At 74.9% G+C, this 57,671-nt stretch carries 56 protein-coding genes and 1 pseudogene (2 of these 57 only partly in view); 44 read left to right on the forward strand and 13 right to left on the reverse strand.

The window, feature by feature from the left end:
• Positions 1-1,607 carry the 3' portion of an acyl-CoA dehydrogenase family protein gene (locus QSK03_RS23990; protein WP_285657453.1) on the forward strand. 400 nt of this gene lie to the left of the window's left edge, so the window shows 1,607 of its 2,007 coding nt (coding positions 401-2,007); its start codon lies off the left edge, out of view; the stop codon is at positions 1,605-1,607.
• Positions 1,608-1,897: 290 nt separating this feature from the next.
• Positions 1,898-2,482, forward strand: coding sequence for a DUF4190 domain-containing protein (locus tag QSK03_RS23995; RefSeq protein WP_285657455.1), 585 nt, complete (start codon positions 1,898-1,900; stop codon positions 2,480-2,482).
• A 246-nt stretch (positions 2,483-2,728) separates the two neighbouring features.
• On the opposite strand, the gene QSK03_RS24000 is transcribed toward QSK03_RS23995, so the two are convergent.
• Positions 2,729-3,943: a phosphodiester glycosidase family protein gene (locus QSK03_RS24000; RefSeq protein ID WP_285657457.1), complete on the reverse strand. Its 1,215-nt coding sequence runs from the start codon at positions 3,941-3,943 to the stop codon at positions 2,729-2,731.
• A gap of 261 nt (positions 3,944-4,204) precedes the next feature.
• Between QSK03_RS24000 and QSK03_RS24005 the strand changes: the two genes are divergently transcribed.
• The 5 genes from QSK03_RS24005 (at position 4,205) to QSK03_RS24025 (ending at position 8,334) form a co-directional block, all read left to right on the forward strand.
• Entirely contained in the window at positions 4,205-5,272 is a 1,068-nt protein-coding gene (locus QSK03_RS24005; protein WP_285657458.1) for a TerC family protein, read from the forward strand.
• 9 nt (positions 5,273-5,281) lie between these two features.
• A complete protein-coding gene (locus QSK03_RS24010; RefSeq protein ID WP_285657459.1) occupies positions 5,282-5,737 on the forward strand; it encodes a DUF309 domain-containing protein in 456 nt (151 codons plus the stop codon).
• Positions 5,738-5,747: 10 nt separating this feature from the next.
• Complete coding sequence (locus QSK03_RS24015; RefSeq protein WP_285657460.1) at positions 5,748-7,145, forward strand: lyase family protein; 1,398 nt, start codon at positions 5,748-5,750, stop codon at positions 7,143-7,145.
• A complete protein-coding gene (gene pcaC, locus QSK03_RS24020) occupies positions 7,142-7,564 on the forward strand; it encodes a 4-carboxymuconolactone decarboxylase (RefSeq protein ID WP_285657462.1) in 423 nt (140 codons plus the stop codon). Before QSK03_RS24015 ends, pcaC begins: the two co-directional genes overlap by 4 nt.
• Before the next feature lie 86 nt (positions 7,565-7,650).
• The gene (locus QSK03_RS24025) at positions 7,651-8,334 is read left to right on the forward strand and encodes a hypothetical protein (RefSeq protein WP_285657464.1); all 684 of its coding nucleotides are present in this window, start codon (positions 7,651-7,653) and stop codon (positions 8,332-8,334) included.
• On the opposite strand, the gene QSK03_RS24030 is transcribed toward QSK03_RS24025, so the two are convergent.
• A complete protein-coding gene (locus QSK03_RS24030) occupies positions 8,279-9,163 on the reverse strand; it encodes an alpha/beta fold hydrolase (protein WP_285657466.1) in 885 nt (294 codons plus the stop codon). The genes QSK03_RS24025 and QSK03_RS24030 overlap by 56 nt on opposite strands.
• 161 nt (positions 9,164-9,324) lie before the next feature.
• On the opposite strand from QSK03_RS24030, the gene QSK03_RS24035 reads away from it, so the two are divergent.
• Positions 9,325-11,379 (forward strand): MFS transporter, encoded by a 2,055-nt coding sequence (locus QSK03_RS24035; protein ID WP_285657584.1) that lies wholly within the window; start codon positions 9,325-9,327, stop codon positions 11,377-11,379.
• An 80-nt stretch (positions 11,380-11,459) separates the two neighbouring features.
• Entirely contained in the window at positions 11,460-12,548 is a 1,089-nt protein-coding gene (locus QSK03_RS24040; protein WP_285657468.1) for a DUF1275 family protein, read from the forward strand.
• A 54-nt stretch (positions 12,549-12,602) separates the two neighbouring features.
• Here QSK03_RS24040 and QSK03_RS24045 read toward each other — a convergent pair whose 3' ends face one another.
• Both QSK03_RS24045 and QSK03_RS24050 read right to left on the reverse strand, forming a co-directional pair.
• Positions 12,603-13,442: a YceI family protein gene (locus tag QSK03_RS24045; protein WP_285657470.1), complete on the reverse strand. Its 840-nt coding sequence runs from the start codon at positions 13,440-13,442 to the stop codon at positions 12,603-12,605.
• Positions 13,439-14,413: an MSCRAMM family protein gene (locus tag QSK03_RS24050; RefSeq protein WP_285657472.1), complete on the reverse strand. Its 975-nt coding sequence runs from the start codon at positions 14,411-14,413 to the stop codon at positions 13,439-13,441. The genes QSK03_RS24045 and QSK03_RS24050 overlap by 4 nt, the downstream gene beginning before the upstream one ends.
• Before the next feature lie 227 nt (positions 14,414-14,640).
• On the opposite strand from QSK03_RS24050, the gene QSK03_RS24055 reads away from it, so the two are divergent.
• Positions 14,641-15,885 (forward strand): acyl-CoA dehydrogenase family protein, encoded by a 1,245-nt coding sequence (locus QSK03_RS24055; protein WP_285657473.1) that lies wholly within the window; start codon positions 14,641-14,643, stop codon positions 15,883-15,885.
• Between the two features lie 28 nt (positions 15,886-15,913).
• Positions 15,914-16,825: a DMT family transporter gene (locus QSK03_RS24060; protein ID WP_285657475.1), complete on the forward strand. Its 912-nt coding sequence runs from the start codon at positions 15,914-15,916 to the stop codon at positions 16,823-16,825.
• On the opposite strand, the gene QSK03_RS24065 is transcribed toward QSK03_RS24060, so the two are convergent.
• The 4 genes from QSK03_RS24065 to QSK03_RS24080 all read right to left on the reverse strand — a co-directional run bounded on the left by QSK03_RS24065 (position 16,797) and on the right by QSK03_RS24080 (position 18,693).
• The gene (locus tag QSK03_RS24065) at positions 16,797-17,120 is read right to left on the reverse strand and encodes a DUF202 domain-containing protein (RefSeq protein WP_285657477.1); all 324 of its coding nucleotides are present in this window, start codon (positions 17,118-17,120) and stop codon (positions 16,797-16,799) included. The two genes, QSK03_RS24060 and QSK03_RS24065, sit on opposite strands and share 29 nt — an antisense overlap.
• Positions 17,117-17,488 carry a YidH family protein gene (locus tag QSK03_RS24070; RefSeq protein WP_285657479.1) on the reverse strand — a complete coding sequence of 124 codons (372 nt, stop codon included), beginning with the start codon at positions 17,486-17,488 and terminating at the stop codon, positions 17,117-17,119. The genes QSK03_RS24065 and QSK03_RS24070 overlap by 4 nt, the downstream gene beginning before the upstream one ends.
• 105 nt (positions 17,489-17,593) lie before the next feature.
• Positions 17,594-18,163 (reverse strand): molybdopterin-dependent oxidoreductase, encoded by a 570-nt coding sequence (locus tag QSK03_RS24075; RefSeq protein WP_285657480.1) that lies wholly within the window; start codon positions 18,161-18,163, stop codon positions 17,594-17,596.
• Entirely contained in the window at positions 18,160-18,693 is a 534-nt protein-coding gene (locus QSK03_RS24080) for a molybdopterin-dependent oxidoreductase (protein WP_285657481.1), read from the reverse strand. The genes QSK03_RS24075 and QSK03_RS24080 overlap by 4 nt, the downstream gene beginning before the upstream one ends.
• A 231-nt stretch (positions 18,694-18,924) precedes the next feature.
• Between QSK03_RS24080 and QSK03_RS24085 the strand changes: the two genes are divergently transcribed.
• The 3 genes from QSK03_RS24085 (at position 18,925) to QSK03_RS24095 (ending at position 21,447) form a co-directional block, all read left to right on the forward strand.
• Entirely contained in the window at positions 18,925-19,092 is a 168-nt protein-coding gene (locus QSK03_RS24085) for a hypothetical protein (RefSeq protein ID WP_285657483.1), read from the forward strand.
• Between the two features lie 726 nt (positions 19,093-19,818).
• Positions 19,819-20,811 (forward strand): hypothetical protein, encoded by a 993-nt coding sequence (locus QSK03_RS24090; protein ID WP_285657486.1) that lies wholly within the window; start codon positions 19,819-19,821, stop codon positions 20,809-20,811.
• Between the two features lie 6 nt (positions 20,812-20,817).
• On the forward strand, positions 20,818-21,447 hold the full coding sequence (locus QSK03_RS24095) for a flavin reductase family protein (protein WP_285657488.1): 630 nt from the start codon (positions 20,818-20,820) through the stop codon (positions 21,445-21,447).
• Here the strand turns inward: QSK03_RS24095 and QSK03_RS24100 are convergent.
• A complete protein-coding gene (locus tag QSK03_RS24100) occupies positions 21,417-21,881 on the reverse strand; it encodes an acyl-CoA thioesterase (RefSeq protein WP_285657490.1) in 465 nt (154 codons plus the stop codon). The genes QSK03_RS24095 and QSK03_RS24100 overlap by 31 nt on opposite strands.
• Positions 21,882-21,904: 23 nt before the next feature.
• Here QSK03_RS24100 and QSK03_RS24105 point away from each other — a divergent pair, with 23 nt between their 5' ends.
• Genes QSK03_RS24105 through QSK03_RS24115 form a run of 3 tightly spaced genes read left to right on the forward strand, consistent with a single transcriptional unit; the run spans position 21,905 to position 24,653 of the window.
• Positions 21,905-22,960, forward strand: coding sequence for an LLM class F420-dependent oxidoreductase (locus tag QSK03_RS24105; protein WP_285657492.1), 1,056 nt, complete (start codon positions 21,905-21,907; stop codon positions 22,958-22,960).
• 10 nt (positions 22,961-22,970) lie between these two features.
• Complete coding sequence (locus QSK03_RS24110; protein WP_285657494.1) at positions 22,971-23,423, forward strand: MaoC family dehydratase; 453 nt, start codon at positions 22,971-22,973, stop codon at positions 23,421-23,423.
• 18 nt (positions 23,424-23,441) lie between these two features.
• Entirely contained in the window at positions 23,442-24,653 is a 1,212-nt protein-coding gene (locus QSK03_RS24115) for an acetyl-CoA C-acetyltransferase (protein ID WP_285657496.1), read from the forward strand.
• Between the two features lie 154 nt (positions 24,654-24,807).
• Here the strand turns inward: QSK03_RS24115 and QSK03_RS24120 are convergent, their stop codons facing one another.
• A complete protein-coding gene (locus QSK03_RS24120) occupies positions 24,808-25,587 on the reverse strand; it encodes an enoyl-CoA hydratase/isomerase family protein (protein WP_285657498.1) in 780 nt (259 codons plus the stop codon).
• 258 nt (positions 25,588-25,845) lie between these two features.
• On the opposite strand from QSK03_RS24120, the gene QSK03_RS24125 reads away from it, so the two are divergent.
• Together QSK03_RS24125 and QSK03_RS24130 are read left to right on the forward strand one after the other, a co-directional pair.
• A complete protein-coding gene (locus QSK03_RS24125; protein ID WP_285657500.1) occupies positions 25,846-26,379 on the forward strand; it encodes a MarR family winged helix-turn-helix transcriptional regulator in 534 nt (177 codons plus the stop codon).
• On the forward strand, positions 26,376-29,174 hold the full coding sequence (locus QSK03_RS24130; RefSeq protein WP_285657502.1) for a DHA2 family efflux MFS transporter permease subunit: 2,799 nt from the start codon (positions 26,376-26,378) through the stop codon (positions 29,172-29,174). The genes QSK03_RS24125 and QSK03_RS24130 overlap by 4 nt, the downstream gene beginning before the upstream one ends.
• Before the next feature lie 62 nt (positions 29,175-29,236).
• Here QSK03_RS24130 and QSK03_RS24135 read toward each other — a convergent pair whose 3' ends face one another.
• Positions 29,237-29,725 (reverse strand): inorganic diphosphatase, encoded by a 489-nt coding sequence (locus tag QSK03_RS24135; RefSeq protein WP_285657585.1) that lies wholly within the window; start codon positions 29,723-29,725, stop codon positions 29,237-29,239.
• A 207-nt stretch (positions 29,726-29,932) separates the two neighbouring features.
• Between QSK03_RS24135 and dacB the strand changes: the two genes are divergently transcribed.
• The 21 genes and pseudogenes from dacB (at position 29,933) to QSK03_RS24240 (ending at position 52,303) form a co-directional block, all read left to right on the forward strand.
• On the forward strand, positions 29,933-31,399 hold the full coding sequence (gene dacB / locus QSK03_RS24140) for a D-alanyl-D-alanine carboxypeptidase/D-alanyl-D-alanine endopeptidase (RefSeq protein ID WP_285657503.1): 1,467 nt from the start codon (positions 29,933-29,935) through the stop codon (positions 31,397-31,399).
• A gap of 72 nt (positions 31,400-31,471) precedes the next feature.
• A complete protein-coding gene (locus QSK03_RS24145) occupies positions 31,472-32,509 on the forward strand; it encodes an Rv3626c family coenzyme F420 biosynthesis-associated protein (RefSeq protein WP_285657587.1) in 1,038 nt (345 codons plus the stop codon).
• Positions 32,510-32,522: 13 nt separating this feature from the next.
• The gene (gene tilS, locus QSK03_RS24150) at positions 32,523-33,539 is read left to right on the forward strand and encodes a tRNA lysidine(34) synthetase TilS (protein WP_285657505.1); all 1,017 of its coding nucleotides are present in this window, start codon (positions 32,523-32,525) and stop codon (positions 33,537-33,539) included.
• Between the two features lie 14 nt (positions 33,540-33,553).
• Positions 33,554-34,099 carry a hypoxanthine phosphoribosyltransferase gene (gene hpt / locus QSK03_RS24155; protein ID WP_285657507.1) on the forward strand — a complete coding sequence of 182 codons (546 nt, stop codon included), beginning with the start codon at positions 33,554-33,556 and terminating at the stop codon, positions 34,097-34,099.
• A gap of 72 nt (positions 34,100-34,171) precedes the next feature.
• Positions 34,172-35,851 carry an efflux RND transporter periplasmic adaptor subunit gene (locus QSK03_RS24160; RefSeq protein ID WP_285657509.1) on the forward strand — a complete coding sequence of 560 codons (1,680 nt, stop codon included), beginning with the start codon at positions 34,172-34,174 and terminating at the stop codon, positions 35,849-35,851.
• A 44-nt stretch (positions 35,852-35,895) separates the two neighbouring features.
• Entirely contained in the window at positions 35,896-36,582 is a 687-nt protein-coding gene (locus QSK03_RS24165) for an ABC transporter ATP-binding protein (protein WP_285657589.1), read from the forward strand.
• The gene (locus QSK03_RS24170) at positions 36,579-37,787 is read left to right on the forward strand and encodes an ABC transporter permease (protein ID WP_285657510.1); all 1,209 of its coding nucleotides are present in this window, start codon (positions 36,579-36,581) and stop codon (positions 37,785-37,787) included. The genes QSK03_RS24165 and QSK03_RS24170 overlap by 4 nt, the downstream gene beginning before the upstream one ends.
• 23 nt (positions 37,788-37,810) lie before the next feature.
• Positions 37,811-38,554 (forward strand): hypothetical protein, encoded by a 744-nt coding sequence (locus tag QSK03_RS24175; RefSeq protein WP_285657511.1) that lies wholly within the window; start codon positions 37,811-37,813, stop codon positions 38,552-38,554.
• 337 nt (positions 38,555-38,891) lie between these two features.
• Complete coding sequence (locus tag QSK03_RS24180) at positions 38,892-40,457, forward strand: helicase HerA-like domain-containing protein (protein ID WP_285657513.1); 1,566 nt, start codon at positions 38,892-38,894, stop codon at positions 40,455-40,457.
• Between the two features lie 188 nt (positions 40,458-40,645).
• Positions 40,646-43,204, forward strand: a complete 2,559-nt coding sequence (ftsH, locus tag QSK03_RS24185; RefSeq protein ID WP_285657514.1) for an ATP-dependent zinc metalloprotease FtsH — start codon at positions 40,646-40,648, stop codon at positions 43,202-43,204.
• Positions 43,205-43,367: 163 nt separating this feature from the next.
• Complete coding sequence (folE, locus tag QSK03_RS24190; RefSeq protein ID WP_285657591.1) at positions 43,368-43,958, forward strand: GTP cyclohydrolase I FolE; 591 nt, start codon at positions 43,368-43,370, stop codon at positions 43,956-43,958.
• Between the two features lie 70 nt (positions 43,959-44,028).
• Positions 44,029-44,847: a dihydropteroate synthase gene (folP, locus tag QSK03_RS24195; RefSeq protein ID WP_285657593.1), complete on the forward strand. Its 819-nt coding sequence runs from the start codon at positions 44,029-44,031 to the stop codon at positions 44,845-44,847.
• Positions 44,844-45,221, forward strand: a complete 378-nt coding sequence (folB, locus tag QSK03_RS24200; protein ID WP_285657516.1) for a dihydroneopterin aldolase — start codon at positions 44,844-44,846, stop codon at positions 45,219-45,221. The genes folP and folB overlap by 4 nt, the downstream gene beginning before the upstream one ends.
• 10 nt (positions 45,222-45,231) lie before the next feature.
• The gene (folK, locus tag QSK03_RS24205; protein ID WP_285657518.1) at positions 45,232-45,735 is read left to right on the forward strand and encodes a 2-amino-4-hydroxy-6-hydroxymethyldihydropteridine diphosphokinase; all 504 of its coding nucleotides are present in this window, start codon (positions 45,232-45,234) and stop codon (positions 45,733-45,735) included.
• Positions 45,732-46,208, forward strand: coding sequence for a DUF3180 domain-containing protein (locus tag QSK03_RS24210; protein WP_285657519.1), 477 nt, complete (start codon positions 45,732-45,734; stop codon positions 46,206-46,208). The genes folK and QSK03_RS24210 overlap by 4 nt, the downstream gene beginning before the upstream one ends.
• Positions 46,209-46,251: 43 nt before the next feature.
• The gene (locus QSK03_RS24215; protein ID WP_285657520.1) at positions 46,252-47,211 is read left to right on the forward strand and encodes a hypothetical protein; all 960 of its coding nucleotides are present in this window, start codon (positions 46,252-46,254) and stop codon (positions 47,209-47,211) included.
• A gap of 94 nt (positions 47,212-47,305) precedes the next feature.
• Positions 47,306-48,523 (forward strand): PrsW family intramembrane metalloprotease, encoded by a 1,218-nt coding sequence (locus QSK03_RS24220; protein WP_285657522.1) that lies wholly within the window; start codon positions 47,306-47,308, stop codon positions 48,521-48,523.
• A 410-nt stretch (positions 48,524-48,933) separates the two neighbouring features.
• Positions 48,934-49,905, forward strand: coding sequence for a Rossmann-like and DUF2520 domain-containing protein (locus QSK03_RS24225; RefSeq protein ID WP_285657523.1), 972 nt, complete (start codon positions 48,934-48,936; stop codon positions 49,903-49,905).
• Positions 49,902-50,816: a pantoate--beta-alanine ligase gene (gene panC, locus QSK03_RS24230; protein ID WP_502872214.1), complete on the forward strand. Its 915-nt coding sequence runs from the start codon at positions 49,902-49,904 to the stop codon at positions 50,814-50,816. Before QSK03_RS24225 ends, panC begins: the two co-directional genes overlap by 4 nt.
• 1 nt (position 50,817) lies before the next feature.
• Positions 50,818-51,192: pseudogene (gene panD, locus QSK03_RS24235) on the forward strand (aspartate 1-decarboxylase); the annotation flags it as partial.
• Between the two features lie 277 nt (positions 51,193-51,469).
• Entirely contained in the window at positions 51,470-52,303 is an 834-nt protein-coding gene (locus QSK03_RS24240; protein WP_285657524.1) for a type III pantothenate kinase, read from the forward strand.
• 99 nt (positions 52,304-52,402) lie between these two features.
• Here QSK03_RS24240 and QSK03_RS24245 read toward each other — a convergent pair whose 3' ends face one another.
• Positions 52,403-53,914 carry a GAF domain-containing protein gene (locus QSK03_RS24245; RefSeq protein ID WP_285657525.1) on the reverse strand — a complete coding sequence of 504 codons (1,512 nt, stop codon included), beginning with the start codon at positions 53,912-53,914 and terminating at the stop codon, positions 52,403-52,405.
• A gap of 264 nt (positions 53,915-54,178) precedes the next feature.
• On the opposite strand from QSK03_RS24245, the gene exaC reads away from it, so the two are divergent.
• The 4 genes from exaC to QSK03_RS24265 all read left to right on the forward strand — a co-directional run bounded on the left by exaC (position 54,179) and on the right by QSK03_RS24265 (position 57,358).
• Positions 54,179-55,702: an acetaldehyde dehydrogenase ExaC gene (gene exaC / locus QSK03_RS24250; RefSeq protein ID WP_285657526.1), complete on the forward strand. Its 1,524-nt coding sequence runs from the start codon at positions 54,179-54,181 to the stop codon at positions 55,700-55,702.
• 38 nt (positions 55,703-55,740) lie between these two features.
• Positions 55,741-56,178, forward strand: a complete 438-nt coding sequence (locus QSK03_RS24255) for a DUF779 domain-containing protein (RefSeq protein ID WP_285657528.1) — start codon at positions 55,741-55,743, stop codon at positions 56,176-56,178.
• A 98-nt stretch (positions 56,179-56,276) separates the two neighbouring features.
• A complete protein-coding gene (locus QSK03_RS24260; RefSeq protein WP_285657530.1) occupies positions 56,277-56,876 on the forward strand; it encodes a cysteine hydrolase family protein in 600 nt (199 codons plus the stop codon).
• Between the two features lie 125 nt (positions 56,877-57,001).
• Positions 57,002-57,358, forward strand: coding sequence for a histone-like nucleoid-structuring protein Lsr2 (locus QSK03_RS24265; protein ID WP_285657532.1), 357 nt, complete (start codon positions 57,002-57,004; stop codon positions 57,356-57,358).
• Positions 57,359-57,397: 39 nt separating this feature from the next.
• On the opposite strand, the gene QSK03_RS24270 is transcribed toward QSK03_RS24265, so the two are convergent.
• Positions 57,398-57,671, reverse strand: the 3' portion of a protein-coding gene (locus QSK03_RS24270) for a Crp/Fnr family transcriptional regulator (RefSeq protein WP_285657534.1). It continues 440 nt past the right edge of the window; the window shows 274 of its 714 coding nt (coding positions 441-714); its start codon lies off the right edge, out of view — the gene reads right to left on this strand; its stop codon occupies positions 57,398-57,400.

Here is a 57,671-nt window from a genome sequence, read left to right on the forward strand (position 1 = left end):
TGGACCTCTCGCTCCCCGGCTGCTTCGCGATGACCGAGACCGGCCACGGCTCGGACGTCCAGTCGGTGCACACCACCGCGACCTACGACGCGGCCACCGGCGAGTTCGTCGTCGACACCCCGACCGAGTCGGCCCGCAAGGACTACATCGGCAACGCCGCCCGCGACGGGCGGATAGCGGCGGTGTTCGTGCAGCTCTACAGCCGGGACGAACGCCACGGCGTGCACGCCGTGCTCGTGCCGCTGCGGGACCCCGACGGCACCGTGCTGCCCGGCGTCGAGATCACTGACGACGGGCACAAGGAGGGCCTCAACGGCGTCGACAACGGGCGCCTGGCCTTCCACGGCGTCCGGGTCCCGCGCGAGAACCTGCTCGACCGCTACGGCACCGTCGCCGAGGACGGCACGTACTCGAGCTCGATCGAGAGCGAGAACCGGCGGTTCTTCACGATGCTCGGCGCCCTCGTGCGCGGACGCGTGAGCGTCTCGGGCAGCGCGGTCGGCGCGGCGTCGCTGGCCCAGACGATCGCCGTGCGCTACGGCGAGGCCCGCCGGCAGTTCGCGGCGCCGGGCAGCGACGACGAGATCGCGGTGCTCGACTACCTCGCCCACCAGCGCAAGCTGCTGCCCGGGCTGGCGCGGACCTACGCGCTGCGGTTCGCGCAGAACGAGCTCGTCGAGATGCTCCACGACATCCAGACCACCCGCGAGGCCGGCGGCGACGTCGACGAGAAGCGCCAGCGGGAGCTCGAGTCGCGGGCGGCGGGCACCAAGGCGCTGACCACCTGGCACGCCACCGCCACCATCCAGGCCTGCCGCGAGGCGTGCGGCGGGCAGGGCTACCTGTCGGAGAACCGGCTGGGCCAGCTGCGCGCCGACACCGACGTCTTCACGACCTTCGAGGGCGACAACACCGTCCTGCTCCAGCTCGTCGCCAAGGGCCTGATCTCGGGCTACGCCGACGACTTCGGCCACCTCGACACGCTGGGCACCGTGCGGTTCGTCGCCGACCAGGTGCTCGACACCGTCGCCGAGCGCACCTCGCTGCGCCAGCTCACCGAGCGGCTGCGGGCCGTGGCGCCCGGGCGCGACGAGGACGACGTGCTCGACCGCTCGTGGCAGGTCAAGCTCCTCGACGACCGCGAGGAGCACACCCTCGACTCGCTCGTGCGCCGCCTGCGTCGCGCCCGCGAGAAGGGGATCAGCGCCGAGCGCCAGTTCGCGATCTTCAACAACGCCCAGGACCACCTCCTGCGCGCCGCCCGCAGCCACCTCGACGGCCTCGTGCTGGACGCCTTCGTGCGGGCGATCGACGCGTGCGTCGACCCGTCGGCGCAGCGGCTCCTGGGCCAGGTGTGCGACCTCTACGCCCTGTCCCTGATCGAGGAGGACAAGGGCTGGTTCCTCGAGCACGGGCGCATGTCCGCCGCGCGCGCCAAGGCCGTCACCGCCGAGGTCAACCGCCTCTGCCAGGCCCTGCGCCCCCACGCCCGGGCGCTCGTCGACGCCTTCGGCATCCCGGAGAGCTGGATCGGCGCCCCCATCGCCACCGGCGCCGAGACCCGCCGCCAGGACGAGGCCCGCGCCCACGCCGCCTCCCTGCGCTGACCCGGATCGAGCACGGGTGTTCGAGCAATGCGGCTTTCCTGGCGTCTGACGCCAGGATCGCCACATGCTCGCTCGCGGGACACGCCGGCGGAGTTGCCAGCCTGGCGTCCACGGGCGGCACGGAGCGGAGCGGAGCTGCCGCGCCGGAGGCGGACGACCGCGTCCAGCGTCAGGAAATCCGCCCGCTCGATGGACGTCCTGTTCGGTGGACTCCGACCGGAACGGGTACCGGTGGCACGATGGCCGCCCCCGGCGGCGGGCCGGACGTTCGAAGGCGAGAGGACTGTCACGTGAGCACTCCGGGCGAGGGCTACGGCCAGCAGGGACAGGGCTACGGCCAGCAGCCGGGCTACGGGCAGCAGCAGTACGGCGAGCCCGCGTACGCCGGGCCCGACGGCGCGGCACCGGGCTGGGGTCAGCCGGCCGGCGGGCCGCCGCCCGCCCCGAAGAACGGCATGGGCGTCGCGGCCGTCATCTTCGGGATCCTCGCGGTCCTGTCGTTCTTGATCGTGTGGGTGCCGTTCCTCGGCATCCTCACGATCGTCCTGGGACTCCTCGCGATCATCTTCGGGATCGTCGGCCGTCGGCGAGCGCGAGCCCTCCGTGCCACGAACGGCGGCGCCGCCATGGCGGGCCTCGTTCTCGGCTGGATCACGCTGATCATCGGCATCATCGTCCAGGTGCTCGTGGTCATCTTCGCCGTCGCGTTCCTGAACTTCGGCGGCGGGAACTCGATCCAGCAGTTCCAGGACTGCATCTCGAACGCGTCGAACCAGCCGAACCCGGCGGCGGTGCAGCAGGCGGCCGAGCAGTGCGGCCAGCAGTTCGGGCAGCAGCTCCCGGGCAGCACGCAGCCCGAGGGCGACGGCGGCTGACCCACGTCACGCACGACGACGGCCCCCGCACCGGAGCTGGTGCGGGGGCCGTCGTGTGTCGAAGGTGTCCGGACCGGGCGATGAGCCGCCTCGCGGCGCGTGGCACACCAGGGCTTCAGCCGAACGATCGTCCCTGGCGGCTCTTTGTTATTGAGACCCGGGGGCACATGGCGCCCGGCCCGGACACCCCATTGAACCGCATGGGGGCCCGCCGTGTTCCCGGGTGGGGGTCGTGAGAGATCGCACTCAGCGGGAGACGACGGCGAGGGCGTCGGTGACGGGGCGCAGCGCGCCCGCGGGGCTGCTGACGACCGCGAGGTCCTCGCCGCGGCCGCGTCGCACCATGGTCGTCGAGCCCCCGCCGTCGAGCGATGCGGCGACCGGGGCGCCGAGGTCGGTGACCAGGCGCCCGAGCTCGGCGAGGGTGGTGCCGATGCTCGCGTCCTGGCGCCCGTCGACCGTGACGAGCCAGAGCCGCCGCCCGTCGGCGGCGAGGCCGACCGCGGTGCGCGGCGCGCGCTCGGAGTCCTGCAGGCCGGGCAGGACGCGCCCGTCGCGGGCCAGGGGCAGGGCGCCGAGGGCCTCGCGCAGCGGCGGTGCCCCGACGGTGTCGAGCCCGTAGTCGACCGACACCGCCGACCCCACGGGCAGGCCCCGCAGCGCCGCCGCGCCCCGGTCGCGCCCGACCAGCGCCACCGTCCCGGCGGGCAGGCGTCCCGTCCCCGGCGGCCCGACCGCGACGACGCGGCCCCGCGCCACCCGGACCTCGACGGCGTCGGGACTGCACGGGGCGTCGGCGTCCGTGTCGCTGCCGCACACCGCGCGGTGACGGGCCACGTCGCCCCACGCCGGATCGAAGACCCCGACGCCGTCCACCGGCACCGCGTACCCGTCGAGGCCGGCGAGCGGGATCGACCGGCCCCGCCCGGCGACCCGCCCGCGGAACGTCGAGCGCGCGAGGTGCGCGCGGCCCGCGGCGTCGACGCCCACCACCGTGTCCGAGGGCTCGCCCGGTGGGTGCGGCGGGGCGGGTCGGCGGCCCACGGGCACCCCGGAGGCGCGCGGGCGGCCGTCCACGACCTCGACGCCGACCGGCGCGCCGGTGCCGCCCTCGTCGAAGAAGCCGCCGTTGACCGCCGCGATCGCGTCGCCCCGCCCCGCCAGCTCGGGAACCGGCGCGACGGCGGCCACGGCCGGCGGCGTCAGGAGGGCCACGCGCACGGCCGGCGAGGCGAGGTCGACCTCGACGACGTCACCGCGCACCGGGCCGCCGCGCGGGTCGGGGATCGTCGTCGTGAACTCCCGGTACGTCGTCCCGGGCAGGTCCGGCGCCCCGCGGGGGTCGAGCAGGGCGTCGAGCACCCGCCCGTCCCCGGGTGGCACCGGTGGCGGCGGGGCGGCGGCCCCCAGCGTCAACACCCCGACCAGGGCGAGCACGAGCGCGGCCCGGCCAGAGCCCACACCTGCCTCCCCGCGCCCGACGTCCCCGGCACGCCGACGGGTGACCGGACGAGCCTCAGGGGTGCCGGATCACCGCCGGAGGTCGACACTCCGGAGGCGGGGCCACCGTGACCGGTCGGGTGAGGAGCCGGTCAAAACGGACAAGAACGGCGGAATCGCCCGAGGTCGGTATCGTCACAGCGGGGAACCCTCGCGGAGGGGCATCCGTTGGCGGACCGCGAGTGCTTGGTAAAGCGACGGCAAAGCGGTGGAGGAGCAGGCGTGACGGTCCCCTTCTGGGTCTGGGCGGCCACGGTCGGTGGGATCGCCGTCCTCGTGGCCATCGACATCTGGCACGCCCGCTCGCCGCACGAGGTCAGCTTCCGCGAGGCCACCCTCTGGTCGGTCATCTACATCGTCGTCGCCGTGCTGTTCGGGCTCGGGGTCTTGATCGTCGGCGGAACCCAGTCGGGCACCGAGTACTTCGCCGGGTACCTGGTCGAGAAGAGCCTCTCGGTCGACAACCTCTTCATCTTCGCGGTGATCCTCGGCCAGTTCGCCGTGCCGAAGCGCCACCAGCAGAAGGTGCTGCTCTGGGGTGTCATCGGCGCCCTGGTGATGCGCGCGATCTTCATCGCGATCGGCGCCGCGGTGATCTCGGCGTTCGCGTTCGTCTTCGTCATCTTCGGGGCGTTCCTGCTGTACACGGCGTGGACGCTGATCCGCCAGCACGGTGCGGAGCCGAAGGACATGCACGACAACCGGGCGGTCAGGCTCGTCCGCCGGTTCGTCACCGTGCACGAGGACGCGGGCGACCACGAGGGTCACTCCGACGACGGCAAGCTGCAGGCGCGTGTCAACGGCAAGTGGGGCGTGACGCCGCTCTTCATCGTCGTCGCGGTGATCCTCTCGGTGGACCTCGTGTTCGCCCTCGACTCGATCCCGGCGATCTTCGGCATCACGCAGAACGCGTACATCGTCTTCACCGCCAACGCGTTCGCGCTGCTCGGCCTGCGGGCGCTGTACTTCCTGCTCGTCGGCCTGCTCGACCGCCTCGTGCACCTGTCCTACGGCCTGGCGTTCATCCTCGCCTTCATCGGCGTCAAGCTGATCCTTCTCTATCTGCACGAGGACGTCTCGACCTCGATCCCCGAGGTGCCGACCTGGCTCTCGCTGGTCGTCATCGTCGTGACGCTGGCGGTGGTGACGGTGACGAGCCTGCGGGCGACCCGCAAGGCCCCGGACGACGCCCCCGAGGCGACGCCCGAGCTCGAGACCGGCGCGCAGGACGCGTCGCCGGAGCCGCCCGCCTCCGGCAGCACCGAGCAGGAGTCGCGCTCCTCGTCCTAGGGTCGGGTCATGGCCGACCGGGACCGGGACGAGGCAGGGCGGGCGCGCAACGCGCGTCCCCGCGACGCGTCCGGCCGCCCGCTCCCGCGGAGGGCCACGGGGGTCACGCGCCCCGACGAGGAGGAGGACCTCACGCCCGACGAGGCGTTCGCCCGGGCACAGGCCCTGCTCGACGACGACCGCCCGTTCGACGCGCACGACGTCCTCGAGGGGCGGTGGAAAGCCGCGCCGGAGGAGGAGAAGCTCCTCTGGAAGGGCCTCGCCCAGCTCGCGGTCGGCCTCACCCACGAGCAGCGCGGCAACGCGCGCGGCGCGTCGGCCCTGCTGCGGCGCGGCGCGGCGACCGTGAGCGAGGCGCCCGACGCCGCCGCCCGCTACGGCGTCGACCCGACGGCGCTCTCCGGCTGGGCGACCGCCCGCGAGGCGTCGGGCCCCAGCGCTCCGGGTCTGGTGCTGCGCACGTGAGCACGTCGAGGTGCCGGAGCACTCCGAGGTGCTCACGAGCCCGAAGGGCACACTGCTCGACGTGACCACGCCGGGCCTGTTCGACGCCGTGCTCGCCCGCGGCGGTGCGCGGGACGCGACGAGCGACCGGGCGTGGGTGCGGGCGCTGCTCGACGTCGAGGCCGCCCTCGCCGCGGCCGCCGCGGACGTCGGCACGCTCGACCGCGACGACGCCGACGCCATCGCGGCGGCCTGCGAGCAGGCACCCGATCCCGGCGAGCTCGGCGAGGCCGCCGCGGCGTCGGGGAACCCCGTGGTGCCGCTGGTCGCCCAGCTCCGTCAGCGACTCGAGGGGTCCGCCGCCTCCGGGGTCCACCGCGGCGCCACCAGCCAGGACGTGCAGGACACCGCGGCGATGCTGGTGGCCCGCGACGCGGTCGGCGTCGTCGTCACCGATCTCCGCGCCGCCGCCGACGCCACGGCCGCTCTCGCCGCGGCCCACCGCGACCGCCCCGCGGCCGGCCGGACCCTGCTGCAGCAGGCCGCCCCGATCACCGCCGGGCTGCGGGCCGCGGGCTGGACGGCCGGTCTGGACGCGGCGGCCGAGGCGCTCGACGCCTGGCGCCCGGCCGTGCAGCTCGGCGGCGCGGTCGGGAACCTCGCCGCGTTCGACGGTCACGGACGGGCGGTCCGCGCCGCGCTCGCCCGGCGGCTCGGTCTCGTCGAGCCGGTGCTCGCCTGGCACACCGAGCGCGGGCGCGTCGCCGAGCTCGCCGGCCTCCTCGGCCGTGCCGGCGCCGCGACCGGGTCCGTCGCCACCGACCTCGTGCTGCTCGCGCAGACCGAGGTCGGGGAGGTGCGCGAGGACGTCCCGGGCCGCGGCGGGTCGTCGACCCTGCCCCACAAGCGCAACCCGGTCGCGGCGGTCTCCGCGCGGGCGGCCGCGATCGCCGCGCCGGGCCTCGTCGCCTCGGTGCTCACGGCGGCGTCGCTGCACGAGCACGAGCGCGCGGCCGGCCCGTGGCACGCCGAGTGGCGCCCGCTCACCGAGCTGCTGCGCACCGTCGGCTCCGGCGCGTCCTGGCTGGCCGACGCCCTGACACACCTCGCCGTCGACCCGGAGCGCATCGCCGCGTCCCTCGACGTCACCGGCGGCCTGCTGCTCGCCGAGCAGGCCACCACCGGGCTGCGCGGGCGGCTGGGTCACGCGTCGGCGAAGGACCTGGTCACGACGGCTGCGGCGACGGCACAGGACGAGCGCCGCCCGTTCGCCGACGTGCTCACCGAGGCCCTCGCGGGCCTCGACGACCCGCCCGACGACCCCGCCGCCGAGGTCGCGGCGCTGCTCGACCCGGCGGGCGCGATCGGCGAGGCGCCCGCCCTCGTCGACGATCTCCTCTCGTCCCGCGCTCGGAAAGGACCGTCGTGAGCCCGCACCCCTCGACCCGGCACTGGGACCCGGACGGCGAGGACGTCCGCCGCGCGGTCCTGGGCGACGAGCACGTCGACCGCGCCGTCGCCGCCACCGACGACGTCACCGCCGACTTCCAGGACTTCATCACCCGGTACGCCTGGGGCGGCATCTGGACCCGGCCGGGCCTGCCCCGCCGGGACCGCAGCATCGTGACGCTCTCGGTGCTCGCCGCCCTGCACCACGACGGCGAGCTCGGGCTGCACGTGCGCGCCGCCCGCCGCAACGGCCTGACCCGCCAGGAGATCCAGGAGGTCCTGCTCCAGGTCGGCGTCTACGCCGGCGTGCCGGCGGCCAACCGGGCGTTCGCGGTGGCGCAGCGGGTCCTCGCCGAGCTGGGGGAGGAGGACGACCCCGAGGACGGCCACCCGACCTGACCGCGCCACGCTGGTCGGCGGTGCGCGCCGTTACCGTGGGCAGTTCAGTACGGTCGCCGCGGCGACGACCACGACGGGCGGGGGCGATGGAGCGCGCGGGAACGGCGGCACGGCCGCGACGGCACGGGTTCCGGCGCGCGGCGCTGGCGGGCGCGGTCGCGGGGCTGGCGCTGCTGGCCGGCGCCTGCTCGTCCGGGCCGACGCTCGAGACCCCGCCGATCCCGACCTTCCCGGGCCCGGGCGCCGCGCCGGCGACCAGCGCGCCGCCGCCCCGCAACAGCATCCTGCCCACCGAGTGCGACCAGGTGCTGGCGTCCGACCAGCTGCCGAACTACCTCGGGCTGCCGTTGGGCACCGTGCGCGTCACCGCCCTGCGCGACGTCCCGGCTCCCTCGGTCGGCCGCGTCGAGCGCGTCACCTGCAACTACACCTCGCTCGGTGGCCCGGGCGCCCCGCCGCCCAACACCCTCGTGCTCAAGGTGCTGACCAGTGGCTACACCTCCCCGGAGGCCGCCGCGGCGCAGTCCCGGGTGAACCGCGACGCCCAGGCGAGCTCCGGCGTGCCCGCCCAGCCGGTGCCGTTCGGTGCCGCCGAGGCCGTGTACTACCCCGACCCCGAGGGCCCCGTCCTCGTCGTCGTGTACGGCCGGGTGACGGCCAGCTTCACGCTCACCCCCGACCGTCCGGTGCCGGTGGACCAGGCGCAGCCGGTGCTCACCGACCTGGCGCTCCGCGCTTTGCCGGTGCTCGTCCCGCAGGCCGGGCAGTAGCCCGCGCCGGTCGGGTGATCACGGCCCGGCGCCCCGGACGGCGTCGGCGAACGCCGCCGGGTGGGTGGCCGCGGCCAGGTGCCCGCCGGGGAAGGTGACGAGCGGGCAGCCCGTCCGATCGGCGAGCGCGACCGCGCAGCGGTGGGGCAGCTCGCCCGCCGAGTCCGCGCCGGCCGCGGCGACGAGGCCCGGGACCGCCGGCGAGGGCGCCCGGGTCGGCGTCGCTGGTGAGGGCGGGCACGAGCAGGTCGCCGAGGAACGACGCGACGTCGCGGTCGGTCTCCCCGGTGTCCGGGGCCACCGGTGGGGGATCGGTGCCCCGCACCAGCGCATCGAGCCGCACCATCCCGGCTGCTGCGCCGCCGGCGCGGAAGGCGGCGCGCACGTCCTCGACGTCGTCGCGGAGGTCCTCGGGGAGCAGCCGGACGAGCGGCGGCTCGTGGGCGATCACGTCCGTCACCAGGTCCGGGCGGGCGCGGGCGAGCGTCAGCGCCACGATGGCGCCGCCGCTGCACCCGACGAGACGGGCGGGGCCGGCCCCGAGCGCGTCGAGCAGGGCGGCGACGTCGCCGGCCAGCGCCGCGGGCGTGAGGTCGCCGTGGTCGAGGCGCTCGCTGTCGCCGAAGCCGCGCGGGTCGGAGGTGAGGACCGTGTGGTCGGTCGCCAGCGCGCCGGCCAGCGCGGCGTACCCGGCGCGCGTCACCGGCGCGCCCACCAGGACCAGGAGCGGCCCGGAGCCCCGCAGCTCGTAGGGGACCGTCCCGCCGGGCACGTTGAGCCGGTGCACGGCGACGCCCGGATCTCCCGCACCGATGTCCCCGCCTGGCACGGCTCCGCCCTCCTCGTCCGGTTCCGGCGGACCCTAGGTCTCCGGGCCCGATGACGTCACAGCGATTTCGGCAGGACCGGCGCTTACGATAGTTGCCCGAACCTAAAGATCGCGGAGGCGACGTGACGAGCACGCTGGGGGACGGGCGCCCGTCCCCGTCGGTGGCGCCGGCGGTGGCGCACCTCGGTCCGCGGTACAAGTGGATCGCGCTGACCAACACGACGCTCGGCGTGCTGATCGTGACGATCAACATGTCGATCCTGCTGATCGCGCTGCCGGACATCTTCCGCGGCATCGCGCTCGACCCGCTGCAGCCGCAGAACATCAGCTACCTGCTGTGGCTGATCATGGGCTACCTCGTGGTGACCGCGGTCCTCGTCGTCACCTTCGGCCGCGTCGGCGACATGTTCGGGCGCACCCGGATGTACACGCTCGGGTTCGCGGTGTTCACCGTGTTCTCGATCCTGCTGGCCGTCACCTGGCTGCAGGGCGACGCGGGCGCGATCTGGCTGATCACGATGCGCGTGCTGCAGGGCATCGGCGGCGCGCTGCTGCTCGCGAACTCGACGGCGATCCTCACCGACGCGTTCCCGTCCCACCAGCGCGGCCTCGCTCTGGGCATCAACTCGATCGCCGCCATCGCGGGCTCGTTCCTCGGCCTGATCATCGGCGGCGTGCTCGCCCCGGTCGCGTGGCACCTGGTGTTCATCGTGTCCGTGCCGATCGGCATCGGCGGCACGATCTGGGCCTGGTTCAAGCTCGAGGAGACCAGCGAGCGCCACGAGGGCCGCATCGACTGGTGGGGCAACATCACCTTCGCCGTCGGCCTCGTCGCGGTGCTCATGGGCATCACGTACGGGATCCAGCCCTACGGCGGGCACGTCATGGGCTGGACAAGCCCGACCGTGCTCGTCTGCCTCATCGGCGGTGTCGTGGTCCTCGCGGTCTTCGTGGCGGTCGAGCGGCGCGTCGCGCACCCGATGTTCCACCTGTCGCTGTTCGGCATCCGCTCGTTCACCGCGGGGAACATCGCCAACCTGCTCTCCGCGCTCGGGCGCGGCGGCCTGCAGTTCATCCTCATCATCTGGCTGCAGGGCATCTGGCTGCCCCGCCACGGCTACGACTACGAGTCGACGCCCCTGTGGGCCGGCATCTACATGGTCCCGCTGACCATCGGCTTCCTCATCGCCGGACCGGTCTCGGGCTACCTCTCCGACCGCCACGGCGCCCGCTGGTACGCCGCGGGCGGCATGCTCGTGGCCGCTGCGAGCTTCCTCGCCATGGGGTTCCTGCCGGTCGACTTCCCCTATCCGCTGTTCGCGGTGCTCCTCGCCGTCAACGGCCTCGCGATGGGGCTGTTCTCCTCGCCCAACCGGGCCTCGATCATGAACAGCGTCCCGGCCCGCCAGCGCGGCGCGGCCGCGGGGATGACCGCGACGTTCATGAACGGCGCGACGGTGCTCTCGATCGGCATCTTCTTCTCGATGCTGATCCTCGGGCTCGCGTCGACGCTGCCCACGGCGCTCTTCGGCGGGCTCACCGGCCAGGGCGTCCCGGCCGATGTCGCGGGCCGCATCGCCGAGCTCCCGCCGGTGAGCACGCTGTTCGCCGCGCTGCTGGGCTACAACCCGATCGAGACGCTGCTCGGTCCCGGCGTGCTGGCCCAGGTCGGCCCGCAACAGGCGGAGTTCCTCACCGGCCGCAGCTTCTTCCCCCAGCTCATCTCCGGCCCGTTCGCCGACGGTCTGTTCCTCGCGCTCGGCTTCGCCGCGGTCTGCTGCCTGGTGGCCGCGATCGCCTCGTTGTTCGACAGCGCGAAGCCCTCGCTGGAGCAGGCCGAGGCGCTCGGGGAGGAGCTGGGGCGCGAGGAGGACGAGGTCCGGCCGGTCGCCGCTCCGGCCCCCGGTCCCGGTGCCGCGCCGGTCGCCGGCGGGCGTCCCGTCGCCGTGGCCGGGCGCATCCTGGCGCCCGACGAGGCGCCGGCCGCGGCCGTGCTGACGCTCGTCGACGACCGCGGCCACGAGGCCGACCGCGCCGAGACCGACGCGGCGGGCCGCTTCACCCTCAGCGCCGACGGGCGCTCGGGCGACTACCTGGTGATCGCGACGCCGCGCGGGCGCGGCACGGCGGCCCCGGCCGCCACCCGCGTCACCGTCAACGGCTCGCCGGTGCACGTGGACGTCGTGCTGCAGGAGCGTGCGGCCCTGCCGCGCTGAGGCGAGCGGTCGTGTGGGGACCCCCACTCGGACGTCTTCGGTAATCCGATGGCAAAGAAGCGCTGCCACCGTCGGAGCGCGTGACCGGCTTCGACGAACCCGAGCGCCGCCCGCGCACGCTGAGCGCCGTGACGATCCTGCTCACCGCCGCGGCGGGGGCGATCGACGTGGTGACCTACTTCGCCTTCAACCAGGTCTTCGCCAGCACGATGACCGGCAACCTGGTGCTCCTCGGTCTCGGGCTGGGCCAGGGGGACTGGACGCAGATCGCCGACAACATCTGCGCGATCGGCGGGTACTGCGGCGGGCTGATCGCCGGCACGGTGTTCTGCGGGCTCGCGATGCGGCGCTGGCCCTGGCGCAACGCGGTGGGCGCGACGCTGACCTTCGAGCTCGCGCTGCTGCTCCTGCTGGGCGCGTTCTGGTACGGCGTCGATGACGACAGCCCGCTCGTGCAGTGGAAGGTCGTCGTGCTCGTCGTCGGTGCCGGGCTCGCGATGGGCGTGCAGGCCGCCGCCGTGCGCTACGTCGGGCCGGCGGGAACGCCGACGAGCTTCATGTCCGGGACGATCACGAACTGGGTCTCGAGCCTCGTCGAGCTGCACAAGCCGTTCCGATGGAACTGGAACTCCCCGCTGCGCCTGCTCGCGGTGATCGTCGCGGCGGCCGGCAACGCCGTCGTCCAGCGCTTCGCCCCGGACTGGTCGTTCGTGGCGCCCGTCGTGCTCGTGGCGATCGCGATCGTGCTGATGGCGGTCGTGACCCGGGCCAACAGCGGCGGGCTGACCGTCGGCGCGCCCCAGTTCGACCCGGACCCGCGCGCGGAGGTGCCCGACGCCGAGGTCGAGGAGGAGGACGCCGTCGGCGGCGCCGGACCCGTCCACGGGCGCGTGGTGGGCCTGGACGGCGACGCCCGCCCGGCCGTCCTGACCCTGGTCTCCGGCGGCGGCGAGCAGGTCGACCGCGTGCACACCGAGGTCGACGGCAGCTACCGCCTGGACCCGGGCGAGTCGGGGGACTTCATGCTGATCTGCACCCCGCACCGCATGGGTGGCGGCGCCGCGCGCCCCCGCGCCGTGCTGATCTCGGTCGACGGCCGCCCGGTCGTGCACGACCTCGTCCTCGGCGCCGCCCCGGGCGAGGCGGGCCACCACCGGGCGCCGACCTGACTCGCCCTCGTGAGTAGTTGCGGCCCCTATGGGGGCCCCGACTGCTCACATGGGTCAGGCCGCGCGGACCGCCTCGATGTCGATCTCGATCCGCAGGGTCCGGCCGACCGCGAAGATGCCCGCGATCACCGACTGGTTCCAGCGGATGTCGAAGTCGTCGCGGGAGAGCTGGGTCGTCGCGCTGAAGCCGGCGCGCTCGCCGCCCCAGAGGTCGGGCCCGGCGCCGTGGTAGACGACGTCGAGGTCGACGGTGTTTCGCACGCCCTTGAGCTCGAGGTCGCCGGTCATCGTCCAGTGGTCGGGGGTGTGGCCCGTGATCGCCGTGGACGTGAAGTCGATGCGCGGGAACGCGACGACGTCGAGGAAGTCGCCGGCGCGCAGGTGCGCGTCGCGCGTGTCGTCGTCGGTGTCGACGCTGGACGGGTCGATGGAGGCGTGGACGCGGCTGCCCGCCAGGTCGGCACCCATCTCGATGGACCCGGTGAACTGGCGCAGGCGCCCGTGCACCTTGGTGATCCCGAGGTGGAACGCCGAGGCGGCGATCCGCGAGTGCACGGGGTCGATGTCCCAGCGCCCGGGTGCGGGCAGGCTCAGGGCGCCGGTGCGGGTGAGCACGACGCGACCGAGGTCGCCGGAGCCGGCGAGCGGACGGGCCGCCGGGGTGTGGCCGACCGCCGAGGTGATCACGGTCGACGGCCCCTCGGGGAGCCCGTCGACGAGGAACGTACCGTCGCCGCCGACCGTCGCGCCGCCGATCTGGGTGCCGGCGGCGTCGATGACGGTGACGACCGCGAACGGCACGGGCCACCCGTCGCTGGTGACCGCGGCGCCCCGCACCCAGCCACCACCACGTGCGCCGGGAGCTGTCGGGGCCGTCCGCTCCCCGGCGCTCACCAGCGCTCGCCGCCGGTCTGGGGGGCCTCGGTGACGTCGTCGGTGTCGAGGTGGTGGACGTGCCGCCCGCCGAAGCCGTTGCCGTTGCCCGCGGCCGCGCCGTCGTCGCCGCGCGGGGCGTCGGGACGCGCCGGGGTGCCACCCGAGCCGGCCCCGTCCACCGCCGGCGGCATCAGGCTGAGCACGACGTCCGACGGGTGCCCGGGGCCGATCTCGATCTCCGAGGCCACCGGCGCGTAGCCGCTCGCGGTGATCGTGTAGATGCCGTGGGCCACGTCGTCGAAGCGGAACGAGCCGTCCTCGCCGGTGACGCGCGAGCCGACGACGTGCCCGTCCTCGCTGACCAGCGTCGCCAGCGCCTCGGCCACGGGACGCCCGGCGCCCGCCGAGCGCACCGTCCCGGAGAGCTGGGTCCGCGTCGCCAGCGCGACGTCGTGGGTGACGTGCCCCTCGCCCGGCACGCGCACCGTCTCGGCGACGGGCGCCAGGCGCGGGGCGGCGGCGGTGAGCGTGTAGGTGCCCTCGGTGAGGTCGGAGAAGCGGTAGGCGCCGTCGCCGCCCGAGCGCGTCACCGCGACGACGGTGCCGCGCACGTCGGTGAGCGTCAGCACGACGTCGCCCCACCCGCTGACGCCACTGGCATCACTGCCGCCGTTGGTGCCGCCGCCGTGGCGCACGCCGACCGTGCCGCCGAGGGTGGCGCCGCCGCCGGTGAGCCCGACGTCGTGGCGCAGCGGGCGGTCGGCGACCGCGACGAGCGAGGCCGTCGGCTGGTGCGTCGACGAGGCGCAGATGACCAGGTACGTCCCGCCCGTCGGCGGCACGAGCTGGTAGTGCCCGCCCTCGTCGGCGGAGGCGCGGTCGAGCTGGTCGCCGGAGAGGTCGCACAGCGTCAGCGCCGCGCCGGGCACGGGCGCGCCGTCACCCCGGGTGACCCGACCGAAGATCATGATCGGTTCCTGTCCGTCCACCGACGTCCACCTCTCTGGCAACGCACCATCGCACTCGAGCGGGCCGGCGACCCGTCGACACCATCGTCCTCCGGCCACTCCCGCGACGCCCGGGCACGGTCCCTCCACCGACGAGGGATTCCGTTCCGGACACGCACGGGATTTGCTTGGATAGTACAAGCATCATCTCGCGCCGGCTCGTCGGTGATCGGATGGCGGGCGCCCGCCGACCGCGCCACGCTGGGGGCATGCCCGAGCTCCCGTCCGACTTCCCGGCCCTGCCGCAGCCCGCCCTCGACCTCGACCCGGACCGGCGCGCGGTGGCGGACTTCTACGACTACGCCGACCTGCTCACCGACGAGGAGACGGCGACGCTGCGGCGCCTGCGGTCCTATCTCGCGCAGGACGTCGCGCCGCTGGTCGAGAACGCCTGGGAGCGCGCCGAGTTCCCGATGCAGCTGGTCAAGGGCTTCGCGGAGCTCGACCTCGCCGGGCTGCCCTACGGTCTCGGCACCGCGACCGACGAGCCCGCCCGCCGGCTCTTCCTCGGGTTCCTGCACGCCGAGATCGCGCGGGTCGACCCGTCGGTGAACAGCTTCTTCGGCATCCACACCGGCCTCGCGATGGGCTCGATCTGGGCCGGCGGGACCTCCGAGCAGCGGCAGCGCTGGCTGCCGTCGATGGCGCGGATGGAGACGATCGGCGCCTTCGGGCTCACCGAGCCGCACGGCGGGTCCGACGTCGCGGGCGGGATGGAGACCACCGCGCGCCGCGACGGGGACCACTGGGTGCTCGACGGCGACAAGCGCTGGATCGGCAACGCGACCTTCGCCGACGTGGTCGTCATCTGGGCGCGCGACCTCGAGACCGGCGAGGTGCGCGGGTTCGTCGTCCCGCGCGAGACCGAGGGCATGACGATCGCCAAGATCGAGGGCAAGACGGCGCTGCGCATCGTCCAGAACGCCGACATCGCGCTGCGCGGCGTGCGCGTCCCCGACGACCACCGCCTCGCGGGCGGCACGGGCACGTTCGCCGACGCGGGCGGGGTCCTGCGGGTCACCCGCGGCAACGCCTCCTGGGGCGCGACCGGCACGCAGATGGGCGCCTACGAGCTCGCGCTGTCCTACGCCGGGCAGCGGGAGCAGTTCGGCCGCCCGATCGCCGGGTTCCAGCTCATGCAGGACCTGCTCGTCTCGATGCTCGGCAACGTCACCGCGTCGCTGGGGATGGCCGTGCGCAACGCCCAGCTCCTGGACGCGGGACGGGGCTCCGACGCCCACTCGGCGCTGGCCAAGGAGTTCTGCGCGAGCCGCATGCGCGAGACCGTGGCCTGGGCCCGCCAGCTCGTCGGCGGCAACGGGGTGATCCTCGGCAACGGTGTCGCGCGCTACTTCGCCGACGCCGAGGCCCTCTACTCCTTCGAGGGCACGCGGGAGATGAACACGCTGATCGTGGGGAAGGCGGTCACCGGCCAGAGCGCGTTCGTACGCTGAGGGTGATGTCGACGGATCGCGCCGCCCGGTGACCGGCCACCCGACGGTGGCCGTCGCCCTCGCGCTCTGCTCGGTCGTCGCCTACGCGTTCTCGGCGGCGCTGCAGCGCCGGGAGACCGCGCGGGCCGCGGAGCCCGTCGAGTCGGCGGGCGGCTGGGGGTTCTTCCGGTCCCTGCTGCGCCGCCGGTGGTGGTGGGCCGGGGTCGCCTGCATGGTCGCGGGCGCGGTGATCCACATCGGCGCGCTCGGCTTCGGGTCGATCACGCTGGTCCAGCCGATCGGCGTGACGACGCTGATCCTCGCGCTGCCGCTCGACTCGTGGCTCGAGAAGCGGCGCATCCGCGCCGGCGAGTGGGTGGGCGCCGTCGTGCTGGTCGCGGGTCTGGTCGGGCTGCTGACGCTCGCGGCGCACGGCCCGCCGTCGCGGACCCCGCCGGCGCCGGTCGTGCTCGGGGCGATCGCCGTGATCGCGGTGACCGCTCTGGTGCTCGCCGCCGCCGGGGCCCGCGGGCGCCCGATCGTGCGGGCCGTGGTCCGCGCGGCGGCGTCCGGCCTGTGCGCCGGCGCGACGTCCGGGCTGGTGCGGCTGATCATCCGGCTCATCGCCGACGGCCGCTCGCCCGCCCTGATCGCGACGGTGGTCGTCGCGGCGCTCGTGCTGCCGGTGGCCTCGATCCTGCTGGTGCAGACCGCGTTCCGGGACGGCGGCCTCGACGCCGGGCTGGCCACCCAGATCACCGCCGACCAGGCCGCCGCGGCCGCGATCGGGATCGTGGTGCTCGGCGAGCGCTACACCCTCGGCGCGGCCGGGGCCGCGCTGGCGTCGGTCAGCGCGGTCGTCGCGCTGGTCGGACTGGTGACGCTGATCCGCGCCGGGCCGACCCCCGAGCAGCGGGCCGCCCTGGCGTCGCCTACCGCAGCACCAGCACCAGGCCGGTGACCAGCGCCAGCACCGCCACCGCGCCGCCGAGCACCGGCACGGCACGATCGGCGGCGAGCGGTGAGGGCAGCGGGCTGCGGCTCAGGCGCACGGTCCGGCGCCGTCCGTAGAGGGCGACGACGACGGCGAGCACGGCGGCCGCGCCGGCGAGCACCAGGGCCGGCCAGGAGCCCTCGTGCGTCACCTCGCGGACCGCCAGCAGCAGCGCGTTCGCCCCGACGCCCAGCGAGGTCCGGCTCCACGCGAGGCCGGTGCGCTCGGCCTGCAGGCCGGCGTCCGACGGGGACGCGCTCACGCCCCGCCCCGCAGGACGACGAGGGCGAGCCCGAAGAGCGCCAGCACGACGAGTCCGGCGGCGAGCACCCACGGCAGGCGCTGGCGGGGCAGCGGACGTCCGCGGCGGATCGCGAACTCGACCCCGCGCCAGCGCAGGACCCCGCCCGCGGCCGTCACGACCGCGAGCGCCACGAGGAAGGCGCCGAGGACGCCGCGCATGCCGGGCACCGCGAACTCGGGCAGCAGCTGCACCACGGCCACCCCGGCGGCGAGCAGCGACAGGGAGGTGCGCAGCCACGCGAGGAACGTGCGCTCGTTGGCGAGCGTGAAGCGGTAGTCCGGCTCGTGCTCCTCGTCGGTCTCGTGCCCGTCGGAGGCCTCGGCCACGGACGACTCCCTCCCGCGTGCGGACGTGACCTGCGCATGCTGCCGGGTGGGGACCGGCTCCGGGCCGGGCGCCTCGGATCGGGCCCCACGGATCCGGCCGTCGGGTCACCCCTGGGCGGACCGGACCGCGTGCAGCGTCACCCGGGCCCAGGCGTTGTTGACGTAGCCCTTCGGGTTCCAGACCTCCGCGGGGTCGGCGGGCTGGACCCCGGCCGCCGAGTCCCACGCCCGCGCGACCACCCGCGTCGACCCGGGCGGCAGGTCGAGCACGGCCGACCAGAGCCGCCAGCTCCAGCGGCTCGCCTGCGGCGCGAGGTCGGCCTCGGCCCACGTGGCGCCGTCGTCGGTGGAGACGTCGACGCGCACCACCGTCCGGTCGCCCCCGGCCAGGGCGTAGCCGGTCACGGCGACCGGTCCCGCGGGGACCTCCGCGCCGTCCGCGGGGGCGAGGACGTCGGCGTTCACCGCGATCGCCCCGAGCGCGATCCCGCGGCCGCGTCCGGGCGTGGCGTCGGCGGGCAGGAGGCGGTAGGCGACGGCCTGGTAGTGGCCGTCCGAGGGCCGGTCGCGGACGGTGACCCGCTCGAGCCACTTCACGCTGCGCGCGCCGATCCAGCCGGGGACGACGACCCGCACCGGGGCGCCGTGCGCGGCCGGCAGCGGGGCGTCGTTCATCGACCAGGCGAGCAGGCGAGCAGCACCTCGGGGGCCAGGGCCTTCTCCAGCGGCACCGACACCGCGTAGGGCTCCGGCTGGTCCGGTTCGGCGGAGACGTCGGCGCCGGTGAACGCGACGTCGGTGGCGGCCGGCTCGACGCCCGACTCCCGCAGCACGTCGGCGAGCCGCACGCCGGACCACCGCGCGGTCCCGGTGGCGCCGGGGCCCCACGGGGTCTCGCCGGGCAGGTCGGCGACCTCCGTCAGGCCGGCCCGGCGGTTGCCCGCGCACTGCAGGGTCACGACCTCGGCGTGCTCCGTGAACCGCACGCGGAGCTCGTCGAGCGTCCACGTCGCCGGGCGCCCGACGAGCCCGTCCGCGCGCAGCGACCAGGTCGCGGGGTCGATGCGGGGGCGCTCGACGGCGTGGTTGCGGTGGTAGAAGACCTCGACGGGGGTCAGATCCCGGCCCGCGAGCGCCGTCCGCGGCGGCTCCGCGTTGTACGGCCGCGACGAGTGGACCGTCATGTCGGCGGGCTCGGTGGACACGGTCCTCCCCGGGGTCGACGACACGCGGTGAGTGCCCGGCGGGGTCGGTTGATCCGACCGGGTGGACCTCGGTGTCGGGCCTGTGACAGGTCCTCGCGCACGGGCCGATCAAGATCGATATCGGCGGCGTCGGGAGCCCGGTGTGCCCAGGTCAGCCGGGGTGGGAAACCCGGTCCACCGGGTGCCGGACACCCCGACGGGCAGCTCGGGCGGAGTCGTAGGGTGCCGCGCATGACGCAGACGCCGATCTACGAGGAAGTCCGCCGGGCGTTCGGCCGCGCCGACCGTGGCCTCGAGAGGCGGACGTTCCGCGAGGCGTCGAGCGGGGCCGAGGAACGCCCCTCCCGCCCCGTGATGCTGCGCGGCAACGGCGGTCGGCACCGGCGCTCCGGCGACTGACCACCCGACCCTCGCCGTGCTGCTCGCGGGCCCGGACCACGGCACCTCCGGGGCGTGGGGCATGGTGGTGCCCGGTTCCGTCCCTGACGACGGGGCCGGTCGCCGAGGTCAGCGAGGGCAGTCATGAGCGAGCAACCCGGGCCCGCGGGGCCGCCCGGGCCCGGACGCGGGCGGCACTCCGCGCCCGGTCCGGACGCCGACGCCCCGGCTCCTGACGCCCCCCGCCACGCCGGCGAGCCCGACCGTGCCGGTCGCCCGCCCGCGCCGCCCTCGCAGCCGGCGCCGCCGTCGCCGCCGTCGCCACCATCACCGCCGCCGACGTCGCCCGCCGGACCGGGCGGCCCACCGCGTCACGCCGGTCCCGGGCCCGGCGGGCCGCCGAACCCCCAGGGTCCGCCACCGGGACCGCCGCCCCCGGGAGCCGGCCGTCCCGGTCCGGGCGGCCCGGGCGCTCCGGGACCCGCTCGCCCCGGCCCGCCGCCCGTCGTCGCCCCCGGCTACGGACCCGGCGGTCCTGGAGGCCCGGGGGGTCCTGGGGCCCCGGGAGGCCCGCCGCCGGGCCGCCCCGGTCCGCAGGGGCGGGGTCCGGCGCGACCCGAGGGCGACCCGTCCGGCCCGCGTCCCGGCGAGTCCCCGACCCGCGCCGTCCGACCCGGCGAGGACGAGCTCACCAGCCACCGGGCCGACGCCGCGGGGGACGGACAGGCCCCGGCGTCCGGCCTGTCGATGGTCAAGGTCACCGGGCAGGCCGCCGCGGCCACGACCACCGCGGCCGTCGGCTCGTTCATCGGCGGCGCGGGCGGCACCGTGATCGGCGCCGGGATCGCTGCCATCGTCACGACGATCGGCGACGCCTTCTACCAGCGCTCGATCGAGCGGACGCGCGACACCGTCCGGCGCCGGCTGCGCTCCGGGCGGCGTGACGGCGAGGACGGCGAGGACGGCGCCGAGCCACCGCGCGAACCGGCGACCGTGCTCGCGGGCACCGGCGCGGACCGGCCCGGTGCCGGCACGAGCGTCATGGCGAGCCGGCCCCGGGGCGGCGCGCCGGCCCCCGACGACCAGCCGACCGTCGTGCTCGGCGCCGACGGCCCCACGCGGGTCACCCCGGCGGCGGGCGGCGGTCCGGGCGGCGACGACCCGACGCGCGTCACGCCCGCGCCCGCGACGCAGGCGATGGGCGCCGAGGACCCGACGCGGGTCACGGGCGCGCCGGCCACGCAGGCGATGGGCGGCGGTCCGGGTGCCGACGACCCGACCCGCGCCGTCGGCCCGGGCACGCGGGTCCTGTCCGGGCCCGAGGACGACGAGACCGTCGTGCACCGCGCTCCGGGTGGCCCCGGCGGGCCCGACGACCCGGACGACCCCGACGGCGAGCCGGCGCGTCCGACGCCCTGGCGGCGCTACGGCATCCTCGCGGCGACCGCGCTGCTGATCTTCCTCATCGCGATGCTGGCGATCACGGGCATCGAGCGGGTCAAGGGGTCGCCGCTCTCGGGCGGCGAGTCGGGGACCAGTGTCGGCGCCGTGTTCGGGACGGCCGCACCCGAGACCACGACGAGCGGCGCGCCCGAGACCACGACCAGCGCGCCGGCCGAGGGCGGGGAGACGACCACGTCGGAGAGCCGCACGACGACCTCGCGCACCTCGGAGTCGAGGGAGACGACCACCACGGGCGCGCCGCGCCTGGTGCCCTCGGGGCTGCTGCCGGGTAACTGAGGGCTCGTGCGCACCGACTTCGAGCCCGACGCCCTCGGCGCCGTGGGCTTCTACAAGTTCCTGACCTCGGTGATCGTCCCGCGGGCGATCGCGTGGGTCGTGACGCGCTCGGCCGACGGGACCGACAACCTCGCGCCGCACTCGTTCTTCACGGTCGCGAGCACCGACCCGCCGATCGTGCAGTTCACGTCGGTCGGCGAGAAGGACTCGCTGCGCAACGTTCAGGCCACCGGCGAGTTCACGGTGTGCCTGACGCCCGAGCCGCTGCTCGAGACGATCAACGCGACCGCGACCGACTTCCCGTCGCACGAGAGCGAGATCGACGCGACCGGGGTGACCCGGGAGCCGTCGCGGTGCATCGCGACGCCGCGGATCGCGGAGTCACCGGTCGCCCTCGAGTGCCGTCTCGAGCAGGCGATGCCGGTGGGCAACTGCCACCTCGTGCTCGGGCGGGTCGTGCACGCCGTCGTCTCCGACGACGCGCTGGTCGACGGCCGCCCCGACGTGCAGCGCCTCGCGCCGCTCGCCCGCCTGGGCGGCAACCAGTGGTCGACGATCGGCGAGGTGCTCGACACCCCCCGCATCCGCTACGCCGACTGGCCCGGTCACTTCTCCGGGGCGTCGTCCAGCAGCTGAGCGGCCTTCTCGGCGTCGGCGAGGGCTAGCAGACGCCCGCGCGGGTCGGCGACGAGGCGGCGCGTGGTGTGGTCGAGCAGGCCCATGACGCCCGTGATCGTCGCGGCGACGACGTCACCGCGCCGCAGCTCCGTGTCCATCCGGAACGTCTTGCCCTCCCCGAAGCGCAGGTCGAGCGTGATCTCGACCTCGTCGCCGGCCCGGAGCTCGGCGAGGAAGCGGACCGTCGTCTCGAGGATGATCGGCCCGATGCCGGCGGCGGTCAGGTCGGCGATGCCCACCCCCAGCGCGCGGAGGCTCTCCGTGCGCCCGTGCTCGCCGTACTGGTGGTACACCGCGTGGTTCACGTGGCCGTTGGCGTCGCACTCGTAGCCGCGCACCGTCACCGTCGTCGAGAACACGCCCGTCTCCCGTCGCCGCCCTGCCGTGATCATCGCGATCGTGACAGGCTGCGCGCGTGCGCATCGGGATGGGGCTGAACTACAGCGGCGGGTTCGAGGAGACGGTGGCGGAGCTCGCCGAGCACGAGGCGGCCGGGCTCGACATCGCGTTCGTGCCCGAGGCCTACAGCTTCGACGCGGTGAGCCAGCTCGGCTTCATCGCCGCGCGCACGAGCCGGCTCGAGATCGCGTCGGGCATCCTGCAGATCTACACCCGCACCCCGTCGCTCACGGCCATGACCGCCGCCGGGCTCGACTACGTCTCGGGCGGGCGCTTCACGCTCGGCATCGGGGCGTCGGGACCGCAGGTCATCGAGGGCTTCCACGGGGTGCGCTACGACGCGCCGCTCGGGCGCACGCGCGAGATCGTCGACATCTGCCGGCAGGTGTGGCGCCGCGAGAAGGTGCAGCACTCCGGCCGGTACTACAACGTCCCGCTGCCCGCCGACCAGGGCACCGGGCTCGGCAAGCCGTTGAAGATCATCAACCACCCGGTGCGCGACCGGATCCCGATCGTCCTGGCCGCGATCGGGCCCAAGAACGTCGCCCTCACCGCCGAGATCGCCGAGGGCTGGCTGCCGATCCTGTTCGTGCCCGAGCGGGCCCACGAGGTGTGGGGCGAGTCGCTGGCGGCCGGGAAGGCGAAGCGCGACCCGTCGCTCGGCGAGCTGCAGACCTACCTGCAGGCGTCGCTGTGCATCACCGAGGACACGGACGTCGCGCAGCAGATGCTCGACGGCATGCGCCCGTTCGTCGCGCTCTACGTCGGCGGCATGGGCGCGAAGGGCAAGAACTTCTACAACGAGCTCGCCCAGCGCTACGGCTACGAGGCCGAGGCCGAGAAGGTCCAGGACCTCTACCTCGACGGCAAGAAGGACGAGGCCGCCGCGGCGGTGCCCGAGGACCTGGTCAAGGCGATGTCGCTGATCGGGCCCCGCTCCTACGTCGCCGAGCGCCTGCAGGCCTTCGCGGGCGCGGGCGTCACGACGATCAACGTCACGCCCCTCGCGGGGACACCCGCGGAGCGGGTGTCGTTGGTGGGGCAGGTCAAGGAACTCGCCGCCGATCTGTAGGGGTGCCCCGATGCGTGTGTTCGCCGACGTCGATGAGCTGCGTGCTGCCGTGGGGGAGGACCTCGGCACGAGCGAGTGGGTGACCGTCGACCAGCGCCGCGTCGACATCTTCGCCGACGCCACCGACGACCATCAGTGGATCCACGTCGACCCCGAGGCCGCCGAGAAGGGGCCGTTCGGGCGCACCGTCGCCCACGGGTTCCTCACCGTCGCCCTCATGCCCAAGTTCGGGTGGGACACCTTCGAGGTGAAGGGCGTCTCGATGACGGTGAACTACGGGCTCAACAAGGTGCGCTTCCCCGCACCGGTGCCGGTCCCCAGCCGTGTGCGAGGTCACTGCCGTCTGGTGGACGTCACCGACGTCCCGAACGGCGTGCAGGCGACGATCGGGGGGACGGTGGAGATCGAGGGGTGGCCGAAGCCGGCGTGCGTCGCCGAGGTCATCCTCCGGTACGCGCTCTAGCACTCGAGGAGGTCGGCCGTGGCCGATGCGGTGATCTGCGAGCCCCTGCGCACCCCGGTGGGGGGTTTCGGGGGCGCGTTGCGCGACGTGGCGCCCCAGACGCTGGCGGCGACGGTGATCCGGGAGCTGGTGTCGCGCACCGGCATCACCGCCGACCAGGTCGACGACGTGGCGTTCGGGCACTGCTACCCGACGATGGACGCGCCGGCGATCGGCCGGGTGGCGGCGCTGGACGCGGGCCTCGAGGTGACGGTGCCGGGCATCCAGGTCGACCGGCGCTGCGGCTCGGGGCTGCAGGCGGTGCTGTACGCGGCGATGGCGGTGCAGACCGGCGGGGCGTCGCTGGTGCTGGCCGGGGGCGCGGAGTCGATGTCGGGCGCGACCTACTACTCGCAGGCGCCGCGGTGGGGCACCAAGGCCGGCGGGTTCGAGTTCAAGGACGCGCTGGCCGAGGGCCGGGTGCACGCCGGCGGGGTGAACCACCCGGTGTGGGGCGGGATGATCGAGACCGCGGAGAACGTCCGCGAGCGGTACTCGATCCCGCGGGAGGAGCAGGACCGGTTGGCGGTGCGCAGCCACGAGAAGGCGACCGCGGCGGTGAAGGACGGCCGGTTCGCCGACGAGCTGGTGGCGGTGACGGTGCCCGGGCGCAAGTCCGACACGATCGTCGACGCCGACGAGCACATCCGGCCGGACGCGTCGCTGGAGTCGCTGGAGAAGCTGCGCCCGATCCGGGGCAAGCAGGACCCGGCGGCGACGGTGACCGCGGGCAACGCGTCGGGGCAGAACGACGGCGCGGCGGTGTGCATCGTGACCACGCCGGAGAAGGCCGCGGAGCTGGGGCTGCGGCCGCTGGCGCGGCTGGTGTCGTGGGGCCTGGCCGGTGTCGGTCCGGAGGTGATGGGGATCGGGCCGGTGCCCGCGACCTCCGCTGCTCTCGACCGGGCCGGGCTCTCGCTCTCGGACATCGATGTGATCGAGCTGAACGAGGCGTTCGCCGCCCAGGCGCTCGGGGTCGGGCGCGAGTGGGGGATCGACCTGGTCACCGACGAGCGGGTGAACCCGAACGGTTCGGGGATCTCGCTGGGCCACCCGGTCGGCGCCACCGGCGTGCGGATCCTGGCGACGATGCTGCGCGAGATGGACCGCCGCGAGGCCCGCTACGGCCTGGAGACCATGTGCATCGGCGGCGGCCAGGGCCTCGCCGCCGTCTTCGAGCGGCTCGCCTGAGTGTCAGCGAAGTGCCGTCACGGACGCTGAGCGTCTGTATCCGTACTTCGATCACCGCGGTGCGCGGGGCAGACGCGGGGTCCGAGCGGCGGCAGTGATCGAAGTCCCGTTGCGGACGCTGAGCGTCTGCAACGGCACTTCGCTGACAAACCCGCTACCTGCCCTGCCAGCGGGGTTCGCGTTTCTCGCGGGCGGCGGCCGTGCCCTCGGCGGCATCCTCGGTCGCGCCGGCCACGCGCCGCATCGTCTCGCCGAACCGGATCGCCTCGGTCTGGGGCAGGTCGTCCGCGCGGCGCGCCATCTCCTTGATCGCGCGCTGGGCCAGCGGCGCACCGGCGAGCAGACGGTCGGCGAGGGCTCGGGCCTCGCTCATCAGGTCGTCGTGCGGCACCACCCGCGAGACCAGACCCATCTCGCGGGCCCGCTCGGCGTCGACGCGCTCGCCGGTCAGCAGGAGCTCCATCGCCGGCTGCCACCCGATGCGCTGGGGGAGCCGGAGCGCGCCGACGATCGTCGGGATGCCCAGGCGCACCTCGGGGAAGCCGAACGTCGCCCGGTCGCTGGCGATCACGAGGTCGCACCACGTCACCAGCGTCAGCCCGTAGCCCAGGCAGTGGCCGTTCACCGCGGCGACGACCGGCTTGAAGATCTCCCAGCCGCTCTCGAACGAGTTCACCGTCGGGCGCTCCCAGAACGAGCCGGGGAACTCGCCGGCCGGGTTGCCCTCGCCGCCCGCGTCCGCGCCCACGCAGAACGCCCGTCCCGCGCCGGTGACGATGCCTACCCAGGCCTCGTCGTCGGCGCGGAACCGGTCGAACGCCTCGTTGAGCCCCTCGCGCATCGCGCCGTCGATGGCGTTGAGCTTCTCGGGGCGGTCGTAGGTGATCGTCGCGACGTGCCCGTCGCGCTCGTAGGTGACGCGCTCGCTCTCCACGGTCCGACACCGTAGGGCGGGCGCCGTTCCGGTGACGGGCGCCCGTCGCCCGTCCATCCGCTCGAAGGTGCCCTTCGCTCGACAACCCGCGGCGTGCCCCAGCGGCACCACACGGGCGAACCGGGCGGTCCCGGACGGCGCGCCGGCACCCCCGGCGCGACGATCGCGGATGTGACGCGCTCGAAGGGATGACCGAGTGGCGGTCGGACGACCCCAGGTGCATGCTTGTACCCAGCAACCGATTGTACGGAGCATGCAATGGATTCCTCGCGGCTCCCGGCCCCGCCGCCGGGTGCGGACGACCGCTGGTTCGTGTCCGACCGTCTCGGGCACCAGCTGATCCGTGTCATGCGGGCCATGGAGCGGGCGAAGGCGGCCAAGTCCGTCGGCGTCGACGGCGTCGAGAGGGCGGCCTACGTCCTGCTCGCCCGCCTCGTCCTCGAGGGTCCGCGACGGTCGAACGCGCTGGCCGAGTCGGTGCATTCCGACCCGTCCACCGTCAGCCGCCAGGTCGCCGGGCTCGTCCGGGCCGGGCTCGTCGAGCGCCGCCCGGACCCCGAGGACGGCCGCGCCACCCTGCTCGCGCCCACCGCCGAGGGCCTGCGTGTCTTCCAGGCCAACCGCGACCGCCGGAACCGCCAGATCAGCGCCATGACCGAGCACTGGGACGAGGCCGACCGCACGCGGCTCGTCGAGCTGCTCGAGCGCCTGGCCGGCGACATCGAGCACCAGCACGCCACCACCACCCCCGCCCCGCCGTCGGCCGCCGTGAGCGGCCAGGAGGCCTCATGAGTTCGCCCGCCGTCGCCGCAGCTCCCCCGGCGGCCGCCCCCACCCCGAACAGCATCGGCTTCACCCACCGGCAGATCCTCGTGATCCTCTCGGGCCTGATGCTGGGGATGTTCCTGGCCGCCCTCGACCAGAACATCGTCTCCACCTCGATCCGCACCATCGCCGACGACCTGCAGGGCCTCAACCTGCAGGCGTGGGCCACGACGGCGTACCTGATCACTGCGACGATCTCGACCCCGCTCTACGGCAAGCTCTCGGACCAGTACGGGCGCAAGCCGTTCTTCCTCTTCGCGATCGGCACCTTCGTCCTCGGCTCGGTGCTCTGCACGATCTCGACGTCGATGTACGAGCTCGCGGCGTTCCGCGCCGTGCAGGGCCTCGGCGCCGGCGGCCTCATGTCGCTGGCCCTGACGATCATCGGTGACATCGTCCCGCCGCGGGAGCGCGCCCGCTACCAGGGCTTCTTCCTCGCGGTGTTCGGCACGGCGAGCGTCATCGGCCCGGTGGTCGGCGGGTTCCTCGCCGGCCAGAGCGAGATCCTCGGCATCACCGGCTGGCGCTGGGTCTTCCTCGTCAACGTCCCGATCGGCATCGTCGCCTTCGCGGTCGTCATGCGGGTGCTCAACCTCCCGCACACCCGCCGTGAGCACCGCATCGACTTCCGGGGCGCGGTCGCCCTCGCCGTCGCCCTCGTGCCGCTGCTGATCATCGCCGAGCAGGGCCGCGAGTGGGGCTGGGGCTCCGTCTCGGCGATCGTCTGCTACGTCATCGGCGCCGTCGGCCTCGTCGCGTTCTACCTGGCCGAGCGGTCCTACGGCGAGGACGCGCTGCTGCCGCTGCGGCTCTTCCGCAACGGCGTGTTCAGCCTGACGTCGATCATCGCGGTGATCACCGGCATCGGCATGTTCGGCGGCATCGCGATCGTCCCGCAGTACCTGCAGATCGTCACCGGCGCGACCCCCACCGAGGCCGGCCTGCAGATGATCCCGCTGGTCGGCGGGATCATGACCGCCTCGATCATCTCGGGCCAGCTCACCAGCCGGACCGGCCGCTACAAGATCTTCCCGGTGATCGGCCTCGGGCTGATGACCGTCGGCATGCTGCTGTTCCATTTCCTCCTGCACGCCGACACCCCGTACTGGGAGATCGCCGTGCTGATGGTCGTGTTCGGCCTCGGGCTCGGGAACTGCATGCAGACCCTCGTGCTCGCGGTACAGAACGCGGTGCCGGCCAAGGACATGGGTGTCGCGACGGCGTCGGCCACGTTCTTCCGGCAGATGGGCGGCACGCTCGGCGTGGCGGTCTTCCTCTCGGTGCTGTTCTCCACCGTCGGCGACAAGATCCGCGAGGCCTTCACCCAGATCGCCCCGACGCCCGCGTTCCAGGCGGCCGTGGCCGACCCGACGATCGCGGCGAACCCGGCCAACCAGGTCGCGCTGAACCCGGCCGCCGGCGCGGTCCAGGTGGCGCAGGACTCCTCGGTGCTGCAGCGGATGGACGGGCGGCTCGCCGAGCCGTTCCTCGTCGGGTTCTCGAACGCGATGGACCTGGTCTTCCTCATCGCCGCGTGCATCATCGTCGTCGGCTTCGTGCTCGTGCTGTTCCTGCGGGAGGTCCCGCTGCGCACCCAGTCGGGCATCCAGGCCCGCGACGCCGAGGACACGAGCACGCCGACCGGCGCGGCCGTCGGCGGCGCCACCGCCGGCGCGGCCGCGCACAACACGGTCAACGACGCGCCGCCCGTGCCCGCCGCCGACGGCGCGCGGTCCGGCGCGCACGGTCTGGCGGCGTCGACCGTCCCGATGGCCCCGATGCCCGCCGCCGCGCCCGGCCCCGCGTGGCAGGCCCGGCGGCCGGAGCCGGCCTGGGGCCCGCCGAGCACGGCCGACGCCGTCCGGCAGCCCGTCCGGCAGCCCGTCCGGCAGCCCCTGCGGCCCAGCCCGGCGCCGCGGGGGGCGGCCGGGCCGACGGTCCACGGCCGGGTCTCCGGCGTCGGTGGCAGCCCGGTCACGGCCGACGACGAGGTGACGGTGTCGTTGCACGGTCTGGACGGCGCGCCGCTGCAGCGCACCGGCCTCGACCCGGACGGGGCGTTCGCCCTGCAGGCGCCGGCCTCGGGCACCTACGTGCTCATCGCCAGCTCGCCGCGACGGCGCCCGTTCGCCGAGCTCGTGAGCGTCGACGGCGTGCCTGTGCGTCGCGACGTCGCCCTGGCCCGGGTGGCGACGCTCGGCGGGCGGGTCGCGGAGGCCGACGGCACCCCCGTCGCCGGCGCGACCGTCACGGTCACCGACCCCGGCGGCGGTGTCGTCGCCGTGCGGCGCAGCGACGCCGACGGCGCCTGGGAGAGCGGGGAGTGCGAGCCGGGCAGCTACACGGTCACGGTGCTCGCGCCCGGCCGGTCGCCGCAGGCCGCCCGGGTCGTGGTCGGCGAGGACGGCGCCCGCCAGGACGTGACGGTGCCGCCTGCCCGGTACTCGCTCTCCGGGGCCGTGCGCGGGACCGGGGGGACGCCGGTGCCCGAGTCGCTGGTGGTGCTCGTGGGCCGTGACGGCGCGGTGGTCGCCTCGGCGGTCACCGGCCCGGACGGGCGGTTCCGTCTCGACGGCATCACCCCCGGGCGGCACATGCTCACCGCGAGCGGCTTCGCGCCGGTCACCGAGCAGGTCGTCGTCGACGGCACCGGACGCGACCTGGAGCTGACGGTGACCCCGCCCCGCCCGGCCACGCGCGAGGACGCCGACGGCGCGGGCGGACGCCACGAGGCGCCGGCCCACGAGGCGCTGACGCGCTGACGTCGAGGTGGGCGCTGCGGGTCGTCCCGACGACCCGCAGCCTCACCCGGTCGGCCGGCCCCTCAGTGCCCGGCCTTCTCGCCGCGCTTCTTCGAGGCCTCGATCTCGTGCTCGGCGTCGGCGCGCCCGACCCACTGCGCGCCCTCGACGCTCTTGCCGGGCTCGAGGTCCTTGTAGACCTCGAAGAAGTGCTGGATCTCGAGGCGGTCGTACTCCGAGAGGTGGTGGATGTCCCGGAGGTGCTCCTGGCGCGGGTCGCCCGCCGGGACGCAGAGCACCTTGTCGTCGCCGCCGGCCTCGTCGGTCATGCGGAACATGCCGATGGCGCGGGCGGACACCACGCAGCCCGGGAACGTCGGCTCCTGGATGAGGACCAGCGCGTCGAGCGGGTCGCCGTCCTGCCCGAGGGTGTTCTCGATGTAGCCGTAGTCGGCCGGGTACTGCGTGGCCGTGAAGAGGGTCCGGTCCAGGCGCAGCCGTCCGGAGGTGTGGTCCATCTCGTACTTGTTGCGGACCCCCTTGGGGATCTCGATCAGCACGTCGAACTCCACGGTGCCGTTCACCGCTCCCTGTCTCGCTCGCTCGTCGGGGTCCCGCCGGACCGTGCGACCGTGCACGCCGGCGGCCCCGTGGGCCGGCCGAGAACCCTCGACCGGCCTCTAGTGTGGAGCACCGGCCGGGGTGACCCGGCACACGACGGCGGTGACCTCTCCCTCGTCCGGGTGAGGTGAACGGCAGGTGAGGAGGGGGTCCGCACCGTGAGCGGCGACGGTCAGCGCACGGACACCGGGTCGTCGTCCGCTGTTCGCCGGTGGACGCGCCGGGTGCTCGTGGTCGCCGTGGTCCTCGTCCTGATCGGCGGCCTCGGCGTCGGGCTCTCGCTCACCGCGCCGTCGGCGGCCCGCGCCGTCGGCCTGCCCACCTGGCTCGTCGGCGGCGCCGCCGCGGACCCGCCCGACCCCGCGACGCCCCGGCTGCAGCTCGCGGCGGCCGGCGCCGACGCGCCCGTGCCGACGCAGGACGGGCTCGCCACCGCCCTCGACGCCCGCGCCGCCGCGCTGGGCGACCTCACCGGCGCCGTCGTCGACCCCGCCACGAACACCACGCTCTGGCAGCGCAAGCCCGACGAGGGCCAGGTCCCGGCGTCGGTGACCAAGGTGCTCACCACGTCCGCCGCGCTGCTGCGGCTCGACCCGACGATGCGGTGGACGACGAGCGTGGTCGCCGGGCCGACGCCGGACTCGGTCGTGTTGGTCGGCGGCGGCGACCCCACGCTCTCGTCGCTACCCGCGCCCCAGCAGTCGGTCTACCCCGACGCCGCGCGCCTCGACGACCTCGTCGCCGCGGTGGACGCCGCCCGTGCCGGGCAGCCGCCGGTGCGGCACGTCTACGTCGACGTCTCGCGCTACGAGAACGGCGGCGGCAACGGGCAGGCGGCCGGCTGGGACCCCGTCGACATCGCCGGCGGCAACTTCGCGCCGATCGTCCCCGTGATGCTCGACGGCGGCCGGGTCGACCCGACCGCCGTGGACGGCTCCCGCGTCGCCACCCCCGCCTCCGTCGCCGCCCGCGAGCTCGGCGTCCGCCTCACCCGCGGCGGGACGGCGCCGACCGTGACGATCGGGAACGCGCCGCCCGGGGCGCCGGTGCTCGGCGAGGTCCGGTCGCCGCCGGTCACCGAGCTCGTGCGCACCGCCCTGCAGAACTCCGACAACGTGCTCGCCGAGGCGCTGGGCCGCGAGGTCGCGCGGACGGTCGGGGAGCCGACGACGTTCGAGGGCGCTGCCCGGGCCGTGACGCGGGTGCTGAACGACGCGCGGATCCCCACCACCGGCGTCGCGCTCTCCGACACCAGCGGGCTCTCGGTGAACGACCGCATCCCGGCCGGCGTCCTGGCGAACGTCCTGGCGCCCGCCGCGGCGCCGACCGGCCCCGACCCGCGCACCGCGACCCTGCGGCCCCTGCTCGACGGGCTGCCCGTGGCCGGGGGTGGCGGCACCCTCGCCGAGCGCTACCTCCCGGGCTCGGCGTCCGCCGACGGCCGGGGCTGGGTCCGGGCCAAGACCGGCACGCTCACCGCGGCCAACGCGCTGGCCGGCATCGTCGGCACCGAGGACGGGCGCACGCTCGTGTTCGCCTTCATGAGCAACGGCGCCGCACCGGGCACCGCGCCGCCGGGGCTCGACGCCCTGGCCACCTCGCTGCACGAGTGCGGGTGCCGCTGAGCGCCCGCTCACCACACGTACGGTGGAGTGGTGGCCGTCGAAGTGACTTCCGCCGCCCCCCGTGGCGCGGGCATGCCCGTCGACTGGGACCTCGCCGCCGGCACCGGGGCCCGCCTCGTGCCCGCCGGGCCCGCGGTCACCCCCGCGCAGGCCGCCACCGAGGTGGCCCGCCTGCGCGACGGCGCCCGGGTCTCCGAGCAGCACGTCCGCGCCCTCACCGGGCTCGGCGCCGGGCTGCCGGTGCCGGAGGCGGACGTCGTCGACCGGCCCGACTGGATCCGCTCCGCGGTCGACGGGATCGCCGCGCTGCTCGACGACGCGCCCGTGCCCCGCCCGCCGGACGGCCTCGTCGGCGACGCCGTCGGCCGCGTCACGCGCTCGGCCGCCGGCATCCAGATGGGCACGCTGCTGGCGTTCCTCGGCAGCCGGGTGCTCGGCCAGTACGACCCGTTCGGCGGCCCCGAACGCGCGGGCCGTCTCCTGCTCGTCGCGCCCAACGTCGTGGCCGCGCGGCAGGCGCTGGACGTCGACGCCGACGACTTCGCGCTGTGGGTCTGCCTGCACGAGGCCACCCACCGGCTCCAGTTCACCGCCGTGCCCTGGCTGCGCGACCACTTCCGCACCGAGGTGGCCGCCTTCGCCGGCGGGTTCGACCGCTCGGCCTCCGGCGCGGTCGACCGCCTGCCCGAGATCGTCAAGGCCGTGCGCCGCGACCCGCCGCGCGACGGGCTGGCGCTGGTCGAGATGTTCCAGGGCGCCGAGCAGCGGGCCGTGCTCGACCGCCTGCTCGCCCTGACCACGCTGCTCGAGGGCCACGCGGAGCACGTCATGGACGCGGTCGGGCCAGCCGTCGTCCCGACGGTCGCCACCATCCGCGCGCGCTTCACCACCCGGCGCCGCGGCGGGAGCGTCCTCGACCGCCTGCTGCGCACGCTGCTCGGCGTCGACGCGAAGATCCGCCAGTACGAGCAGGGGCGCGTGTTCGTCGACCACGTCGTCGACCAGGTCGGACTGTCCGGCCTCAACGCCGTGTGGACCGCGCCGGAGACGCTGCCGCTGCGCGCCGAGATCACCGACCCGGACGCCTGGCTGCGCCGCGTCCACGCCTGACCCGAGCCGGCCCGTGCGCGCGCCCGACCCCGTCGCCGAGGTTCGCCGGGCGGTGCGCGAGGTCCTGGTCGATGCAGCGAACGGGTATCTCGCTGCTTCTAGGCGTACGAAGTCCCCGTTGATCATCGCCTGTTCCGGCGGCGCGGACTCCCTCGCGCTGGCCGCGGCAGCGGTACACGTCGCGGACGGCCCGGTGCACGGGGTCGTCGTCGACCACCGGCTCCAGGACGGTTCGGGGGAGCGGGCGGAGCGGGCGGCGGCGCAGCTGCGGGATCTCGGCGCGGCGTCCGCGGACGTCGTCGGCGTCGACGTCGGGACCGACGGCGGGCCGGAGGCCGCGGCCCGGACGGCGCGCTACGACGCCCTGCGCGCGGCGTCGCGGGCGCGTGACGACGCCCCGGTGCTGCTCGGACACACCCTCGACGACCAGGCCGAGACCGTGCTCCTGGGTCTGGGCCGCGGGTCGGGCGCGCGGTCGCTGGCCGGGATGGCGGCGTGGGACCCGCCGTGGTGCCGCCCGCTGCTCGGCGTCCGTCGCGCGACGACGCGGGCCGCGTGCGCCGCCGCGCACCTCACCCCGTGGGACGACCCCCACAACGAGGACCCACGGTTCACGCGGGTGCGGCTGCGCCGCGAGGTGCTGCCCCTGTTGGAGGAGGTCCTCGCCGGCGGTGTCGCGCCCGCGCTGGCCCGCACCGCGGCGCAGCTGGCCGACGACGACGCCGCGCTCTCGGCGCTCGCGAGCGTGCGCCTGGACACACTGGTCGACGCCGCGGGCGGGCTCGACGCCGTCGCGCTCGTCACGGATCCGCCCGCGATCCGGCGTCGCGTGCTGCGGGCGTGGCTGGTGGGACGTGGGGTGCCGGAATTGTCCGATGCCCACCTGCGCGCCGTGGACGGGCTCGTCGCCGCCTGGCGGGGGCAGGGCGCTCCGCCACTTCCCGGCGGGTTGGAGGTCGTCCGGGCGCATGGGAAGCTGCACACGCTCCGGGCCCGCGGCCCGGCGCGACCCCTGCCACCCCACCGGTGAGGAGCACCGCAACGGTGTACGACGGCGACATCGCGTCCGTACTGATCACCGAGGAGCAGCTCCAGGGCAAGATCGCCGAGCTCGCCGCGCAGATCGCCGACGACTACGGCGAGAGCGACCAGGACCTCGTCCTCGTCGGCGTCCTCAAGGGCGCGGTGATGTTCATGACGGACCTCGCCCGCCGGCTCCCGATGCCCACGCAGCTCGAGTTCATGGCGGTGAGCTCGTACGGGTCGTCGACGTCGTCCTCGGGGGTCGTGCGCATCCTCAAGGACCTCGACCGCGACATCTCCGGACGTCGCGTGCTCATCGTCGAGGACATCATCGACTCCGGACTCACCCTGTCCTGGCTGCGCAAGAACCTGGAGTCGCGCGGGCCGGCCTCCCTCGAGGTCGTCACGCTCCTGCGCAAGCCCGAGGCGGCCAAGCTCGACGTGGACGTCGCCTACGTCGGCTTCGACATCCCGAACGAGTTCGTCGTCGGCTTCGGCCTCGACTACGCCGAGCGTTACCGCGACCTGCCCTACATCGGGACGCTCGACCCGCGCGTCTACGCGTGATCACTGAACGATCACTCATCTGACACGGCCCCGGGCGCAGCGGCCGAGTGAGGTGCCGCTACCGTCCGCCACATGGCCGGTGCGCGTCGCTCTCTGTGGCTCGTCAACGGGCTGATCGTGCTGGTCGTGCTGCTCGCGGCCGGTGGGACGGTGTACGCCCTGACGGGCAGCGGCGGCACCGCCGACCAAGGGCTGCGCACGACCCCGGTGGGACGCGGCACGGTCACCCAGACCGTGACGGCCTCCGGTGCGGTCACCAGCGCGCGCGGCTCCACGCTGAACTTCGCGAGCAGCGGTCGGGTCGAGGACGTCCGTGTCAAGCTCGGCGACACCGTCACGGCGGGCGAGATCGTCGCGACCCTCGATCCGGAGTACGCCGACGCCAACCTCGACGCCGCCCGGGCGCAGCGGGATTCCGCGCGCCAGCAGTTGGCCGATGCGCGCGAGGCGCGGGACAACCCGACGACGACCGCCGCAACCCAGGCGCCGGCCGCGGGGGCGCAGGCGGGAGGGACGACGGGCACGGCGACGGGGAACCAGCCGGGTGCCGTCACGCAGCCTGGAGCGGCGCAGCCTGCCCAGCCGGCCGCGCCGGCACAGCCGGGCCAGGCGCAGCCTGCACCAGGCCAGTCCCAGCCGCACCCGGCCCAACAACAGCCCCAGCAACAGGGCGCGCCGCTCGTCGAGATCAACAGGTTCTCCTCCGGCGCGGCCGCCCAGCCCCAGGCCGCCGATCCCACGCCGACGCCCACGCCCGGAGCCGGCTCCGGATCGACGGGCACGAGCGGCGGTTCCGCGGGCGCGGGTGGCGGCGCCGCGACGACGCCCGAGGGCCAGGTGGCCTCCGCCGAGGCGTCGCTCGCGCAAGCCGAGGCGTCGGTCATCCAGGCCGAGCAGTCGGCGGAGAACCTCGAGCTCTCGTCGCCGCAGGACGGCACGGTGGTCAGTCTCGACATCGGTCCGGGGCAGCTGGTGCCCGCCGGCGGCACGACGAGCAGTTCGACGACGTCGGGCAACCCGACCGGCGGCACGCTCCCCGACGGCACCGCCGCGGGCGGGGGCGCCGCCGCCTCGAGCGGCGCGAGCGGCGGCTCCGCGGCGTCGTCCGGTGCGGCCGCGGGCGGCGGCTCGGGCGCGGCGTCGGGCGGCGGGACGACCGTCACCGGCACGCCGACGACGCCCGCCGCGATGACTGTGCTCGACCTCTCGTCGCTGCAGATCCGCGCCGACGTGCCCGAGCTCGACGTGGGGCGCCTCGCCGCCGGCCAGGCGGTGGCCGTGTCGGTCAACGCGCTGCCGGGGCAGTCGCTCCCGGGTGTCGTGAGCAGCGTCGACCTCCTGCCCGGGACGGGGACGTCCGTGCAGTACGGCACGAACGTCGCCCTCACGGGGCTCCCGCCGAACCTCCGTCCCGGGATGTCGGCGAGCGTGGCGGTCGACGTGGCCCAGGCTCCGAACGTGCTGTTCCTGCCGTCGGCGGCCATCACGCCGACCGGCGGCGCGGGCGCGACGTCGGGCACCGTGCAGGTCCTCGGTCCCGACGGCGTCCCCCAGGCCCGGACGGTCGGGCTGGGCCTGAGCTCGGACACCACCACGGAGATCCGCTCCGGGCTCGCGCCCGGCGAGCTCGTCGTGCTGCCCGGCGCGACCGCGGAGATCGTCCCGGGGCAGGGCCCGCCGGGCCAGCAGCGCAACGGCGGCAACGGCGGCAACGGCGGCGGGAACCGCTCCGGGGGCGGCGGCGGCGGATGACGTCGCCCGACGAGTCGGGCCCCGGGGCAGGCCAGACCCTCGCGGTGGAGCACGTCATCGACGTCCGCGGTCTCTCCAAGGTCTACGGCGAGGGCGACACCGCGGTCCACGCACTCCGGGACGTCGACCTCACCGTGCGGCGCGGCGAGTACGTCGCCGTGATCGGGCAGTCCGGGTCGGGGAAGTCGACGCTGCTCAACATGCTCGGCTGCCTCGATGCGCCGAGCTCGGGGCGCTACCTGCTCGAGGGCCTCGACGTCGCGTACCTCGACGAGCGCCAGCAGGCCGTGCTCCGGAACCGCCAGATCGGCTTCATCTTCCAGGCGTTCAACCTCATCCCGCGCACGAACGCGCTGGCCCAGGTCGAGCTGCCCCTCGTGTACGCGGGGGTCGGGCGACGGGTCCGGCGGGAGCGGGCGGAGGCGGCGCTCGCGCTGGTCGGGCTCTCCGAGCGCGCCGACCACCGCCCCAACCAGCTCTCCGGCGGCCAGCAGCAGCGGGTGGCGGTGGCACGGGCCCTCGTCACCGGCCCGGCGCTGCTGCTCGCGGACGAACCCACCGGCAACCTCGACTCGACGAGCACCGGCGACGTCCTGGCCCTCTTCGACCGCCTGCACGCGGCCGGGCGCACGATCGTGCTGATCACCCACGACGACGAGGTCGCGGCGCGGGCCGAGCGCGTCGTCGTCGTCACCGACGGGCGGCTGCACGAGGTCGGGGTCCCCGGGTGAGCCTCGTCGAGATCGTCCGCTTCGCGCTGCGCGGACTGTGGGCCAACCGGCTGCGCTCGCTGCTGACGATGCTCGGGATCATCATCGGGATCGCGGCCGTCATCCTGCTGACCGCGCTGGGCAACGGGGCCTCGCAGTACATCCAGAGCCAGATCGCGGGCCTCGGCGCCAACAGCATCACCGTCCTCCCGCGCCAGCCCCCGCAGAGCGCCGGCACCGACGGGCGGCCGCTCACGACCGCCGACGTGGACGCGCTCTCCGACCCCCAGGGCGCGCCGGACATCGCATCGGTCTCCGGCGTCGTCACCTCGTCGGTGACGGTGGACGCGGGCCGGGCGAGCAGCGGCGCGACGATCGTCGGTAGCACCCCGTCGTACTTCCCGGGCGCCAACGTTCAGATCGCCACGGGCCGCGCCTACACCGAGGCCGACGTCGCGGCCGGGCGCAAGGTCGCGCTGCTGGGCGCCACCGTCGTCGAGGACCTCTTCGGCGTGGGTGCCGACCCCGTCGGCCGCACGGTGCTCGTGAACGGCGTGCCGTTCGACGTCATCGGGACGCTGGTCCCGTCCGGTAACGGGGGCGGGCTCTCGAACCCGGACGAGAACGTGCTCACGCCGCTGACCGCGGTCCAGGGATCGCTCACGGGGTTCGGCGACCTCAGCCAGATCGTGGTCCAGGCCCGCTCCACGGAGGGGCAGGCCGCCGCCGAGACCGAGGTCAACTCGATCCTCGACCGCCGGCACGGGATCGACAACGCGGACGACCGGGACTACCAGGTGATCAGCGCCCGGCAGCTCGCCGACGTCCTCGACCAGACCCTCGGGGCCTTCACCCTGCTGCTCGCCGCGATCGCGGCGATCTCGCTGGTGGTCGGGGGCATCGGGATCACGAACATCATGCTCGTGTCGGTCACCGAACGGACCCGCGAGATCGGCATCCGGAAGGCCCTCGGCGCCCCGCCGTCGGCGATCCTCGGCCAGTTCCTCGTCGAGTCGATCATCCTCAGCCTCGTCGGTGGCGCGATCGGTGTCGCCGTCGGCTACGCCGGCACGCTCGTGCCGCTCGGTGACTTCCGCCCCGTCGTGCTGCCCTCCGCCGTCGTCGCCGCGGTCGCCGTGTCGGCGGCCATCGGCATCTTCTTCGGCGCCTACCCCGCCCGCCGGGCCGCACGGCTGCGGCCCATCGACGCCCTGCGTCGCGAGTGAGCCCCGCGACCTCGGGAGGACCCGTGAACCAGCCCAGCGACGCCGACGGCAGCGACGCGACGTCCGCCGCCGACGCCCCGGACGCCCAGCCCACCCGCGAGCAGCCGGCGGCGTCGTCGACGGGCTCATCCGGGACAGAGGCGCCCGGCAACCCGTCGTCCGGCACCCCGTCATCGGGGAGCGCGTCGTCCGGCACCGCCTCGTCCGGTGCCGCGTCGTCGTCGCCGGAGTCCGACGGAGCGGTGACCGACCGCTTCCCGGTGCCCCCGCCCCCGGCCCGGCGGTCGGCGCCCGCACCGTCGCCCCGACCCTCCGCGCCCGACGGGCCGCGCACCTCGCAGGACCGTGCCGCGGAGGTCCTCGACCGCCCCGTGGACGACATGGACCTCGCGACGCGCCTGCGCCGTCCCGGCCTCGCGCGCTCGACCCGGATCCTGCTGCTCGTGCTCGGCGCCGTCGCGTGCCTCGCGATCGGGACGTTCATCGGCCGGGCGACGGCCCCGGACACCGGCCCGGGCTCCGTGCCCGACGTCCTCGGCGTCGTCGAGTCCGTCCAGCCCACGGGCGGCGGCTTCCCGATCGTCACGGTGCGCGCGGGGGACGGCACCCAGTCGGTGCTGCGGACGACGGCGGGCACCGACGTCGCCGTGCCCCGCCCCGGCGGGCCCGCGGGGTTGCGTCCCGGCCAGCAGGTCACCGTGCACGCCGAGCGTGGCGCCGACGGCGCGGTCACCGCCGTGCGCGTCGACGTCCCGGCGGGCTCCTGACGCCTCGCCGTCGGGGGAGCGGGGGACGCCTGACTGCGCCAGACGCAGCGAAGGCGCCCCTCGCTCCGGACGACCCACGGCGCCGCCGCCCCGCCCGAGCACGCCGCGCCGCGAGAAGCACGTTCCGCATGATCGACGGGCTCCGCAGCCTGCGGAACGTGCCCCTCGCGCGCCCCGCGGCGTCCCTCGCGGCGGTGATCCGTCCGAGATGGTGGATTTCCTGATGTCTGATGTCGGCGTCTCGCCTCCGGCGCCGCAGCTCCGCTCCAGCTGCGTGCCGCGGGTGTCCGCCACGCTGATCCACCCCGGCGCGCCCCGTCCCCGCTAACCTGCCCCCGTGGCCGACCAGGGTGCTGCTGCAGAGATCGCCGCCGGGTACGCGACCGAGGCGGGTGCGCTCGAACTGGGGACCGTCGTGATCGACGGCGCCGTCGATCCGACCGCCCGGGTGCGCATCCCGTTCGCGACGCTCAACCGCCACGGGCTGGTGGCCGGCGCGACGGGGACCGGGAAGACGAAGACGCTGCAGAACCTCGCCGAGCAGTGCTCGGCGCACGGTGTCCCGGTGCTGCTCGCCGACATCAAGGGCGACCTGTCCGGGCTCGCTCGCGAGGGCGAGAAGAACGACCGCGTCACCCAGCGCGCCACCGACACCGGCGACGACTGGGCGCCGACCGCCTACCCCGTGCAGTTCCTCTCGCTCGGCGCGGGGATCGGCATCCCCGTGCGGGCGACGATCACCGGGTTCGGGCCGATCCTGCTGTCGAAGGTGCTGGGGCTCAACGAGACCCAGGAGTCGACGCTCGGCCTGATCTTCCACTGGGCCGACCAGCAGGGGCTGGCGCTGCTCGACACCAAGGACCTGCGCTCGGTGATCCAGCACCTGCTCTCCGACGAGGGCAAGGAGGCGCTCAAGGGCATCGGCGGGGTCTCGACGTCGACGGCGGGCGTCATCCTGCGGGCGCTGGTCAATCTCGAGGCGCGCGGCGGCGACGAGTTCTTCGGCGAGCCCGAGTTCGACCCCGCCGACCTGCTGACCGTCGAGCCCGACGGCAAGGGCCGCGTGACGCTGCTGGAGCTCGCCGACCAGCAGGCCGACCCGATGCTCTACTCGACGTTCCTCATGTGGCTGCTCGCCGAGCTCTTCGAGGACCTCCCCGAGGCCGGCGACATCGAGAAGCCGAAGCTCGTCTTCTTCTTCGACGAGGCGCACCTGCTCTTCAGCGACGCCTCGAAGGCGTTCCTCGACCGCATCGAGCAGACGGTCAAGCTCATCCGGTCCAAGGGCGTCGGTGTCTTCTTCTGCACCCAGCAGCCCACCGACGTCCCCAACGACGTGCTCTCCCAGCTCGGCGCGCGGGTGCAGCACGCGCTGCGGGCGTTCACGCCGGACGACCAGAAGGCGCTGACGCGCACCGCGCGCACCTACCCCAAGAGCGCCGTGTACGACATCGAGACCTCGCTGACGTCGCTGGGCACCGGCGAGGCGATCGTCACCGTGCTGTCCGAGCGCGGCGCCCCGACGCCGGTGGCCTGGACCCGGGTGCGCGCACCGCGCTCGCTGATGGCCGCGATCGGCGAGCCGGCCGTCACCGACGCCGCGAAGGCGTCGCCGCTGTGGCCGAAGTACGGCGAGGCGGTCGACCGCGAGTCGGCCTACGAGAAGCTCTCGGCGTCGACCGGCGCGTCGAGCGCCCCGGCGCCCGCCGAGCCCCTGCCCCCGGGCCAGCCCCCGCAGGAGGCGCCGCCGCAGGCCCCGCCGCCCGCGCAGGACGAGGAGCCGGGGTTCATCGAGAAGACGATGAAGAGCTCGTGGTTCCAGTCGGTCGTGCGGACGGTCGCCCGCGAGGCGACCCAGGAGATCACCCGGGGCATGTTCGGGACGGCCCGCCGCCGGCGCTGAACGCCCACCCGGGCCGGCGGGTTCCGCGGCGGCCCGTGGCGGGAACCGCTGTCGCGGCACCGGGGTACATTGAGCAGATCAGGGCCCCACGGACGTCCGTGCGTGCGCGGACCCCGAGCCGAGACGACTGACACCGACCGCAGGGTCCACCCGGGGAGGGTCGAGGGCCGCCTGGAGGCCGCAACCGCATGGACCGCAAGCGCCTTCTCCGCAATCCACTCATCTGGATCGTGGTGTTCTTCCTGGTCTACCTCGGCATCTCGTCGCTGCTCAGCGACACCCGCGGGTACACCGAGGCCCCGACGTCGCTCGCCCTGCAGCAGGTCGAGGCCCACAACGCGTCCGAGATCACGATCGAGGACAAGGAGCAGCGCCTCCGCCTGACGCTGACCAACCCCGTGCAGGTCCCCGGGGTCGAGGGCTCCCAGCCGACGACGACCAACCAGATCTACGCGCAGTACCCCGCGGCGGCGACCGACCAGGTGTTCACGCTGGTCCGGGAGAACCCGGCGACGTCCGGCTTCGACACCCGCGTCACGCAGGACTCGATCCTCACCCAGATGTTGATCTACCTGATCCCGCTGGGTCTGGTGCTCCTGCTGCTGTTCTGGATGATGAACTCCCAGGGCGGGGGCAACCGCGTCCTGTCCTTCGGCAAGTCCAAGGCCAAGCAGCTCAACAAGGACATGCCGAAGACCACCTTCGCCGACGTCGCGGGAGCGAACGAGGCGGTGGAGGAGCTCTACGAGATCAAGGACTTCCTCCAGAACCCGACGCGCTACCAGCAGCTCGGCGCGAAGATCCCCAAGGGCGTCCTGCTCTACGGCCCGCCCGGCACCGGCAAGACGCTGCTGGCCCGCGCGGTCGCCGGCGAGGCGGGCGTGCCGTTCTACACGATCTCCGGGTCGGACTTCGTCGAGATGTTCGTCGGCGTCGGTGCCTCCCGCGTGCGCGACCTGTTCGAGCAGGCGAAGCAGAACTCCCCGTGCATCGTGTTCGTCGACGAGATCGACGCCGTCGGCCGCCACCGCGGCGCCGGCATGGGCGGCGGCCACGACGAGCGCGAGCAGACGCTCAACCAGCTGCTCGTCGAGATGGACGGCTTCGACTCCCGCGGCGGGATCATCCTCATCGCGGCCACCAACCGGCCGGACATCCTCGACCCCGCGCTGCTGCGCCCCGGCCGGTTCGACCGCCAGATCCCGGTCGCGGCGCCCGACCTCGCGGGCCGGCGCGCGATCCTCGCGGTCCACTCAGCGGGCAAGCCCCTGGCCCCGGACGCCGACCTCGACGGCCTCGCCAAGCGCACCGTCGGGTTCTCCGGCGCCGACCTCGCGAACGTCATCAACGAGGCCGCACTGCTCACCGCGCGGCTGAGTCAGCAGCAGATCAACGGGTCGTCGCTCGAGGAGTCGGTCGACCGCGTGATCGGCGGCCCGGCCCGCAAGAGCCGCATCATCTCCGAGCAGGAGAAGAAGGTCGCGGCGTACCACGAGGCGGGCCACGCGCTGGCCGCGTGGGCGATGCCCGACATCGAGCCCGTCTACAAGGTCACGATCCTGCCGCGCGGGCGCACCGGCGGGCACGCCCTCGTCGTCCCCGAGGACGACAAGGAGCTCATGACGCGCTCCGAGATGATCGCCCGCCTGGTGTTCGCCATGGGCGGACGGTCGGCCGAGGAGCTCGTGTTCCACGAGCCCACCACCGGCGCGTCCTCGGACATCGAGCAGGCGACGAAGATCGCCCGCGCGATGGTCACCGAGTACGGCATGAGCGCGAAGCTCGGCGCCGTGAAGTACGGCCAGGAGCAGGGCGAGCCCTTCCTCGGCCGCACCGCGGGGCGTCAGGCGGACTACTCGCTCGAGGTGGCCCACGAGATCGACGAGGAGGTGCGCAAGCTCATCGAGGCCGCGCACACCGAGGCGTGGGACATCCTCAACACCCACCGCGACGCGCTCGACGCCCTGACCGGCGAGCTCATCGAGCACGAGACGCTGCAGCGCCGCGACCTCGAGCGCGTCTTCGCGTCGGTCACCAAGCGGCCGCGGATCACGGCGTTCAACGACTTCGGCGAGCGCCTGCCCTCCGACCGGCCGCCGATCAAGACGCGGCGCGAGCTGGCCACCGAGCGCGGCGAGCCCTGGCCGCCGCCCGGCGAGCAGGACGACCGCACCCCCGCGGGCTCGGTCTCGGGCAACGGGCACGCCAGCAACGGCTCCTACGGGGCGCACTCGGCGAGCAACGGGCACGGCACCGAGGCGGGCGCCGGCTACGGCAGCGGCCCGGGCCACGACGTCGGGGCGCCGACGCCGCCGCAGGGCACGCCGACCACCGGCATCCCTGACGTCTACCGGACGGGCGCCAACGGACGTCGCGGCGCCTCGGGCGCGGCGGGGAGCGCGGGCGACGGCGGCGACAAGCCCTCGTCGGTGGCGCCGAACTACGGTGCCCCGCCCGGGTGGACCCCGGCCACGGTCCCGCACGGCACCACCTGGAACCCGGGCGGCGCGGGCCGCTCCGGCGGGCCGTCCCCGTACGGATCGGGGTCGGAGGCGTCCGGCTGGTCGTCCGGCTCGTCACGCTCGCCTGGCGAGAGCGGTGCCAACCCGTACGGTGACCCGGATGGCCGAACCCGGGAGGGCCGGTCGGACGGCTGGCCCAGCCCGAGCTGGGGTCACGACGGTTCCGACGGCACGTCCGGCTCCTCGGGCTCCGAGGGGCGCGACACCTCGCGCGGTCAGGGCTGAGAGAGCCGGCGCGCGCGCCGGCCGGGTGGAGGAAGACCGCGAGGGAGACGTGACGACCAGTCAGGACCAGGACGCGCCACACGGAGCCGGACCGTCGCTGCGCAACGGCGACGCGGACGGCCGCCGGGGACGCCCGACCGACAGCGGTGGCGGGCCGGTCGGGGTGGCGCTCGCCCCGGGTTGGGAGGGCTTCGACGCGCCCCGCGCCGAGGCCGCGGTGCGCGAGCTGCTCATCGCGATCGGGGAGGACCCGGACCGTGAGGGCCTGCGCGACACCCCGGCCCGCGTGGCGCGCTCGTACCAGGAGCTGTTCGCGGGGCTGGGGACCGACCCGGCCGAGGTGCTGGAGCGCACGTTCGACGAGGGACACGAGGAGCTCGTGCTCGTCCGCGACATCCCGATGTTCTCGATGTGCGAGCACCACCTGCTGCCCTTCCACGGCGTCGCCCACGTGGCCTACATCCCGGGGCCGAAGGGTTTCGTCACGGGGCTGAGCAAGCTCGCCCGGCTCGTCGACCTCTACGCCCGCCGGCCCCAGGTCCAGGAGCGGCTGACCAGCCAGATCGCGGACGCCCTCGCCGAGCGCCTCGACACCCGCGGCGCGCTCGTCGTGATCGACGCCGAGCACCAGTGCATGTCCGCGCGCGGGGTGCGCAAGCCCGGCGCGCGCACCACGACGTCCGCGGTGCGGGGGATCCTCAAGTCGTCGGCCAGCACGCGGGCGGAGGCCCTCAACCTCATCCGGAGCGGCTGACGTGGGTGCCCCCACCGGGCCCGACCAGCCGCGGGCCCACGGTCTGCCCGACCCCGGGCGCTGCGTCGTCATGGGCGTGCTCAACGTGACCCCGGACTCCTTCTCCGACGGCGGCCGGTGGCTGGACCGCGACCACGCGGTGGCGCACGGGATCGGCCTCGCCCGGCGCGGCGCGGACCTGGTCGACGTCGGCGGGGAGTCCACCCGCCCGGGCGCGCAGCGCGTCGACGCCGACACCGAGATCGCGCGCGTGGTCCCGGTGATCCGCGACCTCGCGCAGGACGGCGTGCGGGTCAGCGTGGACACCACGCGTGCGGCCGTCGCCGCCGCGGCCGTCGAGGCCGGCGCCACCATGATCAACGACGTGTCCGGCGGGCTGGCCGACCCGCACATGGCGCGCACGGTCGCCGAGGCCGGCGTGCCGTGGGTGATCATGCACTGGCGGGGCCCCAGCGACCGGATGACCGAGCTCGCGTCGTACGAGGACGTCGTCGGCGAGGTCCGCGCCGAGATGGTCGAGCAGGTCGACCGCGCGGTGCTCGCGGGGGTCGACCCGTCCCTGCTCGTGCTCGACCCGGGTCTCGGGTTCGCCAAGACCGCGGCGCACAACTGGCAGCTGCTGCGCAAGCTGTCGGTGTTCACCGCGCTCGGCTTCCCGGTGCTGGTCGGGGCGTCGCGCAAGCGGTTCCTGGGCGCGCTGCTCGCCGACGACGACGGCACGCCGCGCCCGCCCGACGGGCGCGAGGTCGCGACCGCCGCCGTCTCCGCGCTCGCCGCCGCCGCCGGCGCGTGGGGCGTGCGGGTGCACGAGGTCGGTCCGTCGCTGGACGCGGTCGCGGTCGCCACCGCGTGGTCCTGGGGCACCTCGAAGGCGGAGATCGAGCCGTGAGCCCGCTCGCCGACCGCATCGCGCTGCGCGGCCTGCGCGTGCGAGGCCACCACGGCGTGTTCGACCACGAGCGCCGCGACGGCCAGGACTTCGTGCTCGACCTGGTGCTGGAGCTGGACCTCGCCGCGGCCGGCGCGTCCGACGACCTCGCCGACACCGTCGACTACGGCGCGCTCGCCGACACCGCCGCCGCGGTGGTCGCCGGCCCGCCGCGCCGCCTCATCGAGGCCGTCGCCGCCGAGGTCGCGGCGCGGGTGCTCTCCGACGCGCGGGTGGTCGCGGTCGAGGTGACGCTGCACAAGCCCCAGGCCCCCATCGCCGTGCCGTTCGACGACGTGGCGGTGGTGGTGCGCCGGGAGCGGGGACGTCCATGAGGTCCCGATCGTGAGCCGGGCCGTCCTCTCGCTGGGCTCCAACGTCGGCGACCGGGCCGCGAACCTGCGCGGTGCGCTGGCGACGCTGCGGGCGGCCGGGGCGCGGGTCGTCGCCGTCTCGCCGGTCTACGCCACCGCGCCGTGGGGCGGCGTCGAGCAGGACGACTTCCTCAACGCGGTGGTCGTCGTCGAGGACCCGGCGTCGCGACCGCGCGACTGGCTCACACGCGCCCGCGCCGCCGAGAGCCGCGCCGGGCGCACCCGCGACGTCCGCTGGGGTCCGCGCACCCTCGACGTCGACGTCCTCGACGTCGACGGCACCATCAGCGCCGACCCCGAGCTGACCCTGCCCCATCCCCGGGCCCACGAGCGGGCGTTCGTGCTCGTGCCCTGGCTCGACGTCGAGCCCGACGCGGCCGTCGCCGGGCGCGGGCCCGTGCGTGACCTGCTCGCGGCCCTGCCCGCGTCCGAGCGCGACGGCGTCCGGCGCGACGCGACGGAGCTGTCGGGATGAGGACGTCCACCAGCCCCTCGCTCCTGGTCGTGGCCGCGGTCGCCGCCGGGCTGGCCGTGAACATCCTGCTCCAGGCCGCGTACGGCGACCTCCCGCCGCTGCCCCTGCTCGCCGGTCTGACGCCGCTCGTCCTCGGGATCGCCGAGCTGGTGCTGGCGGTCGTCCTGCGCGCCCGGATCCGGCACCGGCGGGGAGCGCGGCCGGTCGACGCGCTCGCGACGGCGCGCGCGGTGGCGCTCGCGAAGGCGTCGTCGCTGGCCGGGTCACTGGTCGGCGGCGCGTGGCTGGGCGTCCTGGCCTACGTGTTCCCGCTGCGCGACAGCGTGGACGCCGCGGCGGCGGACACGGGGAGCGCGATCGTCGGCGTCGTCGGGTCCGCGGTGCTCGTCGGGGCCGGGCTCTGGCTCGAGCACTGCCTGCGCACGCCCGACGAGCCCGGCGACGACCCCGACCGCCCGCCGCGACGGTCCTGACCGGGGCACCGGCCGGGGCGGACCCGGCCGCTATCCTGCAGCGATGAGCACCCCGGACGGGGGACGCGCGGACGTCGGCCCCGACCGCCGCCGCGTCGTGCTGCTGGGCACCGCGGTGGTGCTCGCGCTCCTCGCCGGGGTCGCCGTGGTGCTCGCCGACGACGCCCGCTGGCTGCGCCTGGGCATCGTCGCCGCGCTCTGGACCGTCGTGCTCGTGGTGGTCGCCCTCGCTCGACGTGTGCGCTCCGAGGCCGCCGTCGCCGCCGAGGCGGAGGACGTGGCGGCGGAGCTGGCCGCGGCCGAGGAGGACGCCGAGGAACGGGTTGAGGCCCTGCGCCGCGAGCACGACGAGCGCCTCGCCCGCGAGGTCGCGGCCCGCGAGGAGGCCGAGCACATCGCGGAGAGGGCCCGCGAGGACGTCGCCGGCCTGCGCGAGGAGCTCGACCGGGTGCGCGTCCACGCCGACGCGGTGACGCTCCAGGCCGGCGTGCCCGTCGTCGCGCCGCAGCCGCGGGGCGCGCGCCTGCGGGTCGTGGGCGACTCCGGCCCGCAGCCCCGGGTCCCCGCCGCACCCGCGATGCCCGTGATGCCCGCGTCCGCCGCGGTGCCGCCGCCTGCCCCGGTCCGCCCGGTCGCCCCGTTGGCGGACCCCTTCCCCGCGCCCCGCTCCGGCGGCCCCGACTCGGGCCCTGCCGGCCGCCCCCTGCGCCCCGCCGGTCCGCCCCCGGAGGCTCCGCTCGCCGCGGACCCGTCGGTGCTCGCCGCGGGGTCGTTCCTCGACCAGTACGTCCGCTCGGCCGGGTACGAGCCCGTCCCCGAGCCCCCTGCGCGGCGCGATCTCCCGCCCGAGCTGCCGGCCGAGCGTTCCGACGAGCGCCGGGCCCGCCGCGCCGCCCCGCGGCCCGGCGAAGCCGCCACCTCCGGCGGCCGCACCGTCGCCGAGCTCCTCGCGGCGCACGCCGCGGCGGGCGGCACCGGTGGGCGTCGCCGCCGCGAGCCCTGATCACGGCGCGCACGAGCACGGACGGGGCGTCCGGGGGCGATCCGGGGCACGGCGGGCGGGCCGCGCCGCGGAAGGGCCGTTACCCTCCCGCAGGGTGATCGCCCCTCCCGTCCGCCTGGCGCCCCAGCAGCGCCGGACGCTCGTGTGGCCGGTCGTCGGCCTGATCGTCCTCGGCATCTGCGGCCTCGTGACCGTCGGACTCGCGAGCTCGGAGATCGGCGTCGTCGGGGTCGTCATCGGCGTCGTCCTGGCCCTCCTGCCGGTCGCCCCGGTGGTCGCGGCCTTCCTCTGGATCGACCGCTTCGAGCCCGAGCCGCCGCGCCTGCTCCTCGCGGCGTTCCTGTGGGGCGCCGGGTTCTCGGCGCTGGTCGCCGTCGTCATCAACTCGAGCGCGATCATCGCCGCCGAGCTGCTCCTCGGGCGCGGGCAGGGCGACGTGGTCGGTGCGGTGATCTCGGCGCCGCTGGTCGAGGAGTTCGTGAAGGGCGCGTTCGTCGTCGGGCTGCTGCTGGTCCGGCGCCGGGAGTTCGACGGGATCGTCGACGGCGTCGTCTACGCGGGCATCACCGCGGCGGGCTTCGCCTTCACCGAGAACATCATCTACTTCGGGCGCGCCTTCACCGAGGCCGAGGGCGCGGTGGGGCCCGCGGTGCTCGCGACGTTCGTGCTGCGCGGCGTGCTCTCCCCGTTCGCGCACCCGCTCTTCACCGCGATGACCGGCATCGGGGTGGGCATCGCGTCGCAGACCCGCTCGCGGGTGGTCGGCACGGCCGCGGTGCTCGGCGGCTACGTGCTCGCGGTGATCCTGCACGCGCTGTGGAACTCCTCGACGCAGCTCGGCGCCGGGTTCTTCGGCATCTACGTGCTGATCATGCTGCCGCTGTTCGCCGGGATGATCGGGCTCGTCGTGTGGCAACGACGACGGGAGGCCGACGTGCTCGCCCGCCAGATGCCCGGGTTCGCCGCCGCGGGCTGGATCGCGCCGAGCGAGGTGCCGCTCCTCTCGAGCCTCGCCGGGCGCCGGCGCTGGCGCTCGGCGGTCAACCGCCGGGCCGGGGCCGTCGCCGCCCGGGCGGTCGAGGACTACCAGCACGCCGTCACCGAGCTCGCGTTCCTGCGCGCCCGCGCCGAACGCGGTGCGCTGCCGCCCCGCGCCGACTGGCATGCCGAGCTGCTCGACAACGTCGTGCGCACCCGCCTGGCCGCGGTCAACGCGCCGGGCGTCCAGGGCCCCACCGGCGCCCCGCCGCCCCCACACGGCGCCCCGCCGCCGTCCTGGCCCGGCGGCCCGCCCCGCCCGCCGGCGGTCTGATCGGCGCCCGGGCGTGGGAGCGAGGGACGCCCTCGCTGCGCCCGACGCAGTGAAGGACGCCCTCGCTCCCGCGGGCGCCGACCTGGGCTGCGGAGCGAGGGACGCCCTCGCTGCGCCCGACGCAGTGAAGGACACCCTCGCTCCCGCGGGCGCCGACCTGGGCTGCGGCGCGAGGGACGCCCTCGCTGCGCCCCACGCAGTGAAGGACGCCCTCGCTCCACGACCCCGCCCACCGCGCCCACCGCGCCCCGACACCCGGCGCCGACGACCCGCTCACGGTCGGTGCCCAGCAGGCGTGAACCCGCTCACCGCGGGCTCCGCGCGACGCGGGGACGGTTACCGTGGGCGGCAGTGATCGTCCGGTACCCGCGGGAGCGGGACGGGAACGAGCCGAACGAGTGAGGTGGCGCGTGGGCACCGACGCCGGCGAGGACGCCGGGCGGTGGGAAGGGGCCGGAGCCGGCCCGTCACCCACCCCTCGGGAAGGCTCACGGCTCGCGGTCGGGGTGGTCTCCGCGGGCCGGGTGGGCGCCGTGCTCGGCGCCGCGCTCGCGAACGCCGGGCACACGGTCGTCGCCGCTTCCGCGGTCTCCCGCGCCTCCCGCGCCCGCGCCGAGGAGCTGCTGCCCGGCGCCGAGATCCTCCCGCCCGACGAGGTCGTGCGCCGCGCCGACCTCGCGCTGCTCGCGGTCCCGGACGACGTCCTGCCCGGCCTGGTCCGGGGGCTCGCCGCGTCGGACTGCCTGCGTCCGGGCCAGATCGTGGTGCACACGTGCGGCGCCGAGGGCGTCGGCGTGCTCGCGCCCGCCGCGGAGCACGACGTCCTGCCGATCGCGCTGCACCCGGCGATGACGATCACCGGGCGCGCCGAGGACGTCACTCGCCTCGCCGGCGCCTGCGTCGGCATCACCGCCCCGGAGGGCCTCAGCGAGGACGCCGACGCCGCCTGGCTCGTCGGCGAGGCGCTGGTCGTGGAGATGGGCGCCGAGCCCGTCCGCGTCCCCGAGGCCGCCCGCCCGCTGTACCACGCGGCGCTCGCGCACGGGGCGAACCACCTGACGACGCTGGTCCGCGAGGCCGCCGACCTGCTGTCCGGCGCGGGCATCGAGTCCGCCGAGCGCGTGCTCGCCCCGCTGCTGTCCGCGGCGCTCGACAACGCCCTGCGCCACGGCGACCGCGCGCTCACCGGGCCGGTGGTGCGCGGCGACGCCGGCACGGTGGCGACACACTTGCGCCACCTCGACGAGCGCGCCCCCGAGGCCGCCCCGCTCTACCGGGCCCTCGCCCGGCGCACCGCCGAGCGCGCCCGCGCCGGCGGGCTGCTCGACCCCGCCGCCGCGCAGGACGTGGTGTCCGCCCTCGCCGAGAGGCCCCGCCCGTGACCCGACCGTCCAGCCTGCGCACGAACCTCGTGAGCCGGCCGCGCCCGCAGTACACGGCCGACGACCTCACCGTGCACCGCGACCCCACCGCCCTGCGTCGCGTCACGAAGGCGCTGCGGGGCGGCGGCCGGCGCGTCACGCTCGTCCCGACCATGGGCGCCCTGCACGAGGGCCACCGCGAACTCATGCGCCGTGCCCGCACCATCCCCGGATCGACGACGGTCGTCTCGATCTTCGTGAACCCGCGCCAGTTCGGTCCGGACGAGGACTTCGACCGCTACCCCCGGGCCTTCGAGGGCGACCTCGAGATGTGCCGCGAGGAGGGCGTCGAGCTGGTCTTCGCGCCCGAGGTCGACGCCATGTACCCGGAGGGCTTCAGCACCTCGATCGACCCTGGTCCGCTGGGGGCCGAGCTCGAGGGCGCGGTCCGCCCCGGGCACTTCGCCGGCATGCTGACCGTGGTCAACAAGCTCTTCGCGATCGTCGTGCCCGACGTGGCCTTCTTCGGCGAGAAGGACTACCAGCAGCTGACGCTGATCCGCCGCATGGTGCGCGACCTCGACATCGACGTCCACGTCGTGGGCGTGCCGACGGTCCGCGAGGAGGGCGGGCTCGCGCTGTCGAGCCGCAACGCCTACCTCGCCGACGACGACCGCCGCGCCGCGGTCGCGCTCTCGGCGGCGCTCTCGGCAGGCCAGCACGCCGGCGAGCAGGGTCCGGCGGCCGTGCTCGAGGCCGCGCGGGCCGTGCTCGCCACGGAGCCGAGCCTGCAGCTCGACTACCTCGAGCTGCGCGACGTGGACCTCGGTCCCACCCCCGACATCGGCCCCGCGCGCCTGCTCGTCGCGGCCCGGGCCGGCACCACCCGCCTGATCGACAACGCCGCCGTGTCCGTCGTGAGGAGAGTCTGACGTGCAGCGCACGATGCTGAAGTCCAAGATCCACCGCGCGACGGTGACCGACGCGAACCTGCACTACGTCGGCTCGGTGACCGTCGACGAGGACCTCATGCGGGCCGCCGACCTCCTGCCCGGCGAGCAGGTGGCCATCGTCGACGTCACCAACGGCGCCCGCCTCGAGACCTACGTGATCACCGGCGCGGCCGGCTCCGGCGTCATCGGGATCAACGGCGCCGCGGCGCACCTCGTCTCGCCCGGCGACCTCGTCATCCTCATCTCCTACGGGGTCATGGACGACGCCGAGGCCCGCGCGTACCAGCCGCGCGTGGTCTTCGTCGACGACCGCAACCGCGTCCTCGACCGCGGCGCCGACCCGACGCACGTCCCCGACGACGCACCCGCGACGTCGCTGCTGCGCCCGGGCACGGACGCCCAGGGAGCGCGCCCGGCCCGTCACCGCGAGCCCGCCGCCGGACCGGCCATGACGACGGTCGGCGCCGGGCTCGCCAGCACCGCCGGGAGCCACCGCGGTTCGGCGGCCCGCCGCGCCGCCGAACCGCGGGCGGGGGAGCGCCGCCGGGACTCCTCGGAGACCACCGACGCCCGCCGCCTCGACGCGTTGCTGTCCACGGACAACTGAGCGCCCGGGCAGAGCGAGACCATCCGTGCTGCTCTGCGTCGACGTCGGCAACACCCAGACCGCGCTCGCGCTCTACCCCGACGACGGCGACGGCCCCGCGGTCTGGGACGCGCGCCTGCGCACCGAGCCGCGGGCGACGGGCGACGAGATGGCGCTGCTCGTCCGCGGGCTGCTGGGGGCGCGCGTCGCCGACGTGACGGCCGTGGCGGCGCTCTCGACGGTGCCGGTGCTGCTGCGCGAGCTGCGCGGGATGGTCACGCGGCACTTCGCGGGCCTCGACCACCTCCTGGTCGAGCCAGGGGTGCGGACCGGCGTCCCGCTGCTGGTGGACAACCCCAAGGAGGTCGGCGCCGACCGCGTGGTGCAGGCGCTCGCGGCCCACGAGCGCGTCGGCGGGCCCTGCGTCGTGGTCACGTTCGGGACGTCGACGACGGTGGACGCGGTCTCGGTGCGCGGGGAGTTCCTCGGCGGCGCGATCGCCGCGGGCGTCGGCGTCTCGGCGGAGGCGCTCGCGGTGCGCGCAGCCGCGCTGCGGCCGGTGGAACTGGTCGTGCCGCGCTCCGTGCTCGGGCGCAACACCGTCGAGAGCATGCAGGCCGGGCTCGTGATCGGCGCGGCGGCGCAGGTCGACGGTCTGGTCTCCCGGGTGAGCCGCGAGATCACGGCACGGGATCCGGAGGGCCGCAGCCCGGTCGCGGTCGTCGCGTCGGGCGGCTTCGCGCCCGTCGTCGTCGAGGAGTGCACGACGATCACCGACCACGTGCCGGACCTGACGCTGCTCGGCCTGCGCTCGGTGCACCGGCGCCGCACGGAGCGCCGCGACGACCGCGCCGCGAAGCGGGCCGCCCGGCCGTCCTGACGCGCCGGACGGCGGCCTACTGGCTGGTATCCCTCGCCACGCGAGGGATACCAGCCAGTAGCCGCCACAGCGAGGCGACGGCGGCGGGCGAGCCCCGGGTCAGCGCACCGGCACGTCGAGCTCGTCGCGCCGCGGGTCGCCGTCGGGCAGCAACCGGCGCAGGCGCACGACCAGGTCGGGGTCGGACCCGGCGGTCCCGCTCTGGGCGAGGGCCCACAGCGCCTCGGCGTCGCCGCGGCGCAGGACGGCCCCGCGGACGGCGACCTCGAGGTGGTCGCGCTCCACGCGGACGTCCGGGGCGTCGGAGGCGGGCAGCAGGGCCCCGCGGCGCAGGATGTGCGGCGCCGGCACCTTGCCCTCCCGCAGGGCGGCGCGGACGTCGAGGAAATCGGCGTCGACGCGGGCGCGCAACCGGTAGGGCTGGGCGCTGATGATCGAGCAGCCGAGGGAGCTGCGCAGGCGGTGCACCTCGGAGCGCACCGTGACGGGGTTGCCGGCGTCGCCGTAGAGCGCGGAGGCGAGACGGTCGGCGGTGAGGCCGTCGGGGTGCAGGGCCAGCAGCGTCAGGATCTCGGCGTGGCGCAGGCTCAGACGCACGGGCCGGCCGTCGAGCCGCGCCACCGGGCGCTCGGCGCCCAGGAACGGCAGGGCGAGCGTCGGGCGTGACGACGTCCGCGGGGCGAGGCGCAGGAGCCAGCCCTCGGCCAGCGGCTCGAGGACGCCCTCGCCGCGCTCGCCGAGGTCGACGCGGTCGCCGTCCCCGGGGATCGCGACCCGCTCGGGCAGCCAGCCGGTCGGCTCCGCGGCGAGCACGCGCCCGCCCGGGGCGAGCAGCGCGCCTGGCTCGCCGCGCAGGCCGTCGAGGTGGGGCCGGTTGCGGGCCCGCAGCCGCTCGTCGCGCTCGACGACACGGGCGTGCAGGTGCACCTCGGCGAGCTCCGCGGCCGCCTTGACCAGCGCGAGCGTGCTCGGGTGGAAGGTCTGCAGGGGGCCGGTGAGGTCGATGGCGGCGACGACCTCGCCGGAGTCCGGGTCGTGGATCGGGGCCGCCGCGCAGGTCCACGAGTGGTACAGCCGCACGAGGTGCTCGGCGGAGTGGATCTGCACCGCCCGCCCGGACGCCAGCGCCGTCCCCATCGCGTTGGTGCCGATGGAGTCCTCGCTCCAGCGCGTGCCCTCCACGAGCTCGCACGCGTCGCCGCGGCGCAGGACGTCGGTGTTCCCCTCGCGCCAGAGGATGTGTCCGCGCGCGTCGGTCACGATCATCATGTGCACGGCCTCGTCGGCCACGTCGAGCAGCGTGCGCCGCAGCAGCGGCAGCACCGGCGCCAGCAGGTGCCCGCCGCGCACGTCCGCCAGCTCGTCGCTCTGGAACACGTGGCGCGGGCGCCCGTGGTCCGGGTCGACGTGGGCATCGAGCGAGCGCTGCCAGGAAGCCGATACGAGGTCGCGGGGCGAGCCCGGGCTCGCGGTGCCGGACAGGACCGCGTCACGGATGCGTTCGAGCAGGTGCGCACGCTCGACCGGGTCCGACGGTTCGAGCGGGGTCGACAGCGTGCCGGGAACGGTCAGGCGGGTGGTCCCGCGCGCGCCACGCTGGCTCTCCGGCATCGGCGCCCCCTGCGCTGGACGTGGCGGCCTGCGGGTGCCGTCACGGCACCGATCCTGCCCGCCCGGTCGTCGGGAGGACCCCTCCCGACGAATGGTGCTGCATCCCCTCCGCTTAGGCAACCCTTCATCAAAACCTCGGACGCGGATCCTTGACAAGAGAAACGCCGCAGATGCGTTGCAACGCCGGTGCAACCCTGGCGCACCTAGTGTCCGCGGTCACGTGGTCCCACTCACGTAATCCCATGATGTGGAGGGAAATCACCGATGGCCATCTACGCGGCTCCGGGGTCGGCGGACAGCGTCGTCTCGTTCAAGCCCCGCTACGACCACTACATCGGCGGCGAGTACGTCGCGCCGGCGAAGGGTCAGTACTTCGAGAACCCGACCCCGCAGACGGGCCAGACGTTCACCGAGGTGGCCCGCGGCACGGCCGACGACATCGAGAAGGCCCTCGACGCGGCCGAGGCTGCCGCACCGGCCTGGGGCAAGACCTCCGTCGGCGAGCGCGCCAACATCCTGAACAAGATGGCGGACCGCATCGAGGCCAACCTCGAGAAGATCGCGGTCGCCGAGAGCTGGGAGAACGGCAAGGCGGTCCGCGAGACCCTCGTCGCCGACATCCCACTGGCGATCGACCACCTGCGCTACTTCTCGGGGGCGATCCGCGCGCAGGAGGGTCACCTCTCGCAGATCGACGAGGACACGATCGCGTACCACTTCCACGAGCCCCTGGGCGTGGTCGGTCAGATCATCCCGTGGAACTTCCCGATCCTCATGGCGATCTGGAAGCTGGCCCCGGCCCTCGCCGCCGGCAACGCGGTCGTCCTCAAGCCGGCCGAGCAGACCCCGGCCTCCATCCACGTGCTGATGGACGTGGTCGGCGACCTGCTCCCGGCCGGCGTCCTCAACATCGTCAACGGCTTCGGCGTCGAGGCGGGCAAGCCGCTCGCGTCGTCCCCGCGCATCCGCAAGATTGCCTTCACCGGCGAGACCACGACCGGTCGCCTGATCTCCCAGTACGCCTCGGAGAACCTCATCCCGGTCACGCTCGAGCTCGGCGGCAAGAGCCCGAACATCTTCTTCGACGACGTCGCCGCGCAGCAGGACGCGTTCTACGACAAGGCGCTCGAGGGCTTCGCGATGTTCGCCCTCAACCAGGGCGAGGTCTGCACCTGCCCGTCGCGTGCCCTCGTCCAGGGCGGCATCTACGACGACTTCGTGCAGCAGGGCGTCAAGCGCGCCGAGCAGGTCAAGACCGGCAACCCGCTCGACACCGAGACGATGATGGGCGCGCAGGCCTCGAACGACCAGCTCGAGAAGATCCTCTCCTACATCGACATCGGACGTCAGGAGGGCGCGAAGGTCCTCACCGGCGGCGAGCGCGCCGACCTCGGCGGCGACCTCTCGGGCGGCTACTACGTCCAGCCGACCGTGTTCGAGGGCACCAACTCGATGCGGATCTTCCAGGAGGAGATCTTCGGCCCGGTGCTGTCGGTGGCGCGCTTCAACGACTACGACGACGCCATGAAGCAGGCCAACGACACGCTCTACGGCCTCGGCGCCGGGGTGTGGTCCCGTGACACCAACACCGCCTACCGCGCGGGCCGCGACATCCAGGCCGGCCGGGTGTGGGTGAACAACTACCACGCCTACCCGGCCCACGCGGCCTTCGGCGGCTACAAGCAGTCCGGCATCGGCCGCGAGAACCACAAGATGATGCTGGACCACTACCAGCAGACCAAGAACGTCCTGCAGAGCTACTCGAACAATGCGCTGGGATTCTTCTGATCCTCCCGCGGGTTCCCCACCAGGAGGAGGTGGTCACCATGACCCAGATCAGCACGAGCACCGACGTCACCGAGCAGGTGCCGGAGGTGCCGGGGTCGGGGACGGGTCGCGTCGCCCTGTCGCCGCAGGCCTCCGAGCTCCTGGTGCAGCTCACCGACATCCACGGCCCGCTGATGTTCCACCAGTCCGGCGGGTGCTGCGACGGCAGCGCCCCGATGTGCTACCCGGACGGGGACTTCAAGATCGGGGGCCAGGACGTGCACCTCGGTGACCTCGTGGTGGAGGGCCTGGAGAAGCCGATCGGCTTCTACATGTCCGCCTCGCAGTTCGAGTACTGGAAGCACACGCACATCACCGTCGACGTGGTGAAGGGCCGCGGCAGCGGATTCTCGGTGGAGGCCCCCGAGGGCGTCCGCTTCATCATCCGCTCGCGGCTGTTCACCGACGAGGAGATGCGCGACCTGGGTGACCTGTAGCGCTCACCCGAGCACGATCGAGGGGCGCCCCCGCTGCGCAGCACGCAGCGAGGGCGCCCCTCGCACGTTCGGCCCCCTCCCGACGAAGGAGTTCGACGATGAGCACCCCGTCCACGACCCTGCGCGAGCTGACCGGCCTGCCCGCGTCGCCCGCCTCCCTGCGCGAGTCCGCGCTGGTGATGATCGACCTCCAGAACACGTACACCCGCGGCGTGATGGCCCTCGAGAACGTCGAGCCCGCCATCGACGAGGCGGCGGGGCTCCTCGACCGCGCGCGCAGCGCCGGGATCCCGATCGTCCACGTCCAGCACGACGCGGGCGCCGGCACGCCCTACGACGTCCGCGACGAGATCGGCGCGATCGTCGACCGCGTGGCCCCGCGCGACGGCGAGCACCGCATCGTCAAGAACTTCCCGAACTCCTTCGTCGGCACCGACCTCGACGAGTACCTGCGCGGCGTCGACGCCACCAACCTCGTGCTCGCGGGCTTCATGACACACATGTGTGTGAACTCCACGGCCCGTGGCGCCTTCAACGCGGGATTCGCGCCCTCGGTGGTCGCGGCGGCCACCGCGACCCGCGCGCTGCCGGGTCCGGACGGCGCAGTTCCGGCGTCCTCCCTGCAGAGTGCCAGCCTCGCCGGGATCGCGGACATGTTCGCCGTCGTCGTTCCGGACGCCAAGGGCATCCCGGACTGACCCGCAATTTTCGTCGACGAAGTCCCGGTCGTCGGCGAGGACGCGCGACGCACATCACTCGACAAACTCCCGTTCCCGGAAATAGGGTCCGGCCGACCATTTCGGGTCGGGCTTCGGAGGTCGTGGTGGCGCAGAAAGTCGTGGTTTCCCTCGTCGACGACCTGGACGCATCGGAGGCCGACGAGACCGTCGAGTTCGGCCTCGACGGCGCCACCTACGAGATCGATCTCTCCGAGGCGAACGCCGCAGCCCTCCGCGACGGCCTGGCCGATTTCGTCGCCCACGCCCGGCGCAGCGGCGGCCGCCGGAGATCCGCCCCCGCGGCGTCGGCGAGCAGCCCCCGGCGCGGCGGCGGCCGCGCGGCGGTCGACCGCGAGCAGAACCAGGCCATCCGCGAGTGGGCGCGCAAGCAGGGCATGACCGTCTCCGAGCGCGGTCGCATCCCCAGCGAGGTCTCCGAGGCCTACCACAAGGCCCACTGACCGGCGCTCCGCTCCAGGCAGGCCCCGGGCAGGCCCCGGTCAGGCGCCGGTCGCGTAGGCGAGGAGCGCGGGCCGGTCGATCGTCGCGGCCCGCCCGCCCGGATGGACCACCAGGAGGCGACGCTCCGCGAGCGTGCGCAGGGCCGTGTTGAGGGTCTGACGGGCGATCCCGAGACGCTGGGCCAGCAGCGTCTGGGGCCCGCCGAAGTCGACGTGCCCTCCGGGGCCGGCGAGCTCGAGCAGGAGGTCGGCCAGCCGCCGGGTGACCGGCAGGAACGCGCGTCCGAGCGTCGCGCGGTTCTGGAGACGCACT

This window comes from Actinomycetospora sp. NBRC 106375 (genome assembly GCF_030269665.1).
Taxonomy (GTDB): Bacteria; Actinomycetota; Actinomycetes; order Mycobacteriales; family Pseudonocardiaceae; genus Actinomycetospora.

Coding starts and splice junctions, on each gene's coding strand:
- QSK03_RS24245 (WP_285657525.1), bottom strand. CDS start 53,914: ATGCCGGAGAGCCAGCGTGGCGCGCGCGGGACCACCCGCCTGACCGTT.
- QSK03_RS24215 (WP_285657520.1), top strand. CDS start 46,252: ATGAGCACCCCGGACGGGGGACGCGCGGACGTCGGCCCCGACCGCCGC.
- QSK03_RS24085 (WP_285657483.1), top strand. CDS start 18,925: ATGACGCAGACGCCGATCTACGAGGAAGTCCGCCGGGCGTTCGGCCGC.
- QSK03_RS24130 (WP_285657502.1), top strand. CDS start 26,376: ATGAGTTCGCCCGCCGTCGCCGCAGCTCCCCCGGCGGCCGCCCCCACC.
- QSK03_RS24010 (WP_285657459.1), top strand. CDS start 5,282: ATGGCCGACCGGGACCGGGACGAGGCAGGGCGGGCGCGCAACGCGCGT.
- QSK03_RS24125 (WP_285657500.1), top strand. CDS start 25,846: ATGGATTCCTCGCGGCTCCCGGCCCCGCCGCCGGGTGCGGACGACCGC.
- QSK03_RS24145 (WP_285657587.1), top strand. CDS start 31,472: ATGCCCGTCGACTGGGACCTCGCCGCCGGCACCGGGGCCCGCCTCGTG.
- folP (WP_285657593.1), top strand. CDS start 44,029: ATGGGCGTGCTCAACGTGACCCCGGACTCCTTCTCCGACGGCGGCCGG.
- QSK03_RS24090 (WP_285657486.1), top strand. CDS start 19,819: ATGGTCAAGGTCACCGGGCAGGCCGCCGCGGCCACGACCACCGCGGCC.
- QSK03_RS24255 (WP_285657528.1), top strand. CDS start 55,741: ATGACCCAGATCAGCACGAGCACCGACGTCACCGAGCAGGTGCCGGAG.
- QSK03_RS24160 (WP_285657509.1), top strand. CDS start 34,172: ATGGCCGGTGCGCGTCGCTCTCTGTGGCTCGTCAACGGGCTGATCGTG.
- QSK03_RS24260 (WP_285657530.1), top strand. CDS start 56,277: ATGAGCACCCCGTCCACGACCCTGCGCGAGCTGACCGGCCTGCCCGCG.
- QSK03_RS24025 (WP_285657464.1), top strand. CDS start 7,651: ATGGAGCGCGCGGGAACGGCGGCACGGCCGCGACGGCACGGGTTCCGG.
- exaC (WP_285657526.1), top strand. CDS start 54,179: ATGGCCATCTACGCGGCTCCGGGGTCGGCGGACAGCGTCGTCTCGTTC.
- QSK03_RS24210 (WP_285657519.1), top strand. CDS start 45,732: ATGAGGACGTCCACCAGCCCCTCGCTCCTGGTCGTGGCCGCGGTCGCC.
- QSK03_RS24075 (WP_285657480.1), bottom strand. CDS start 18,163: ATGAACGACGCCCCGCTGCCGGCCGCGCACGGCGCCCCGGTGCGGGTC.
- QSK03_RS24100 (WP_285657490.1), bottom strand. CDS start 21,881: ATGATCACGGCAGGGCGGCGACGGGAGACGGGCGTGTTCTCGACGACG.
- QSK03_RS24055 (WP_285657473.1), top strand. CDS start 14,641: ATGCCCGAGCTCCCGTCCGACTTCCCGGCCCTGCCGCAGCCCGCCCTC.
- QSK03_RS24110 (WP_285657494.1), top strand. CDS start 22,971: ATGCGTGTGTTCGCCGACGTCGATGAGCTGCGTGCTGCCGTGGGGGAG.
- ftsH (WP_285657514.1), top strand. CDS start 40,646: ATGGACCGCAAGCGCCTTCTCCGCAATCCACTCATCTGGATCGTGGTG.